Here is a 56,186-nt window from a genome sequence, read left to right on the forward strand (position 1 = left end):
CTTGAACGCTTACAACTTCGCCAGTCGTCTAAAGACGCTCAGCGGACTCACGCCCTACGAATACATCTGCGAAATCTGGACTTCAGAGCCAGATCGATCCATCGTCAATCCGATCCACCAGATGCCCGGACTAAATACCTAATTGGATGCGCTGTCTCAAGGTATACGAAGAAATAGTTGACGAGAGCGCCCCGGATTTCCAAGATGCTACATTCTGAATTCGCAGCGCACTTATGAACCGTTTTTCAATCCTCGGTACCAGAAAGTCGCTCGTACGCCTGATGTACTTGGTAAAGGGGAAACACCACCCAAGCCTGAAGTTCTCAACAGCCCCACCCAAGACACATAGCTGTTTTTGCAAAATAAAGTCAGCGCTGAACATCACTATTCGCTTAAAACTTTTTTATATGTTTCATGCATTTTTTTTATAAAGACCTCTTCGCTGAATTTATTTTTTGCGTTATTGGAAATTTCTTTCCTTGTATACCTCCCCACTTTCTTTTGCTCAATTATTTTTTCTATTGCATTGGCGTATAGTTGAGGTCTTTTCGATCGAATCGACACCCCACTTTCAGGCATGCAAATTTCATCTGCCCCTCCGGTGTATCGCATTATTACAGGCAATCCATGAAATTGCGCTTCAATTGCTGATAGTGGCATACCTTCATAGTTGCTGGTCAAAATAAATATGTCAGATTTTTGGTAATACTTATTCACATTACTGCTTTCCCCCACGAAGGTAACTTTCCCAAGTTTATGATGGTGTAAGAGTTTTTTTGCCAATGTCTTTATTTCCTTACCTTCCGTTTTAGGCCCAACTAAAGTTAAGAAATAATGATCCGGCAGGATGTTAAATATTTTAAACAATAAGGTGTGATTTTTCTGAGGTCGAAAGCCGGCAACAGATAATAAATGTATCCCGTCTTTCTTTTCAGATTCTGCGTCGTTTAGTGTGACTGGATCCGCCGCCCCTCCAAAATTTATAATGTAAGACATGTCCTTTTCTTTTAAGAGTAATGACTTTGAAAGATGTGATTTATCTTTTTTTGATATTATGATATGATGTGCGGGTGAGTAAAAGCGCAAAATAAATTCTAATGGAAGTAAGAACGCCGATTGCATTAGCCCTATATCGATACCGAATGATGGTCCGTGGTGTGTGACCAAAAGCTTTGGTCTGTGGCGGGGTCTTATAAGTCTTCCTGCAATCGAGAACATTGCGCCATTCAAATGCAATATTTCGGGCTGGAATTCGTCGCAATTTTTCTGAATTATTCTTTTAGCGGTGAGGAGGCTATTTAATGAAAATCCCTTGGATAAATTATTTTCGGTGACGACCTTAATTTCGTCCGCGAGGCGGTTAGTCTGGAATGCTGGTCCTAGTTCTTTTGTAAGGATTTTGATTTCATAATCTTTGCAGAGCTGGTTGCTGATCTTTTGCACGTAAATAGGAACGCCGGACAAATCACTTGGGTAAGAGCATAAAAGTATGCGTGGCTTTTCATGCTGGTTTGTGTTAATTATCATCTTGGTATTTCACAAATTTCCGATTAATGCCTTCACGAGATCCGTCTTCTCCCACGAAAACCCGCCATCCGCATCCGGTTCACGCCCGAAATGCCCGTAGGCCGCGGTGCGCTCATAGATCGGCTTGTTGAGATCGAGATGCGTGCGGATGCCACGCGGCGTGAGGTCCATCACCTTCGGGATCGCGCGCTCGATCGCCGCCGCATCCACTTCGCCCGTGCCGAACGTGTCGCAATAAATCGACAGGGGCTTCGCCACGCCGATCGCGTAGGACAGCTGGATCGTGCAGCGCTCGGCCAGACCCGCTGCCACCACGTTCTTCGCCAGGTACCGCGCCGCATAGGCCGCCGAACGGTCCACCTTGGTCGGGTCCTTGCCCGAGAACGCCCCGCCGCCATGGGGCGCCGCACCACCATAGGTGTCCACGATGATCTTGCGGCCCGTCAGGCCCGCATCGCCGTCGGGGCCGCCGATCACGAAGGTGCCGGTGGGATTCACCCACCACTCTGTCGCGTCGGTGATCCAGCCTTCGGGCAGAACCTCGCGAATGTAAGGTTCCACGATGGCGCGGATATCGTCCGAGCTCTGCCCCTCATCGGCATGCTGCGTCGACAGCACGATCTGCGTCACGCCCACGGGCTTGCCGTTCTCGTAGCGCACCGAGAGCTGCGATTTCGCATCGGGCCGTAGAAGCGGCTCGGCGCCGGATTTACGCACTTCGGCCAGCCGCTTCAGGATGGCGTGGCTGAACTGGATGGGCGCCGGCATCAGCGCGTCGGTCTCGTTCGTGGCGTAGCCGAACATGATGCCCTGATCGCCCGCGCCCTCGTCGCCACGCTCGCCGGTCACGCCCTGGGCGATATGGGCCGATTGCTCGTGCAGGAGGTTGGTGATCTCGCAGGTGTTCCAGTGGAACTTGTCCTGTTCATAGCCGATGTCCCGGATGCAGGCGCGGGCGATGTCGGGGATGCGCTCCATGTATTCGGCGAGCTTGGCCTGATCGGTCAGACCGACCTCGCCGCCGATCACCACGCGGTTGGTGGTGGCGAAGGTCTCGCAGGCGACGCGCGCCAGCTTGTCCTCGGCCAGAAGCGCATCGAGGATCGCATCGGAGATCCGGTCGCACACCTTGTCGGGATGCCCCTCGGACACGGATTCCGAGGTGAAGATATAGTCAATACGGGACATAAAAACTCTTTCGTAAATCAATACCGGTAATGTTCGGGCTTGAAGGGGCCTTCGGGCGAGACGCCGATATAGGCGGCCTGCTCGGGCGCGAGCGGCGTCAGCTTCACTCCGATCCGGTCGAGATGCAGCCGCGCGACCTTCTCGTCGAGATGCTTGGGCAGGATGTAGACCTTGTTCTCGTACTCGCCGCCGTTCTTCCAGAGCTCGATCTGCGCCAGCACCTGGTTGGTGAAGGAGGCCGACATCACGAAGGACGGATGGCCGGTGGCGTTGCCGAGGTTCAGAAGACGGCCCTCGGAGAGCAGGATGATGCGATTGCCCGAGGGCATCTCGATCATGTCCACCTGGTCCTTGATGTTGGTCCATTTGTGGTTCTTCAGGCTCGCCACCTGAATTTCATTGTCGAAATGGCCGATATTGCCGACGATCGCCATGTCCTTCATCTCGCGCATGTGCTCGATGCGGATGACGTCCTTGTTGCCGGTCGTGGTGATGAAGATGTCCGCGCTGTCGATCACGTCTTCCAGCAGAACGACCTCAAAGCCGTCCATCGCCGCCTGCAGCGCGCAGATCGGATCGACCTCGGTCACCTTCACGCGCGCGCCCGCACCACGCAGGGACGCGGCAGAGCCTTTGCCCACATCGCCATAGCCCAGCACGACCGCGACCTTGCCGGCCATCATCGTGTCGGTGGCGCGGCGGATGCCGTCGACGAGGCTTTCCTTGCAGCCGTACTTGTTGTCGAATTTCGACTTGGTGACGCTGTCGTTGACGTTGATCGCGGGGAAGGGCAGCTGGCCTTCCTTGACCAGTTGATAGAGGCGGTTCACGCCGGTCGTCGTCTCCTCGGAGACGCCCTTGATCTGGTCGCGCACCTTGGTGAACCAGCCGGGGCTTTGCGCCATGCGCTTCTTGATCTGCGCCTTGACTACCTCTTCCTCCTCGGATTGCGGCACGGGGATGATGTCCTCGCCCGCTTCCGCGCGTGCGCCGAGCAGAACGTAGAGCGTCGCGTCCCCGCCATCGTCGAGGATCATGTTGGGGCCGTCCTCGAACTGGAACGACTTGTCGAGGTAATCCCAATGCTCTTCCAGCGTCTGGCCCTTGATCGCGAAGACCGGCACGCCCGCCTCGGCGATGGCGGCGGCGGCGTGGTCCTGGGTGGAGAAGATGTTGCACGACGCCCAGCGGACATCGGCGCCAAGCGCGGTCAGCGTCTCGATCAGAACGGCGGTCTGGATCGTCATGTGGAGCGAGCCCACGATCCGCGCGCCCTTCAGCGGCTGCTCCGCGCCGAACTCCTCGCGGCAGGCCATCAGGCCCGGCATTTCCGTCTCGGCGATGTCCAGCTCCTTGCGACCGTAGCCCGCAAGTGAGATGTCCTTCACGATGTAGTCTTTGGTCAAAATTTGTTCCTTTTATTTCACGGAAATCGATGGGTCGGCTTCTCGCGTAACGATAAGTCGAAAAAGCGCCTTTATTCGGTGAAGAAAATTTCTCGGTTTGGATCGGGATTGATGAACTCGGCCTCCAAGGTTCGGTGCAGCGCATCTCCAAGAGAAAAGGGCGCGGTAAACCCATCTAATGCGGTCGCATTGCTCGCAAACGCAGTTGTGGCGCAGAACTTCTTTACTCTGATTGAGGAGACAGGGAGCGACTTGCCCGTGATGCTTGCGACACCGTCTGCAACATACCCAAGAAGCAGACCAAGCCAATACGGCAATCGAGCGCCCACCCCTTGTTTACCCGATAGCTGCTTGCGGACCTTTGCGACAAGCTTGTTCATGTCGTAGTCGGGTTTGTCGACGTAGTTGTAGACATGATACCCAGCGCCGCGTTCAGCAGCTGTTTCCAAAAAGGCCGCCACGTTGCCAACATAGGCCATGGACTTCCGGTTCTCGCCATTGCCTACCATCAGGAAGCGACCCGAGGCAATTTGCTTGAGCAAGTTGTAGACATTGCCGCGATTGCCCTCACCAAAGACGACGGTCGGGCGGACGATGACCAGATCTCGGCTCTCTGAGGCGTCTCTATGCCACGCACGCAGAACTTCTTCCCCGTCAAATTTGGATTTGCCGTAATCGTTGAACGGGTTGATCGCGCCATCTTCACCCGTGTCAGGCTCAGCGAAACCATAGACGGCTACGGTGCTTGTAAAGACGATCCGCCGAATGCCTTTCTCGGCGGCGACGTCGCAGACATTGCGTGTGCCATCGACATTGGTTGTGTAATATTCGCTTTTGTCACGGACATCATCCCGATGTACCGCTGCGAGATTGATGATGGTGTCGCCCGTGACCGCCTCGCGCAGGGCATCGAAGTCGCGGATATCTGCAATCTTGGTTCTCTCCGGAAACCGGCCACTTTTGCGCAGGTCGACGATCTCAAACGCAATTTGTCGATCCGCGAGGTTCTGACATAGGCGCGTACCGATGAAGCCCGATCCGCCAATCACTGTTATCATTGGATGCTCTCAAAACTCATTTTGTGCTTTCGGAAATTTCAATTAGGAAAACGGTAGGGCGCTGAACGGAAAGCTCGATAACGCAAGCTACCAGCCATCACCCCTCACCATCCTCTTCAATCTCCCGGCGCAGCCCTTCAATCTCCGCCTTCAGCACCTCGTACTCCGCCACCCGCCGCTTCAGAAACCGCCGGGTCAGCGCGACCCGGGCGGCGATCCCCTGCGGGGTCAGCACATAGGCATAGCCCAGCTTGTTGCGCGAATTTCGGAAGTTGCGGACCTTGATGTGGCCTTTCTCGACCAAGCCGCGGAGGCAGTAGTTGACGAGGCCGAGGCTCACGCCGGTTTCTTCCGCCAGCGCGCGCTGGGAGAGGTTGGGGTCCTGTTCGAGCGCGCGCAGCACGCGGAAGCGGACGTCGTCGGAGATTTCTCGGTCGGTGGTCTGGGGCATGCGTCGGAACGGCTACCGCATCGGAGCTCGCCGTGGCGGTCCGGTGAAAAAGGCGCGGTGAGAGGCCTTGTTCATGGGTGAACGCCTAGCGGATTCGAGGGGGAATCGAAAGGAAATTCTGGGGGCGCGGGGCAGGGGCGGCGAAGGCCCGCTTGGGGCGATGCCTTGGTGTGCAAAGGCGGCCTGACCGCTGCGGGGCGGGGCCCGGATGCGTTGGGGCATTTTGGGGCAGTGGGGATGTTAGCGCAAGACTCTCTTTTGGGTTGTGGCGGGGTTGGGCCGGGGATGCGTGAGCCGCGGGGTCGGGGAGACGCCGCAACAGGTGATGTTGTCGACAGGTGTCGGGCCGCTGAGTGCAAGGATTTGGTTGGCCGTGGCTGGTGTGGTTGTCTCAGGGTCGCCGGAGGGACCCTTGGCCTGAAAGGGGGCGGGGCGTATCAACGGGCTACGAGGCGGGTCGTGTTGCCGGGCTTGCGGGCTTGCCATGTTGCGTGGGTCTGCGCGGCTCGGGGCCAGGGTCTCACGTAGGAGGAGGGGCGCAGCGGGTCATGGGCTTAAAGGGAGAGAGGAAAAGCGCGCCGCGTGCTGAGACGGGACGGTGTGCTGCGGGCCAGAGGCTTACTGGGTTCTGGGAGCAACCTGCCGGACACTAGGCTAGGCCTGGCAGTTTCACGCCACATCAAACCGCCCAAACCGCCCCATGACGACACCAGCAAAACACTGCTTCACACCGGCCAAGACCCACACATCCCTACACCCAAACCCAACTCGCTCCCAAGAGCCACCAACGCCAACCCCACTCAAACCACACCAACCCAACCCCACCCCAACACCCCAACCGCCCCCACACCCCCCAGGGAGGACCCCCATGCCGATCACCGAGGAGCACGTCGCCCAGAGCGTCGCCGAGGCGCTGCAGTATATCTCCTACTACCACCCGCCGGACTTCATTGCCGCCATGTCCGAGGCCTATGCCCGCGAGGAGAACCCCGGGGCCAAGCAGGCGATCGGGCAGATCCTCACCAACAGCCGCATGTGCGCTTTGGGGCATCGGCCGATCTGCCAGGACACGGGCTCGGTCAATGTCTTCGTCGACGTGGGCGTCGAGGCAGAGCTGGCCTGGACCCGCCCCCTGCAGGAGATCGTCGACGAGGGCGCGCGCCGCGCCTACACCCATGATGACAACCCGCTCCGGGCCTCGATCGTGCGCGATCCGCTCGATGCGCGGAAGAACACCGGGGACAACACGCCGGCCATGGTGCAGGTCAACATGGTCGCCGGCGCCAAGGTGGAGATCACCGTCTCGGCCAAGGGCGGCGGCTCGGAGAACAAGTCGAAGTTCGCCATGCTGAACCCCTCGGATTCCATCGCCGACTGGGTGGTGAACACGGTCGAGACGCTGGGCGCGGGCTGGTGCCCGCCGGGCATGCTGGGCATCGGCGTCGGGGGCTCGGTCGACAAGTCCATGGCCATGGCCAAGGCGGTGCTGAACGAACCCATCGACATCACCGAGCTGCGTGCGCGCGGCCCCCGCGACCGGGTGGAGGAGCTGCGGCTCGAGATCCTCGATAGGGTCAATGCGCTGGGGATCGGGGCGCAGGGGCTCGGCGGGCTGACCACGGTGCTGGACGTGAAGATCCGGCATTTCCCGACCCATGCGGCCTCGCTGCCGGTCTCGCTCATTCCCAATTGCGCGGCGACGCGGCACCTGCATTTTACACTCGACGGCTCGGGGCCGGCAGAGTTCACCGCGCCGGACCTGTCGCTCTGGCCCGAGGAGATCGCCTCCGAGACCGGCGAGGCGGTGCGGCTCGACCTCGACGCGCTCGACGAGGCGACGCTGGCAGGGCTCGCGCCGGGGCAGACGGTGCTTCTGAACGGCACGCTCTACACCGGGCGGGACGCCGCGCATAAGCGCATGGTCGAGACGCTCGACCGGGGCGAGCCGCTGCCGGTCGATCTGAAGGGCCGGGCGATCTACTACGTCGGCCCGGTCGACCCGGTGCGCGGCGAGGTGATCGGCCCCGCGGGGCCCACGACCTCGACCCGGATGGACAAGTTCACCGATCGGATCCTCTCGGAGACCGGGCTGAAGCTCATGGTCGGCAAGGCCGAGCGCGGGGAAGCGGCGATCGAGGCGATCCGCAAGCACGGCGCGGTCTACCTGATCGCGGTGGGCGGGGCGGCCTACCTGGTCTCCAAGGCGATCAAATCCTCGACGCCCGTGGCCTACCAGGACCTCGGGATGGAGGCGATCTACGAGCTGAGGGTCGAGGACATGCCGGTCACGGTCGCGGTGGACACCAGGGGGCAGTCGATCCACGAGATCGGCCCGAAGCGCTGGCGGCGGAGCGCCTGAGGCGGAATTAGGCGTGCGTGCTGCCTCGCGCCGTCAGGTGCGGGACAGCGGGCGTTGAGGCAGGCGCCTCGAAGCGCGGGGCAGGGGCCGCTGAGGCAGGCACTGCGCAGGGGCCTCGACGCGCCGGGCAGAGGGCCCAAGCGCGGCGGGGCAGGGCGCGCGCAGGCGGCCCTCCGCCCGCGCGCCTTGTCACCCCGCCGTGGCCCGCGCGCCCGCTCAGCCCGTCGCGGCGCGCCGCTGTCCGAACTCGCCGCGCAGCTTTTCGCCGTGTTCGTCGAGCTCGGGCACCGGGCCGTAGCTCTTGGGCTCGGCGCCCGCGCGCACCACGGCGCCGGGGCTCAGGAGCGAGACCGGCCCGCCCTTGGTCTCGACCTCGATGAAGCGGTTCTGCGGATGCTCCACCACGTCCTGCATGTCCGAGAGCCGGCCGACGGCGATACGCGCCTCCTCGAGCAGGCGGATGTTCTCCTCCCGGTCGCGCTTGGCGATCTCGCCCGCGACGAAGGCATCGGTGCGGGCACGGTTCTCGACCCGGAGCGTGTTGGTGGCCAGCGCCGGCTCCTCGGCCATCTCCGGCGCGCCGAGCGCGGCGCAGAGCTTGGCCCATTCGCGGTCGTTCTGGATCGAGAGCAGCATGACCTTGCCGTCGGCGCATTCGAAGGCGCCGTAGGGCGCGATGGTCGGATGCCGCAGCCCCTGCCGGCCCGGCGTCTTGCCGCCGTAGTGGTGCTGCAGGTAGGGCACGTTCATCCAGTCCGCCATGGCGTGATAGAGCGAGACTTCGATGTAGCGGCCCTTGCCGGTGATCCCGCGCCCGATCAGCGCCTCGAGGATCGACTGGTAGGCGGTCATCCCCGCGGCGATGTCGCAGACCGAGACGCCGACCCGGGCCGGGCCCTCGGGCGTGCCGTTGATCGCCGCCAGCCCGCTTTCGGCCTGGATCAGCAGGTCATAAGCCTTCTGCTTGGCGCGCGGCCCCTCGCTGCCGTAGCCCGAGATCGCGCACATGATGAGCTTGGGATTGGCCTCTGAAAGGCGCGCGAAATCAAAGCCCAGCCGCTCGATCACCCCGGGGCCGAGGTTCTGGATGAAGACATCCGCCTCGGCCAGCATGGTGTCGAGGATCGCCGCGTCGCCCGCGTCCTTGAGGTTCAGCGCGATGCTTTCCTTGCCGCGGTTCAGCCAGACGAAATAGGCGCTCGAGCCCTTGGCCAGGGAGTCGTAGCCGCGGGCGAAATCGCCCTCGGGCCGCTCGACCTTGATCACCCGCGCGCCGGCATCGGCCAGCCGCGAGGAGGCATAGGGGGCCGCCACCGCATGTTCCACGCTGACAACCGTCACTCCCTCGAGGTCCGCCATCGCCTGATCTCCTTTCGCTGTCCTTCACCGACTGTCCCGCATCCCGTCCGCGCGGGCCAATATGCGCAAGATGTGTCGCCCATAGAGAAATCCTATCACCCCGCGCTGCGGCGGATCGTCAGGCCCGGCCATAGGCCAGAGGTATAGCCGATGCATCCAGACGCTATTTCCACCGCTCCATCCCCCGTGCCTATCGTCCTTGCAAGGCTGCGCCGGTGTCCGGTGGCAGCGCTTCTAGGGAGGAGACCACGATGCTGACACGCACATTGCTCAGCGCAACCATTCTCGCCACGGCCCTCGGGACCGGGGCGGCCCAGGCACAGGACAAGCCCGACGCCCTCAAGATCGGCGTCGCGACCTTCCTGACCGGGCCGGCCTCGGTCTTCGGCGTGCCGGCGCGCGACGCGGCCCAGATGCTCGCCGAGGAGATCAACGCCGAGGGCGGGATCGCGGGCGTGCCGCTCGAGATCAGCTTCATCGACGAGGGCGCGGGCGGCGAGGCGCTGACCACCGAATACCGCCGCCTGGTCGAGGAAGAGGGCGCCGACATCATGTTCTCGGGGATCTCCTCGGGCAACTGCATGCAGATCGCCCCGCTGGCCGAGGATCTCGAGGTCATCAACATCATGTGGGACTGCGGCACGCAGCGGGTCTTCGAAGAGGGCGACTACGACTACGTCTTCCGCACCCAGAGCCACGCCACCGCCGAGATGCTGGCGGTCGTGCTCTACCTGCTGAAGACCCAGCCCGACTTCGAGACCATCGCCGTGGTGAACCAGGACTACGCCTGGGGCCGCGACAGCTGGGACATCTTCTCGACCGCGCTCAAGGCGATGAAGCCCGACGTCGAGGTGGTGGGCGAGTTCTTCCCCGCCTTCGGCGCGCCGGACTTCTCGACCGAGATCTCGCGGCTTTCGGCCACCCGGCCGGACGTGATCCTCTCGACCTCCTGGGGCGGGGATCTCAACACCTTCGTGCAGCAGGCCGCGCAGCGCGGGCTGACCCAGCAGTCGCAGTTCGTCCTGCCGCTGGCGGAAAGCTCGCTCGAGGCGCTTGGCCCGGCACTGCCCGACGGGGTGATCGTCGGCGGCCGCGGTGACCACTACTTCGCCCATCCCGAGATGGTCGGCACCGAGCGTTTCGACAGCTTCGTGTCGTCCTTCAAGGAAGAGACCGGCGCCTATCCGATCTACTCGGTCTTCCACATGGTCCAGGCCTTCGAGGCCCTGAAGGCAGCCTATGCCGAGGCCATGGAGGCGAACGGCGGCAGCTGGCCCGACGACCAGGAGCTGATCGCGGCCTACGAGGGGCTCGAGTTCCAGGGCATGGGCCGTCCGGTGACCATCCGCGAGGGCGACCACCAGGGCGTCGAGGCGCAGCTCATCGGCACCACGGTGCAGAGCGGCGACTATCCCTTCGCCACGCTGGAGAACATGATGATCTTCGACGGCGCCGAGCTGACCACCCCGGTCGGCGAAAGCTCCATCGACTGGGTCGGCGCGCTGAGCCCCGACTTCGTCGAGAAGATCGAACCGACGACCTTCGACTGATCGTCACCCGCCCGGTCCCCCTTTTGCGGGGGCCGGGCCTTCTCACGTTCCCAGACTTAGGCCCGACATGAACCTGTCATTGATCCTTCTCGCCGTCTTCGACGGCGTCTCCTATGCCGCGCTGGTCTTCATGGTCGCGGTGGGACTGACGCTGATCTTCGGCGTCCTGCGCATTCTCAACGTGGCGCATGGCTCGCTCTACGCGATCGGCGCCTATCTGACCGCCTCGATCGGCGGGGCCGTGGTCGCGGCGGGTTATTCGCCGATCCTGGCCTTTCCGCTGATGCTGATCGCCGCCGCGCTGGTGGGCGTGCTTCTGGGCGCGCCGATCGAGCGGCTGCTCCTGCGCCGGATCTACGCCAAGTCCGAGGTGCTGCAGCTCCTGGTGACCTTCGCGGTCTTCATGATCCTCGAGGACGTGCAGCGCCTGGTCTGGGGCAACCAGCCCTATTTCGAAAGCTCCGCGCTGCAGCTCCTGGGCAATATCCAGGTCTTCGGGGTCTATTACACCAGCTACCAGCTTATCCTGCTGCCGGTGGTCGCGCTGCTGACGCTGATCGGGCTGCGGCTCTTCCTGCGCCGCACGCTGACCGGCAAGCTGATCACCGCCGTGACCGAGGACCGCGAGGCCGCGCGCTCGATCGGCATCGACGCCGACAGGGTCTACCTGATGACCTTCGTCCTGGGCGCGGCGCTCGCCGGGCTCGGCGGCGCGCTCGCCTCGCCGACGACCAGCGTCCTGCCGGGCATCGGGGCCGAGATGATCGTCCTGAGCTTCGCCGTGGTCGCCACCGCCGGGCTGGGCCGGATCGAGGGGGCGGCGATTGCCGCGCTCCTGATCGGGCTCGGGCGCTCGGCCGCGACCTACGCCATGCCCGAGCTGCAGGTGCTCGTGCCCTATCTCATCATGCTCGCCGTCCTGCTGGTGCGTCCCGAGGGGCTCTTCGGCACGCCCGCGGCCCGCAAGATCTGAAGGAGGCCGCCATGCAGATCCGCATCCTCATTCCCGTGCTCGCGATCCTCGCCCTGGCGCTGGTGCCGATGCTGGCACCCTCGCTCCAGGTGCTGATGACCCTGGCCCTGGCCAAGGGCATCGCGGTCATGGGCGTCACGCTTCTGTTGCGCGCGGGCCAGGTCAGCTTCGGCCACGCGCTGTTCTTCGGCATCGCCGCCTATGCCGCGGCCTTCGCGGCGGCCTCGAACCTCGACGACCTGTTCCTGCTGCTCTTCGTGGGGGCTGCCGGCGCGGCGGTCTCGGGGCTGCTCGTGGGGCTTTTCGTGGTGCGCTACCGGGGGATCTTCTTCGGGATGCTGAACCTCGCCTTCTCGATGATCTTCTGGTCGGTGCTCGAGAAGTTCTACCACCTGACCGGCGGCGCCGACGGGCTGCGGCTGGCCCGGCCCGAGGTCCTGGGCCTGGCGCTCGACCGCGCGCCTTTCGAGCTGCTGCTCTACTACCTGGCGCTGGCGCTGACGCTCGGGCTCGGCTGGTTCGCCACGCGCTGGCTCGGCTCGCCGGTGGGGCAGCTGTTCCAGACCGTGAAGACCAACGAGACGCGGCTGGAATACCTCGGCATCTCGGCCCAGGCGACGCTGCTCAAGGGCTACATCCTTTCGGCGGTGCTCTGCGGGCTCGGCGGCGTGCTGGTCGCCACCGCCCAGGGAATCGTGACCCCGGCCTATGCCTACTGGATCCGCTCGGGCGAGATGGTCTTCATCGCGGTCCTCGGCGGGGTCGGCTCGATCCCCGGCGCGGTCGCCGGCGCCATCGCCTACGAGGTGGTCCGCATCTACGCCGCGGCCTTCGCCGCCGATGTCTGGCAGCTCGTGCTCGGGGCCTTCCTGCTGGCGATCATCCTCTTCGCGCCCTCGGGCCTGATGGGCATCTACGGCGCGCTGATGGACCGCATCTCGCCGCGCCGCGCCGCCGCGCGCGAGGAGAAGACCTCCGCGCAAGCCGCCGTGCAAACCAAGGAGGCCCGCACATGACGACGCCGCTTCTGGAAGCCCGCGGGCTCGAGATCCGCTTCGGGGGCGTGGTGGCCGCCGACCACGTCGACCTGACCATCGCCGAGGGCCGCAACCTCGCGATCATCGGGCCGAACGGCGCGGGCAAGACCACCTTCCTCAACATCTGCACCGGCTGGATCAAGCCGACCAAGGGGCAGGTCTTCTTCCGCGGCGAGGAGGTCACCCATCTGCCGCCGCGCAAGATCGTCCGGCGGGGCGTCGCCCGCGCCTTCCAGATCCCGCAGCTCTTCACCGAGCACACGGCGCTGGAAAACCTGATGATCGCCGTCTCGGCCCGCGAGGGGCGGCAGTCGCCGCTCCTGTCGATGGGCGCTCAGCCCGAGCGCCGCGAGATGCTGGAGCTGCTCGATCTGGTGGGCTGCGCGGATGTGGCCGACCGCCCGGTCCTGGAGCTTTCCGAGGGGCAGCGCAAGCTCATCGACATCGCCGTGGCGCTGGCGCTGAAACCCCGGCTCCTGCTCATGGACGAACCCACCTCGGGCGTCGCCAGCTCGGAGAAATTCGAGATCATGGAGATCCTCGTGGCCGCGCTGTCCCAGGCCGCGGTGACCGCGGTCTTCGTCGAGCACGACATGGGCATCGTGAAGAACTACGCCGACGAGGTGGCGGTCTGGAACTCCGGCGAGGTGCAGCTCCGCGGCACCCCCGAGGAGATCCTGGCCCACCCCGACGTGATCCGCGACGTGATCGGAGAGGAGGCCGCCTGATGCTCGAGTTCCGCAACACCGACGTGCATATCGGCAATGTCCCGATCCTGCGCGGGCTGAACGTGAAGATCGCCCCCTCCGAGACCGTGGCCCTGATCGGCCGCAACGGCGCGGGCAAGACCACCACGCTGCGCAGCGTCATGGGCTTCACCGACGTGAAGGGCCAGATCCTGATCGGCGGCGAGGACATCACCAGGATGCGCGCCTCGCGCCGGCCCGGCCTCGGCATCGGCTACGCCCCCGAGGACCGGCGCCTGTTTTCGGGCTTCACCGTGGAAGAGAACATCCGCCTGCCGGGCGAGGTCGCCAAGCTCGACCCCGACACCCAGGCCGCGCGGCTCGACAAGGTCTACCGCGTCCTGCCCGAACTGCGCGAGATGGCCGACCGCCCGGCGGGTGCGGTCTCGGGCGGGCAGGGCAAGATGGTGGCCCTCGGCCGGGCGCTGATGCTCGGCACCCGGCTGCTGATGCTCGACGAACCCTTCCAGGGCCTCGCCCCGGCGCTGGCGCAGCGCTACGGCGAGGCGCTGGGCCGCCTGCGCGAGGTCGATCCCGAGGTCACGGTGATCGTGACCGAGTCGAACCCCGCGCTTCTGAAATCCTTCGCGCGCCGCACGCTCGTCATCGAGCGCGGCGAGATCGCGGAGGCCGAACACCAAGCCGCCTGACAGGAGAGAGACATGCGACTGAAGGACAAAATCTGCCTCGTGACCGGGGCCGCCTCGGGCTTCGGGGAAGGCATCGCGCAGAAATTCGCGGCCGAGGGCGCCAAGATCGCCATCGTCGACATGAACGCCGAGGGCGCCAAGCGCGTCGCCGGCGAGATCGGCAATGGCGCCATCGCGGTCACCTGCGACGTCTCCAAGGCCGAGGACGTGGAGGCCGCCGTGGCCCGCGTCACCGAGGAGTTCGGCCGGATCGACGTCATCGTGAACAACGCCGGCTGGTCGAACAAGAACGCGCCGCTGATGGAGACCGACGAGGCCACCATGCGGAAGCTCTACGACGTCAACGTGATGTCGATCTTCCACATGACCAAGTCGATCGTGCCGCGCTGGCGCGAGGGCGACGGCGGCGTGATGATCAATGTGACCTCGACCGCCGGCATCCGCCCGCGTCCGGGCCTGACCTGGTACAACAGCTCGAAGGGGGCGGCCAACATCATGACCAAGTCGCTCGCGGTGGAGCTGGCGCCCGACAACATCCGCGTCTGCGCGCTGGCGCCGGTGATGGGGGTCACGGCGCTTCTGGAGAATTTCATGGGGCTGCCCGACACGCCCGAGAACCGCGCGAAGTTCATCGCCAGCGTGCCCATGGGCCGGCTCTCCGAGCCCCGCGACGTGGCCAATGCGGCGGCCTTCCTGGCCTCGGACGAGGCGGAGTTCCTGACCGGCACGGTCATGGAGGTCGACGGCGGTCGCTGCGTCTGAGCCTTGGCTGCATATTCTGCCGGAAGGGCCGTCCCGCGGGGCGGCCCTTTTGTTGTGTGGAGGGTGTGTGAGAGCAGCGTGCGAGGGCTGTGCGGGGAAGGGCAAGGCGCTGACAGTGCCGCGAAGTCAGGATGAGGTTTGGCGGCCAAGTCTCTGATATTAAGTCAAAGACAGGGCAGGGGGCGCTTGTTCAAATCCCGACCCCTCCTCAACCCGCGCCGCTCCGTAGCCCGCCGCTTTCTCCGCCTCCCGGCACAAAAAACGCGCCGATCCGAGGGACCGGCGCGCAGCTCAGGGAGAGGGTCGAAAGCCTCAGTCGTGTTTCACCACCAGCGTCCGGGTGGTCGAGAAATCCAGGAGCGCCTCGAAACCCTTCTCGCGCCCGTGGCCGGATTTCTTCATGCCGCCGAAGGGCAGCTCGATCCCGCCGCCGGCGCCGTAGCCGTTCACGAAGACCTGGCCCGCCACGATCCGGCGCGCGACCCGCATCGCGCGGCTGCCGTCCTTGGACCAGACCGCGCCGACCAGCCCGTAGTCGGTGTCATTGGCCTTCTCGATGGCCTCGGCCTCGTCGCGGAAGGTCACCACCGACAGGACCGGCCCGAAGACCTCTTCCTGGCTCAGCACGTTGTCATGCGGCACCGGGCCGTAGACGCGGGGCACGACGAAATAGCCCTCGGGGTCGGCCCCGGGCGCGATCTTGCCCTCGGCCACGATCGGGATGCCGTCGGCCTCGGCCTGCGAGAAGAAGCGCTCCACCCGGCGTTTCTGGGTGGCGTTGACCAGCGGGCCGAGCTTGCAGTCGGCCTCGGGCGGGCCCGCGACCACCTCGGAAAACGCCGCGGCCAGGCGCTCCAGCAGCGCATCCTTCAACCCTTCCTGCACCAGCACCCGGCTGCCGGCGGAACAGGTCTGCCCGGCGTTGACGGTGATCGCGGTCACGATGACCGGGATCGCCGCGTCGAGATCGGCGTCCTCGAAGATCACCTGCGGGCTCTTGCCGCCCAGCTCCAGCGTGCAGCCGATGTGGTTCTTGGCCGCCGCGATCTGCACCAGCTCGCCCACCTGCGGCGAGCCGGTGAAGGAGATGTAGTCGATGCCGCGATGGCCCGAAAGCGCCGCGCCCGCGCTTTCGCCCCGGCCCGGCACGCAGTTCAGCGCGCCCGGCGGCAGCCCCGCCTCGGCGGCCAGCTCGCAAAGCCGGATCGGTGAGAGGCAGGCGTCCTCGGCGGGCTTCAGCACGCAGGCGTTGCCCATGGCCAGGGCCGGCGCGATCGTGCGCCCGAACATCTGCGCGGGCAGGTTCCAGGGAATGATATGCCCGGTCACGCCGTAGGGCAGATGCTCGGTCACCGCGAGATAGCCCTGCATGAAGGGGATCTGCGTGCCGTGCACCTTGTCCGCGGCGGCACCGTAATACTCGAAGTAGCGCGCGCAGGCCCGCACGTCGCCGCGCGCCTGGCTCATCGGCTTGCCGGTGTCGGCGGCCTCGAGCGCGGTCAGCTCGTCCTCGTTCTCGGTGATGATCTGGCCCAGCCGCTGCAGGATGCGGCCGCGCTCGGTGGCGCTGTGGCCACCCCAGGCGCCCTCGAAGGCGCGGCGCGCGGCCTCGACCGCCAGGTCGATGTCGGCGGCGGTGCCATCGGCGATGCGGGTGATCTCGCGGCCGGTGGCCGGGGCCAGCACCGCCAGGGTCTTGCCCGAGGCCGAGGCCCGCCAGCCATTGTCGATGAATATACCGTCCGAGGCGGCCGTGACCGAGGCCCCCCGCGCGTCGTTCTGAACGTTCATGGCCGTTCTCCTCCCTCGCGTGAGCGGCCCGCGCGGCGCAACGCGCCGGCAGGGCCGGTTGCCGCGACGATAGGGAGGCGGCGGGACGGGCGGAAAGACGGTTCGTCGCTATCGCCCATAGGTTTCGTCTATGGGTCGATCTGCTCCGCCCGCCAGATGCCGCGGCGCACGAGGTCGCGGACCACCTCCATGGTGACCTCCTCGACCGCCTGGGCGGCGCGGGTCTGCGGCTTGGCAGGGTTGTGCACCAGGTAGACCGAGCGGCTGATCGCCGGATCGACGATCGGCGCCATGAGGAGCTCGCCCCGTTCCACCCGGTCGAGCGCCGCGGCGGGCGCCAGCACCGTGTAGCCCGACCCGCGCGAGACCAGCGTCTTGATCTGGCTCAGCGCGTCCATCTCGGTCACCACGTCGAGGTGCACGCCATGCGCCCGGGTCACCCGGTCGATCAGCGCCCGAAGTCCATGGGTCTTCGAGGGCAGCACCAGGTCGACCTTGGCGAGATCCGCCATCGGCACCGGCGCGCCCGCGCGGCTGCGGAAAGGCCAGGCATCGGGCGCCGAGAAGAAATGCAGCTCTTCCGAGACGATGGCGCGATAGGTCAGGTGCCGCACGCCCGAGACGTCGTAGAGCATGCCCAGGTCGACCTCCTGGTCGGCGAGCCAGGTCTGGATGAAGCCCGACATCGCCTCGACCGCGCGCAGCCGCACCAGCGGCAGCTCGGCGCGGACGGTCTCGGCGAGCGGCACCGAGAGCACCATGGAGACCGAGGAGGGCAGCCCGAAGCTGACCCCGCCCGCCGGGTCCGAGCCCATCTGCCGGATGTCCGAGCGCGCGCGCTCCACCGTCTGCAGGATCAGCTCGGCCCGGTCGAGCGCCAGGAGCCCGGCCTCGGTCAGCGTCACCCCCCGCGAGGAGCGTTCGAGAAGCTGCACGCCGAGGCTGTCCTCGAGCTTCTTGATCTGCTGGGACAGCGAGGGCTGCGCGACGTTCAGCTTCTGCGAGGCGGCCGAGACCGAGCCCTCCTCGGCGATGGCGATGAAATATTCCAACTGTCGTAAGTTCATGGCTCCTCCCGCGCGCAGCTTTCGCCGAAGCGGCGGGATGCGCAAGCCGTGGCGGCGGGACGCTCCCCCGGGGCGACACCCCGGCGCCCCCGTTTCCCCCGTCTTTTCAACGCCAAAGCCCGCCACAAGCGGCCTGCGGGTTTACCCCCGGGCCATGTCTGCTAGCGTCCGCGGATTACCTGTGACCCCGGGACGCCCTGTCCCCAAGGCACGGAGCGAAGAAAGGGATATTTCATGCAAATCGGCGTCTGGATCAGCCTCATCGCGTATTTCGCGCTGATGCTGGGCATCGGCTTTTATGCCTATCGCAAGTCCACCTCCAATTCCGAACAATACCTTCTGGGCGGGCGCAACCTGCCGCCCGCGGTCGCGGCCCTGTCGGCCGGCGCCTCCGACATGAGCGGCTGGCTCCTCCTGGGCCTGCCCGGCGCGCTTTACGCCACCGGCCTCATCGAGGCCTGGATCGGCATCGGCCTTTTCGTCGGCGCGCTGATCAACTGGATCGTCGTCGCCCCGCGCCTGCGCGAACAGACCGAGCGCTACGACAACGCGCTGACCATCCCGTCCTTCCTGGCCAACCGCTTCCCGACCCAGGCGACGGCGCTCCGGCTCGTCTCGGCGGTGATCATCGTGATCTTCTTCGCGGTCTACACCGCCTCGGGCCTCGTGGCCGGCGGCAAGCTCTTCCAGAGCGCCTTCGACGGCGGCTATCTGACCGGCGTCTGGCTGACGCTCGGGATCGTGCTGGTCTACACCGTGGTCGGCGGCTTCCTCGCGGTGAGCCTGACCGACTTCGTGCAGGGCTGCATCATGATGCTGGCGCTGGTGATCATGCCGCTCGTGGTGCTGTATGCCGGTGACGGCGGCGGCACCGACCAGGCGGCGGCGACGCTTTCCGAGGTCGATCCGAACTTCCTGTCGCTGACCGGCGGGCTGACCTTCATCGGCTTCCTTTCGGCGGTGACCTGGGGGCTCGGCTACTTCGGCCAGCCGCATATCATCGTGCGCTTCATGGCGGTGAAATCGGTGGCGGCGGTCTCGACCGCGCGCAACATCGCGATGACCTGGATGGGGCTGTCGCTGATCGGCGCGGTGGGCGTCGGCATCCTCGGGCGCGCCTATATCGAGCGCAACGAGATCGCGGTCGAGGATTCCGAGACCATCTTCATCGTGCTGGCCGAGATGCTGTTCCACCCGCTGGTGACGGGCTTCCTCTTCGCCGCGCTCCTGGCGGCGATCATGTCGACGGTCTCGAGCCAGCTCCTGGTCTCCTCCTCCTCGCTGGCCGAGGACTTCTACCGGCTCTTCCTGCGCAAGGAGGCCAGCGAAGGCGAGATCGTGACCGTGGGCCGGGTGGCCGTGGCCGCCGTCGGCATCGTCGCGGCGCTGATCGCGGCGGACCCCGAGAGCCAGGTGCTGGGCCTTGTCGCCAACGCCTGGGCGGGCTTCGGCGCGGCCTTCGGTCCCCTGGTGATCCTCTCGCTGACCTGGCGGCGGATGACCGGCGCGGGCGCGGTCGCGGGGCTCGTGACCGGCGCGGGCGTGGTGATGCTCTGGATCTGGACGGGCCTCGCGGCGGCGACCGGCATCTACGAGATCATCCCCGGCTTCCTCGCGGCCTTCGCGGCGATCGTCGCGGTCAGCCTGATGACCCGCGAACAGGGCGAGTTCCGCGCCATGCCGGCGGAATGACGCGGGCGGGCGCCCGGCAGGCCGCGGCGGCACAGGCCGCGGCCCGCCCCAGCGCCGCGCGGGGCATCGCGCTCATGTGCATCGGCGTCGCCTGCCTGAGCGTGAACGACGCCTTCGGAAAAACCCTCACCGCCGATTATTCGGCGGTGCAGATCCTGTTCCTGCGCAACATCATCGCGCTGCCCATCGCCATGGGCATCGCGCTGGGCCTCGGCGGGCGGGCGGCGCTGCGCTCGCACCGGCCGGGGGCGCATCTGGTGCGCGGCCTCCTCTGGGTGGTCGCGGCCTATCTGTTCTTCACCGGGCTGCGGCACCTGGGCCTGGCCGAGGCGACAGTGCTGATCTTCGCCGCGCCGGTCTTCATCACCGCGCTTTCGGCGCTGTTTCTCGGCGAGGAGGTCGGCTGGAAGCGCTGGTCGGCGGTGCTCGTGGGCTTTCTCGGCGTGTTGATCGTGGTGCGCCCGGGCAGCGCCACCTTCCAGCCGGCCTCGCTTTATCCGCTGGCCACGGCCTTCGTCTACGCGGTCCTGATGATCAGCGCCCGCTGGGTCGATCCGCGCGAAAGCGTCTGGACGATGATGCTCTACCTCGTCGGCATGGGGGCGGTGCTGAGCGGCATCGCAAGCCTGTTCGTCTGGCAGCCGGTGGCGCCCGGCGACCTCTGGCTCTTTGCCGGGGTGGCGGTTTTCGGCACGGCGGGGATGACCATGATGACCCAGGCCTTCCGGCTCTCCGAGGCGGTGGTGGTCGCGCCCTTCGACTATACCGCGCTGATCTGGGCGACGCTGCTCGGCTGGCTGATCTGGCGCGAGGTGCCGGACGGTTTCACCTACGCGGGCGCGGCGGTGATCATCGCCAGTGGCATCTTCATTGTCTGGCGCGAGGCCCGGGCCGGCGGTTGACAAGACGCCCGCGCGCGGCGGAGACCTTGGACCAGGCGCCGCCGCGCGACACCTCCCGCCTGAGCCCCCCACATCCCCAACCCCCGCGAGGACAGAGATGGCCCAAGACGACACCCACGATCCCGCCCGCCGGTCCTGGGTCGACAGCGCCAATGATCCGGCCTGCGACTTTCCGATCCAGAACCTGCCTTACGGCGCCTTCTCGACCGGCGACGGGGCGGTGCGGATCGGCGTGGCCATCGGCGAGGCGATCCTCGATCTGACCGCGCTCGAGGCGGTGGGGCTGGTGCGCCCGGGCGGCGAGACGGCGGTCTTCGACCAGGGCGTGCTGAACCCCTTCATGGCGCTGGGCCCCGAGGTCTGGACCGAGACCCGCCGGCAGATCGCGGGGCTGCTCGAGGCGGGCGTCGAGGAACGCCTGCGCGCGCCGCTCGAGGCGGCGCTGGTGCCGCAGGCCGCGGCCCAGATGCACCTGCCGGTCTTCGTGCGCAGCTACACCGATTTCTACGCCTCGAAGGAGCATGCGACCAATGTCGGCAGCATGTTCCGCGACCCCGAGAACGCGCTGACGCCGAACTGGCTGCACATTCCCATCGGCTACAACGGGCGCGCCTCGACGGTGGTGGTCTCGGGCACGGCGATCCGCCGCCCGCTGGGTCAGCTCAAGGGCCCCGAGGACGACGCCCCCCGGCTCGGTCCTTCGGCGCGGCTCGACATCGAGCTGGAGCTCGGCGCTTTGGTCGGCACCGGCAATGCCATGGGCCAGCCGGTCAGCACCGCCGAGGCCTACGAGATGATCTTCGGCTACGTGCTCTTGAACGACTGGTCGGCGCGCGACATCCAGGTCTGGGAATACCAGCCGCTCGGGCCGTTCCAGGCCAAGGCCTTCGGCACCTCGATCAGCCCCTGGGTGGTGACGCGCGACGCGCTGGAGCCCTTCCGCTGCCCGACGCCGCCGCGCGAGCGCGAGCTGCTGCCTTACCTGCAGGAGGCGACGCCGAACAACTTCGACATCCGCCTCGAAATCGACCTGGCGCCCGCGGGCGGCACGCCGGTCACCATCAGCCGGACGAACTACCGCGGCATGTATTATTCCGCCGCCCAGCAGCTGACGCATCACGCGCTTTCGGGCTGCGCCATGGGGCCGGGGGACCTGCTGGGCTCGGGCACGATCTCGGGCGAGAGCCCGGAAAGCTGCGGCTCGCTCCTCGAGATGACCTGGAACGGGCGCGACCCGCTGGATCTGGATGGAGAGAAGCGCGGCTTCCTGCAGGACGGCGACAGCGTGACCCTGCGCGGCTGGTGCGAGGGGCCCTATCGGATCGGCTTCGGCTCCTGCGAGGGCACGGTGCTGCCCGCTCCGGAGGCGCCGGGGGCGCCGGGGGACTGAGCGGGGCAGGGCGGCGCGGCGCGTGACCGGGGCTCCCCGTCTTCGGTCATGACAAGAGGCGCAACCGGGGCGCTGCCCCTAAGCGACGTCTCCGCCCCGGTGGCGATCCATTTCCTCGAAGCCATGTGACCACGCTCACGCCAATTCCGTCGCCCGAGACATCTAGGGGCGCCCCAATCAGCTCGCGCTTGCAACCATTCGAGAGAACCCGCCCCCACTCACCCGCGCCAATAGGCGCCGGCCTCCATCAGCCGCTGCTCGAAGCGCGCGACGTTTCGATGCGCGCCCTCGGAGCGCAGGATCATCGCCGCGGTCAGCGCCTCGGTCAGGGCAAAGGCGGCGATCATGCTCGGCAGGGGCTGCGGCCCGTGCATGCCCGGACAAAGCAGCACATCCGCCCCGCGCGCCGTCGGCGCTCCGGGCCCGTCGGTCACCGCGATGGTCCGGGCGCCGCGCTGGCGCGCCAGCTCGTGGGCGGCCACCGTCTCGATCGAGTAATGCGGAAAGGTGATCGACAGCACCGCGTCCTCGGGGCCGGTGCCGGCGATCTGGTCGCGGATGTCGCCCGGCGCGCCGGTGCGCGGGCCGACGTTCTCGACCGCCATCCGCAGCGTGTAGACCAGGTAATCGGCGATGGCGAAACAGCTCCGCACGCCGATCACATGGATGCGCCGCGCGCCGATCATCAGCTCGGCGGCCCGTTCCACCGCCTCGCGGGTTTCGTCGCTGAAGACGGTCGCGAGGTTGCGATGCGCCGCCTCGCGCAGCGCCTCGAAGGCGGCGGGGCCGGGGCGGCCGTGCAGCTTGTCGGCGCGCCGCCCGTAGATGTCGCCGCCGTGTCGCAGCGCGTCCTGAAAGGCCGAGCGGCAGGCGTCGTAGCCGCCAAACCCCAGCGCATGGGCCAGCCGCACAACGGTATTGGCATTGGCGCCCGAGCGGTCGGCCAGCCCCCGGACCGAGTTGAAGGCGATCTCCTCGGGCTGGTCCGACAGCCAATGCGCGAGGTCCGCGACCCGGGGCGCACCCGAGGCCGCCACCGCCCGCAGGGCGCGGCGCAGGTCGTCCAATGTGGCGGGTTGGCCGGTCAGCGCGTCCTCCGATCCCCTGGCTGCGTCTGGGGATACATTTGTATTGTCGGCTTGACCAATTGCAATGAATTGTTTCCCTTAGCCATACGAGTTTCGATTCTCGGAACGCACAGGGAGATTGACATGACCAAAGTTATGTTCGGCGCCGTCATGGCCGCCGCTACCGCCATCGGCGCAACCGCCGCCACGGCGCAGGACCAGACCTTCATTTCCATCGGCACCGGCGGCGTCACGGGCGTCTACTACCCGACTGGCGGCGCGATCTGCCGCCTGGTGAACCGCGGCCGCTCCGAGCACGGCATCCGCTGCGGCGTCGAGTCGACCGGCGGCTCGGTCTACAACATCAACGCCATCCGCGGCGGCGAGCTCGAGTTCGGCGTGGCGCAGTCCGACTGGCAGTATCACGCCTTCAACGGCTCCTCGCAGTTCGAAGAGCAGGGCGCCTTCGAAGACCTGCGCGCGGTATTCTCGGTCCACCCCGAGCCCTTCACCGTCGTGGCCCGCGCCGACGCCGGCATCGAGAGCTTCGAGGACCTCGAGGGCAAGCGCGTCAACGTCGGCAACCCCGGCTCCGGCCAGCGCGGCACCATGGAAGTGCTGATGGAAGAGATGGGCTGGTCGATGGACGACTTCGCCGTGGCCTCCGAGCTGCAGGCGGCGGAACAGAGCCAGGCGCTTTGCGACAACAACATCGACGCCATGGTCTACACCGTCGGCCACCCCTCCGGCTCCATCCAGGAGGCGACCACCGCCTGCGACAGCGTGCTGGTCGAGGTGAACAACGACGCCACCGCGTCGCTGATCGAGGCCAACCCCTACTACCGCCAGGCCACCATCCCCGGCGGCATGTATCGCGGCAACGACGAGGACACCGTGACCTTCGGCGTCGGCGCGACCTTCGTGACCTCGGCCGAGGTGGCCGACGAAGTGGTCTACGAGGTCGTCAAGGCGGTCTTCGAGAACATGGACCAGTTCAAGGGCCTGCACCCGGCCTTCGCCAACCTCGTGCCCGAGGAAATGGCCAATGACGGTCTCTCCGCACCGCTGCACGCGGGCGCCGAGAAATATTTCCGCGAAGCCGGTCTGATCGAATAACAAGGACCGGGGCGCCCCTGCCGCGAAAGGCGGGGGCCCCGCGACAATGACCGACAGGTCCGGGCCCGCGACGGGCCCGGACCTTCTGGGCCGATGGGACGAGGGAACGCGCATGTCGGACAATCCGAAGGGTGAAGGCCGCCAGTTCAGCGACGAGGAACTTCAGGATCTTGTCGCCAGCACCGACAGCGGCGCCCGGGCGCCGACCAACCCCAATCTCGCCAAGCTGATCGCCGGCCTGGCGCTGGCCTGGTCGCTGTTCCAGCTCTGGATCGCGCAGCCGCAGCTCTGGTTCGCGCAATACGTGCCGGTGCTGAACTCCTCCGAGACCCGGCCGATCCACCTGACCTTCGCCATCGTCCTGGCCTTCCTGGCCTATCCCGCCTTCAAGAGCTCGCCCCGCGGCCACATCCCGGTGGTCGACTGGATCCTGGCGCTCGGCGGGGGCTTCTGCGCTTTCTACATCTTCCTCTTCTCCGATCACCTGGCGATGACCGCGCGCTCGGGCCTGCCGACGCCGACGCAGGTGGTCATCGGGGCCGCGGGCCTGTTGATCCTGCTCGAGGCTTCGCGCCGGGCGCTGGGCCCGGCGCTGACCATCGTCGGCTCGCTCTTCCTGCTGTATGCATACATGGGCACCGGCTGGCTGATCCCCGAGCTTATCGAACACGAGGGCCTGAGCTTCACCGCGCTTATCAACGCGCAGTGGCTCGACACCGCGGGGGTCTTCGGCATCCCGCTGGGCGTCTCCACGGCCTTCGTCTTCCTCTTCGTGCTCTTCGGCTCGCTGCTCGATAAGGCGGGCGCGGGCAACTACTTCATCAAGCTCGCCTTCGCGGGCCTCGGCCACCTGCGCGGCGGCCCGGCCAAGGCGGCGGTGGTCGGCTCGGCCATGACCGGCCTGATCTCGGGCTCCTCGATCGCCAACGTGGTGACCACCGGCACCTTCACCATCCCGCTGATGAAGCGGGTGGGCTTTTCCAACGAACAGGCCGGCTCGGTCGAGGTCGCCTCCTCGGTCAACGGCCAGATCATGCCGCCGGTCATGGGCGCCGCGGCCTTCCTCATGGTCGAGTTCATCGGCATCTCCTACATCGAGGTGATCAAGCACGCCTTCATCCCGGCGGTGATTTCCTACATCGCGCTGGTCTACATCGTGCACCTCGAGGCGCTGAAGAAGGACATGCCGGCGCTGGGCGAGAGCAAGAGCTTCCTCGGCATGATCGTGAAGTTCTTCATCGGTTTCGCCATCGCCGGCGCGGGCTTCACCGCGCTGATCTACCTGGTCGGCGCGCTGCGCGCGGGCCTCGGCGATCTGACCGGCGTGGTGATGATGGCGCTTCTCGGGCTGGTCTACCTGGGCCTCCTGTCGGTCGCGGCCAAGCGCCCCGACCTCGAGGAGGACGACCCCAATGATCCCAACATCAAGCTGCCCACCGTGGGCGAGGTCTATGCCACCGGGCTGCACTACGTCCTGCCCATCCTGGTGCTTGTCTGGTTCCTGATGGTCGAGCGGCAAAGTCCCGCGAAATCAGCCTTCTACGCCACGTCCTTGATGCTTTTCATCATCGTCACCCAGCGCCCGCTCAAGGCGCTGTTCCGCGGCCTCGGCGGCGAGGTGGCAAGCGAGATGAAGAACGGCTTCACCGACCTGCGCGACGGTCTGATCGCGGGCGCGCGCAACATGATCGGCATCGGCGTCGCCACGGCGGCGGCGGGCATCATCGTGGCCACCGTGACCAAGACCCCGATCGGCACCGAGCTTGCGGGCCTGGTCGAGCAGCTCTCGGGCGGCATCCTGATCGTGATGCTGATCCTCGTGGGGCTCTTCTCGCTGATCCTCGGGATGGGGCTGCCGACCACGGCGAACTACATCGTGGTCTCCTCGCTCATGGCCTCGGTGGTGGTGTCGCTCGGCGCGCAGGAAGGGCTGATCGTGCCGCTGATCGCGGCGCATCTCTTCGTCTTCTATTTCGGCATCATGGCCGATGTGACGCCGCCCGTGGGCCTCGCTTCCTTTGCCGCCGCGGCGGTCTCGGGCGGGGATCCGATCCGCACCGGCTTCACCGCCTTTTTCTACAGCTTGCGGACCGTGGCGCTGCCCTTCCTCTTCATCTTCAACCCGACGCTGATCCTCTACGGGGTCGACCTCGGGACGACGGCGGGCATCCTGCAGGCGGTCTTCGTCTTCGTGACCGCGACCTTCGCCATGCTGCTCTTCGCCGCGGCGACCCAGGGCTACTTCCTGGCGCGCTCGCGGATCTACGAAAGCGCGGCGCTGCTTCTGGTGGCCTTCACGCTCTTCGTGCCGAACGTCTGGCTCGACATGGTGCAGAGCCCCTTCCGCGAGGTGCCGCCGGCGCAGTTCGAGCAGACGCTGGGCGAGCTTGACGAGGGCACCCGCATCCGCCTGCGCGTCGAGGGGCCGGACTTCAACACCGGCGAGACCGCCGAGACCACGCTGGTGATGAACGCCGAGGGCGCGACCGCCCAGGAGCGCATCGACAACTCCGGGCTGATGCTCTTCCCGGAAGGCGACACCGTGCGGCTTGACGAGCCGATGTTCGGCACCGCCACCGCCGAGAAGCTCTCGGACTTCGACTTCTACGCCGAGGACCCGGTGCGGCTGGCCGAGGTGCAGGTCCCGCAGGACCGGCTTCCGGCGCAGATCTTCTACATACCGGCGCTTCTGCTTCTGGGTCTGGTGATCCTGCTGCAGCGCCGCCGCCAGACCAAGCCGGCCTTCTGAGGAAACGACCATGCCGAAATCCGTCCTCCTGCCGATCGACCTGTCGTCCCAGCCCAGCTGGGCCAAGGCGCTGCCCGCCGCCATCGAGCTTGGCGGCGCCAACATGACCCTGCACGTGCTGACCGTGATCCCCGACTTCGGGATGTCGGTGGTCGGCAGCTTCTTCGACCAGGAGTTCGAGAAGCGCGCCCTGCACGAGGTGGGCGAGAAGCTCACGAGCTGGGTCAACGACAATGTGCCCGGCCGGATCGAGGTGCATCCGCATGTGACCCATGGAAGGGTCTACGACGAGATCCTGCGCGCCTCCGAGCGGCTGGATGTCGACGTGGTGGTCATGGCGGCGCAGACGCCGGACGTGGCAGACTACCTGCTCGGCCCCAACACCGCGCGGGTGGTGCGCCACGCCAAGCGCTCGGTCTACGTCGTCAGGGATCACTGAGCCATGGGCGGGCATGTCTTCGGCCGCTCCTCGGCCCCGCTGGCCACCGCCGAGCGCGGCGAGGGCTGCTATCTCTATGACAGCCAGGGCCGCGCCTATCTCGACGGCTCGGGCGGGGCGGCGGTCTCCTGCCTCGGGCACTCCGACCCGGACGTGCGCGCGGCGATCCACGAACAGCTCGACCGGCTGGCCTTCGCGCATACCGGCTTTTTCACCTCCGAGCCCGCCGAGGGGCTCGCCGACCTCCTGGCCGCCAATGCGCCCGAGGGGGTCGATAAGGTCTACCTGCTCTCGGGCGGCTCCGAGGCGGTGGAAGCGGCGATCAAGCTCGCCCGGCAGTATTACCTCGAACGCGGCGAAAGCGGGCGGCACCGGGTCATCGCCCGGCGGCAAAGCTACCACGGCAACACGCTGGGCGCGCTGGCCGCCGGCGGCAACGCCTGGCGGCGCGAGAAATACGCGCCGCTCCTGGTCGAGACCACGCATATCGCGCCCTGCTACGAATACCGCCACCGCGCCGAGGACGAGAGCCTCGAGGCCTACGGCCGCCGCGCCGCCGACGAGCTGGAAGAGGAAATCCAGCGCCTCGGCCCCGAGAGCGTCATGGCCTTCATCGCCGAGCCGGTCGTGGGCGCCACCGCGGGCGCGGTGCCCGCCGCGCCGGGCTATTTCAAGCGCATCCGCGAGATCTGCGACCGCCACGGCGTGCTCCTGATCCTCGACGAGGTGATGTGCGGCATGGGCCGGACCGGCACGCTCTTCGCCTGCGAACAGGACGGGGTGGCCCCCGACATCGTGACCATCGCCAAGGGTCTGGGCGCCGGCTACATGCCGATCGGCGCGATGCTCTGCGGCGCGCATGTGCACGACGCCATCGCCCAGGGGTCGGGCTCCTTCCAGCACGGCCATACCTACCACGGCCACCCGCTGGCCGCCGCGGCAGGCCGCGCGGTCCTGAGCGCGATCCTCGACCGCAACCTCCTGCCGCAGGTGCGCGCGCGCGGCGAGCAGCTGGTCGCCGCACTCGAGGCGCAGTTCGGCCAGCACCCGCACGTGGGCGACATCCGGGGCCGGGGGCTCTTCCGCGGCATCGAGCTGGTCGCCGACCGGGGCACCAAGGCGCCCTTCGACCCGGCGCGCAAGGTCAACGCCAAGATCAAGGCGGCGGCGCTGGACGAGGGGCTGATCTGTTATCCCGCGGGCGGCACGATCGACGGGCGGCACGGGGATCACATCCTCTTGGCGCCGCCCTTCATCATCTCCGAGGCGCAGATCGACGAGCTGGTCGGCAAGCTCGCCCGGGCCATCGACCGGACGCTTGCGAACTAGGGCGCTTGGCGCGCCCGCTTGGGCGGGCGGGAAGGGGGCGTGGACCGCGCCCCGTGAACCGGTTTGCTGTGATTTGGTGACAGCCTGCGCCCGTCGCGATGCGCGACGGCGGGCGTTTCTCGGTTTCTCTATCTCCGAAGATGCCCGCCCGCGGCCCTAGGCAACCGGGCCTCAGCGCCCGCATCCGACAAGGCGCGCGCCTAGCGGCACACCCCGCGCCTCAGCGCCGACGCCGCTTGCAGTAAAGCTCCAGCCGGTGCGCGACGATGTCGTAGCCGTGTTCCGCCGCGATCTTCTTCTGCAGCTGCTCGATCTCTTCCGAGACGAACTCCATGACCTCGCCGGTCTCCACGTCGATCATGTGGTCGTGGTGCGGGCGGCTGGCCAGCTCGTAGCGGGTCACCCCGCCGTCGAAAGTATGGCGGTGCAGATGCCCCTTGTCGGCCAGCGCCGCGAGCGTGCGGTAGGCGGTCGCCTGGCTGACGCTGGCGTCCTTGTCGCGCGCGCGTCCGAGCACCTGTTCGGCGTCCGGGTGGTCCTCGGCCTCGAAGAGCACGCGCACGATGGCGCGCCGCTGCCGGGTCACCCGCAAGCCCGCTTCGCGCAGGATCGCATCGCCTTCACTGCTGTAGAAATCCGAGGCCATGGCCGAACCATGAAGCATGCCGCGACCGGGCTCAAGTTTTTTTGCAAACCACTCGCAAAAAGTTTGACATTGCGAATTATTTGCATCTAGAGAGGGGCAAGCAAGCAGGAAAGGCAGTGCGATGACGAAGAGATCCCTCTGGCTGGCCACCGCTCTCGCGGCGACCCTTGCGGGCGGGGCCCAGGCGCAGGACAAACTCAAGGTGGTCACGACCTTCACGGTGATCGCCGACATGGCCGGAAATGTCGCCGGCGATGCTGCCGAGGTGGTCTCGGTGACCAAGCCCGGCGCCGAGATCCACGGCTACGAGCCGACGCCGGGGGACATCGTGCGCGCCTCGGACGGGGACCTGATCCTCTGGAACGGGATGAACCTCGAATTGTGGTTCGAGCAGTTCCTGACCAACCTGGGCGACGTGCCCTCGGTCACCGTCTCCGAAGGCATCGATCCGATCTCGATCCAGAGCGGCGCCTACGAGGGCGCGCCCAATCCGCACGCCTGGATGGGGCTCGAGAACGCGCTGATCTACATCGACAATATCGAGGAGGCGCTCTCCGAGGCCGACCCCGAGAACGCCGAGACCTATGCCGCCAATGCCGCCGCCTACAAGGACGAGCTGCGCGACACCATCGGGCCGCTCCGGGAGGCACTGGAGGAGGTCCCCGAGGACGACCGCTGGCTGGTCACCTGCGAGGGCGCCTTCAGCTACCTCGCCCGAGACTTTGGCCTGAAGGAGCTTTACCTCTGGCCGATGAACGCCGACCAGGTGGGCACGCCCCAGCAGGTCCGCGCGGTGATCGACGGGGTCCGCGAGCACGACATCCCGGTGGTCTTCTGCGAAAGCACCGTCAGCACCCGGCCCGCCGAACAGGTGGCGCGCGAGACCGGGGCGGATTTCGGCGGCGTCCTCTACGTGGACTCGCTGTCGGACCCCGACGGGCCGGTGCCCACCTACCTCGACCTGCTCGAGGTGACCTCGCGCACGGTGGTCGAAGGGCTGACCGGCGCGGGCGACTGAGCCAAAGAGGGCTCGCCGGATGACCGGCGGGCTTTATTTCTGTTCTGGACCAAGGAAAGGGCCCCCATGCGCGACGACCAGGCGATCACCGAGACCCGCCCGCCAGAGCTGGCGGAAGGGATCGACGTAGCGCATGTGACCGTCACCTACCGCAACGGCCATACCGCGCTGACGGATGCGAGTTTCACCATCCCGCGCGGCACCGTCACCGCGCTTGTCGGCGTGAACGGCGCGGGAAAATCCACGCTGTTCAAGGCGATCATGGGCTTCGTGCCGGCGGCACGCGGCAAGATCCGCATCCTCGGCATGGGGGTGCGCGCGGCGCTGAAGCGCAACCTCGTGGCCTATGTCCCCCAGGCCGAGGAGGTCGACTGGTCCTTCCCGGTGCTGGTCGAGGACGTGGTGATGATGGGCCGCTACGGGCACATGGGCATCCTGCGCCGCCCGCGCCCGGCCGATCACGCGGCGGTCGAGGCGGCGCTGCAGCGGGTCAACCTGACCGACCTGCGCCACCGCCAGATCGGCGAGCTCTCGGGCGGGCAGCGCAAGCGCGTCTTCCTGGCACGCGCGCTGGCGCAGGAAGGGCAGGTGATCCTGCTCGACGAGCCCTTCACCGGCGTCGACGTGAAGACCGAGGAGCAGATCGTGGCGCTCCTGCGCGCGCTGAAGGAGGAAGGCCGGGTCATGCTGGTCTCCACCCACAACCTCGGGTCGGTGCCGGAGTTCTGCGACCGCACGGTTCTGGTCAAGGGCACGGTCCTGGCGCACGGGCCGACGGAGAAGGTCTTCACCCGCAAGAACCTCGAGGCGGCCTTCGGCGGCGTGCTGCGGCACTTCACCCTCGGCGGCGAGACCCTGCACGAGGACGAGGACGCCCGCAGCGTCACCATCTTCACCGACGACGAACGCCCGCTGGTGCAATACGGCGACAAGACCCGGACCCGGGAGCCGCGGGAATGATCGCGACGCTGTATGAGCCCTTCACCTACGGTTATATGACCAACGCCATGTGGGTCTCGGCCCTCGTGGGCGCGGTCTGCGCCTTCCTGTCCTCCTTCCTGATGCTCAAGGGCTGGTCGCTGATCGGCGACGCGCTTTCGCATTCGGTCGTCCCGGGCGTCGCGGGCGCCTACATGCTTGGGCTGCCCTTCGCGCTGGGCGCCTTCATCGCCGGCGGGCTCGCGGCGGCGGCCATGCTGTTCCTCTCGGACCGTTCGGGGCTGAAGGTCGATGTGATCATCGGGCTGATCTTCACCTCCTTCTTCGGGCTCGGGCTGTTCCTGGTCTCGATCAACCCGATGTCGATCTCGGTGCAGACCATCACCATGGGCAACATCCTGGCGATCACGCCGGGCGACACGCTGCAGCTCGCGATCATCGGGCTGGTGTCTCTGGCGGTGCTGCTGGTCCTCTGGAAGGACCTCATGGTCACCTTCTTCGACGAGACCCACGCCCGCACCATCGGGCTCAACACCGGGGTTCTGAAGGGGGTGTTCTTCGTGCTGCTCTCGGCCTCGGTGGTGGCGGCGATGCAGACCGTCGGCGCCTTCCTGGTGATCGCCATGGTGGTGACGCCCGGGGCCACGGCCTACCTGCTTTGCGACCGCTTCCCGCGGCTCATCGCGACCTCGGTGGTGATCGGCGCGGGCACCAGCTTCTTCGGCGCCTACATCAGCTATTTCCTCGATGGCGCGACCGGCGGGATCATCGTCACCCTGCAGACGCTGATCTTCCTTCTGGTCTTCGTCTTCGCCCCGAAACACGGGCGGCTCGCCGCCCGCGCCAAGGCCCGCGCGGCCCTGAAGGAGGTCGAGGCATGATCGAGACGGCCCTTCTGCCCTTCCAGTTCCCCTTCATGCAGAACGCCTTCCTGATCGGGGTGATCGTGGCGGTGCCCACGGCGATGTTGTCCTGCTTCCTGGTGCTCAAGGGCTGGGCGCTGATGGGCGACGCGGTGAGCCACGCGGTCCTGCCGGGCATCGTGCTGGCCTATATCTTCGGGCTGCCGCTGATCCTCGGGGCCTTCGTGGCCGGCATGATCTGCGCGCTGGCGACGGGCTATCTCTCGGGCAACAGCCGGGTGAAGGAGGACACCGTCATGGGCGTCGTCTTCTCGGGCATGTTCGGGCTCGGGATCGTGCTCTACGTCTCGGTCGAGACCAATATGCACCTTGATCACGTGCTCTTCGGCAACATGCTGGGGGTCGAGACCCGCGAGCTCTGGACCGCGGGGGCGATCTCGGCTGGCATCGCGGCGCTGATCGGGCTGCAGTGGAAGGACCTGCTTCTGCAAAGCTTCGACCCGGCGCAGGCGCGGGCCAGCGGGCTGCGCGTGGGGCTTCTGCACTACGGTCTCCTGGCTGCCCTTTCCTTGAGCATCGTGGCCACGCTGTCGGCGGCCGGGCTGATCCTGGCGATCGGGCTTCTGATCGCGCCGGGCGCCATCGCCTTCCTGGTCGCGCGGACCTTCCGGCGGATGCTGCTGGTCGCGGTGGCGGTCAATATCTTTTCCATGGTGGCAGGGGTTTACGCCTCGTTCTTCATAGACTCCGCGCCGGCGCCGACGATCGTGCTGATCCTCACCATCTTCTTCATCGCCGCCTTCCTGCGGCGCCAGTTGCAGGTTCGACGGCAGACGTTATGAGGGGCGCATGGCTCCGCGCCCAAGCGGGGCTGTGCTAGGCTTTCCGCGCGAATCCCCCGGGAGCGATCCGGCAGGGGCCACGCAGCATGGGAGTGCGCAATGACCTCTTCGGGCTGGCAACGCTATGCCGTCTACTGGCTGCCGGACGGACAACTGGGCGAGCTGGGCGCAAGCTGGCTCGGCTGGGACGCGCGCCACGCGCGCCGTATCGACCCGCCGCAGATCAAGGCTCCGGGACCCAAGCGCTACGGCTTCCACGCGACGCTGAAGCCGCCGTTCCACCTGGCGCCGGATGAGGATGAGGTCGCACTTCTGGCGCGGCTCGAAAGCCTGGCCGGGGCTGCCGAGACGGTCGACCTCGGCACGCTCGAACTGCGCCAGTTGGGCCGGATCTGGACCCTGCAGCCCAGCCGGACCGAGGGCATCTCGGATCTCGCCGCCACGCTCGTCCGCGGGCTCGATCCCTTCCGCGCGCTGCCCGCCGCCGAGGAACTGGCCCGCCGCCGGGGCCGGGGGCTCAGCCCTGCGCAGGAGGCCAACCTGACGACCTGGGGCTATCCTTACGTGATGGAGGAGTTCCGCCCGCATCTGACCCTCTCCGGCGCGCGCGGCCCCGAGGGCATCGAGACCCGCGCGAAGGCGCATTTCGCCCCGGTTCTCGGCGCGCCCGCCACCATGGGCGCGGTGACGCTTCTGGGCGAGGACGGGCTGGGCCGCTTCCACCGCATCGCCGATCTGGCGCTGAACCGTGCCCGGGTCGCGACCTGACGCCGCATCCGGGCGCTGAAACGCAGCCGTGATCGCTTGGGCGCTTGCTTTGCCCGCGAGGGGGAACATAAAGTGAACGCATGGCACAGCGGTCACTTTCCGAAAAACTCGCGATCCTCTCCGATGCGGCGAAATACGATGCCTCCTGCGCGTCATCGGGGGGCGAGCGGCGCGACAGCCGCGACGGCGGCGGGCTCGGCTCCTCGGGCGGCTCGGGCATCTGCCACGCCTATGCCCCGGACGGGCGCTGCATCTCGCTCCTGAAGATCCTGATGACGAACTTCTGCATCTACGATTGCGCCTATTGCATCAACCGCGCCTCGAGCCGGGTGGAGCGCGCGCGCTTCTCGGTCGAGGAGGTCGTGCATCTGACGGTGGAGTTCTACCGCCGCAACTACATCGAGGGGCTGTTCCTGTCCTCGGGCATCATCCGCTCGCCCGACGACACCATGGCCGACATGGTGCGCATCGCCCGCAAGCTGCGCGAAGAGGAGGGCTTCCGCGGCTACATCCACCTCAAGACCATTCCCGACGCCAGCCCCGAGCTGGTCGAGGCGGCCGGGCGCTACGCCGACCGGCTGTCGATCAACATCGAGATGCCGACCGAGACCGCGCTCAAGGATCTCGCACCGGAAAAGGACGCGGGCGGCATCAAGCGCTCCATGGCCGATGTGCGCATGAAGCGCGAGGACAGCCGCAGCGGGCGCAGCTGGCGCGGCAAGCGGCCCGCGCGTTTCGCGCCCGCCGGCCAGTCGACGCAGGTCATCGTCGGGGCGGATGCGGCCAACGACCGGACGATCCTGACGCAAAGCTCGGATCTTTATGCAAGCTACGGGCTCAGCCGGGTCTATTACTCGGCCTTCTCGCCGATCCCCGACCCGGCCAAGGCGCTGCCCCTGAAGCCCGCGCCGCTCTTGCGCGAACACCGGCTCTACCAGGCCGACTGGCTCCTGCGCTTCTACGACTTCGGGGTCGAGGAGATCGGCGGCGCCTCGGGGATGCTCGATCTCGACATCGACCCCAAGACCGCCTGGGCGCTGGCCCATCGCGAGCACTTCCCGGTCGACGTGAACCGCGCCAGCCGCGAAGAGCTGCTGCGGGTGCCGGGCTTCGGCACCAAGACCGTGGGGCGGGTGCTTTCGGCCCGGCGGCGGGGGCAGGTGCGCTACGAACACCTCAAGGCCATGGGCGCGGTGATGAAGAAGGCGCAGCCCTTCATCACCTGCGCCGGCTGGAGCCCGCGCGGTCTGCTCGAGGCCGAGCACCTGCGCGCCCGCTTCGCCCCGCCGCCCGAGCAGCTGTCGCTGATCTGATGCGGCGGGTGGTTCTGCCGCGGGTCGGCACGGTGGCCGCCTGGCGCCGCGAGGCGCGGGCGCTCGCGCGGGCCGGTGTCGCGCCCGAGGACCTGGTCTGGTCGGTGGGCGAGGCGGCGCCCGACCTGTTCGCGGATGCGGGGGGTGATGGGGGTGCGGGAGCCGGTGACGCGCCGGTCGCCGGGGTGAGCGACGGCCTGTTTGCGGCCGGTGACGGCGCGTCTCGGGCACGCTCCGCCACGGCCACCCCTCCGTCCGTCCCGCCGCGCGAGTTGCGCCTGCCCAAGGCCGCCATCGCTACCATCGAGTCGGCGCTCTGCCATTCCGACCCCGAACGTTTCGCCCGTGCCTACCGGCTGGTGCTGGCGCTCTCGGCGGGCCGCGCGGCTTGGGGCGACCGCTCGGACCGCGACGTGCGCTGGGCGCTGGAGGCGGCGAAATCCGTCGGCCGCGACGTGCACAAGATGCACGCCTTCGTGCGCTTCCGCGAACTGCCCGCCCGCGGCCCGCGCCGCGCCTTCGCCGCCTGGTTCGAGCCCGAGCATCCCTGCCTCGAACGCGGCGCGCCCTTCTTCGCCAAGCGCTTCGGCGACATGGATTGGGTCATCGCGACCCCGCATCTGACCGCGCGTTTCGAAAATGGGCGGCTCAGCTTCGAGGAGACCGGCGAGACCCGCCCGCCGCCCGAGGATGCGACCGAGGATCTCTGGCGCACCTACTACGCCTCTATCTTCAATCCCGCGCGGCTCATGGTGAAGGCCATGTGCGCGGAAATGCCCAAGAAATACTGGAAGAACCTGCCCGAGGCCGAGCTGATCCCGGGGCTTGTCGCCGGGGCCGAGGCGCGGGTGCGCGCCATGGCCGAGGCCGCGCCTGCCGCCGCGCCCGACCGCCGCGCGCTGGCGCTGCGGGACCATGCCGCCCGGGTGCTGGCCAAGCCCGCGCCCGAGGGGCCGGTGGCGACGCTCGCGCAGGAGGTCGGCGCCTGCACCCGCTGCGGGCTTTGCCGTCACGCCACCCAGGCGGTGCCCGGAGAAGGGCCGGTCGGCGCGCCCCTGATGATCGTGGGCGAACAGCCCGGCGACCGCGAGGACCTCGCCGGGCGGCCCTTCGTGGGTCCCGCCGGCGAGGTTTTCGACCGGACCCTGGCGCGCGCCGGGGTGGAGCGCTCGGCGGCCTTCGTCACCAATGCGGTCAAACACTTCAAGTTCACCCCGCGCGGGCGGCGGCGCATCCACCAGCGCCCGGATGCGGGCGAGGTCGAGGCCTGCCGCTGGTGGCTCGACCTCGAACGCCAGCTGGCGCGCCCCAGGGTGGTGCTGGCCATGGGCGCAACCGCCGCCGAGTCGCTGACCGGGCAGGGCGGGGCGCTGTCGCGGCGGCGTGGCCGGGTCGAGACGCTGGCCGACGGCACCGAGCTTCTGGTGACCTGGCATCCCTCCTACGTGCTGCGGCTGCGTGAGCGCGACGCCCAGGCCCGCGCCGAGGCCGAGATCGCGGGCGACCTGGCGCTTGCGCGGCAGCTCTCGGAGCAGGGCTGAGGCCCGCGCCGGGCGGCGTGCGAGGGCAGGGCGCCGAGGGCAATCGGCCGGGTGACGCGCTTCGCCACTCGGTCCGGCGCACGGCAAAATCCACCCCGCCAACCTTCCCCAACTGGAACCCAAATCCCCCCGCCAAAGGCCCCCGATTGAGAGCGGTAACGCCGCGCCGCAGCTACGAAATTCCTTGCCGCGACTGTCGCAACCCCTAGCCTTGGCTGCGGGAGGAGGGTCGCAGCCCGACCACACGGTCGATGGTTCCTGCGGGCCCGCGCCGCGCCTGAGCGGCGCGCGTGACGCATGTCCCTTCTCCTCCCAAAAGCAAGAATATCTTGGGAGGACATCATGAAGACCATCACAACACGGCGCTCCGCGCTGCGCACGATTGCAGGGGCGGGGGCGGCGACGCTTGCCGCGCCGCATGTCGCGTCAGCCGCGTCGCATGGCACCACCTGGAAGATCCAGACCTCCTGGCCCGGCGGGGCCGGCCTGCAGATCTTCAAGGACTGGTGCGCCACGATCCAGGAGAAGTCCGGCGGCGAGCTGGCCTTCCAGCCCTTCGGCGCCAATGACGTCGTGGGCGACTTCCAGCTTTACGACGCGGTGAAGAACGGCGTGCTTGACGCGATCAACCCCTTCACCATCTACGGCCAGGGCATCGTGCCGGCGGCCACCTTCCTGACCTCCTATCCGCTGGGTCTGCGCAACCCGCACGAATGGGACGTCTTCTACTACGGCCTCGGCGGGCTCGAGATCGCGCGCGAGCTTTTTGCCGAGCAGAACATGATGTTCGTGGGCCCCGTGCACCACGGGCCGAACATCATCCACTCCAAGGTGCCGATCCGCTCGATCGACGATTTCGCCGGCCGCAAGATGCGCCTGCCGGGCGGCATGGTGGCGGAAGTCTTCACCGAGATCGGGGCCGAGACCACGGTTCTGCCGGGCTCGGAGATCTTCCCGGCGCTGGAGAAGGGCACCATCGACGTGGCCGACTACGTGGGCCCGGCGGTGAACTACGCGCTCGGCTTCAGCCAGGTGACCGACTACATCGTCATGGGCCCGCCGGGCTTCATGTCGCTCTATCAGCCGGTCGACCTCATGGACATCACGGTCGGCATGGACGCCTGGAACGCGCTCTCGCCCGAGATGCAGCAGTTCGTCGAGATGGAGACCCACGTCTATTCCGACATGCACCACGCGGCGATCCAGAAGGCCGACCAGGAAGCCTGGGAGAAGTTCGAGGCCGACGGCACCGAGGTCACCCGCCTCAGCCAGGACGACGTGGCGCTGATGACCGAGGTCGCCGTGCCGATCTGGTTCGACTATGCCAACCGCGATCCGAACGCGGCGCGGGTCTTCAAGATCCAGCTCGACTACATGCAGTCCGGTTCGCTCGGCTATGTCGACCCGGCGCTGACCGACGGTCTGACGCTGGACCTCTGAGCCGGGCGCGGCCCGGCCGCCCCCAGAGAGCCGCCCGGCGCGTTGCCCCGCGCCGGGCGGATGCCCCGTGTCCGAGGGGCGATCGCGCGACAACAACAAGGGACATTCCATGCCCGATCTGAGTTTCACGCTGCCACACTGGCTTTACTGGGTGGGGCTGATCGTCTTCCCGCTCATCGCCATGTCGCTGGCGCGGCGCCCCAAGGTCCAACGCAAGACCTATTCGCTGCCGCTGGGCTACATGATCCTGGTGACCGGCGGGATGCTGGGGCTGCACAGGTTCTACCTCAAGAACCTCCTGGGCTTCATCTTCCTGCCGATCTTCCTGGCGATCCTCTTCGCCAACGGCCAGGGCCAGGAGGCGCGCACCGAGGTTTCGAACTACGCCAACGAGGAGCGCGTCGCGCTGCGCACGCTCGAGCGCGAGGAAGAGCGGGTCTCCGAGGCGCGCTCGGAGATCGCGGGCTACCGGGCGGATTTCGAGGCCGCCGAGGAGGGCTCCTTCCAAAAACGCGCCGCCGAGCGCCGGGTCGAACGCGCCGAGCGGACCATCGAACAGGGCCAGGCCCGGATCGACGAGGCCCGCGTTGCGTTGACCGAGCTCGAGGCGCCGCTGAGCGCCGCGCGCGGCGACCGGCTGTTCTGGAACCAGGTGGCGGATTACGCCTTCTACCTGCTCCTGGCCTTGATCCTGCTCGATGCGCTGCTGCTGCCGCGCCTGGTCTCCAAGGCCAATGCGCAGCTGCCCGACGACACCCTGACCGAGAACGACCGCAAGCTGCAGGAGGCCGGCATCGGCGTCATGGAGGACGACGCGCGCTATGCCTCGAACTGGATCGACCGGCTGTGCCTCTATGCCGGCGAGTTCACCGCCTACTGGGCGGTGATCGCGGTCTTCGTCTACTACTTCGAGGTGATCTCGCGCTACGTCTTCAACGCGCCGACCAACTGGGCGCATGAGGCGATGTATCTGATGTTCGGCATGCAGTATCTCATCGCGGGCTCCTACGCGATGCTGACCGAACAGCACGTCCGGGTGGACATCTTCTACGCCGAGCTTTCGACCCGGCGGAAGGCGGTGGTCGACCTTCTGACCTCGATCTTCTTCTTCATCTTCGCCGGCACGCTCTTGGCGACCAGCTACATCTTCGCGATGGACGCCATCGCCGTGCCCTCGGGCAACGGGCTGATCAGCAGCTGGGCGCGCGGCGAGATCGCCACGACCGAGATGCTCTCGGGGTGGTCGCTGTCGCAATGGACCGACCCCAACATCCGCTGGGGCGAGATTTCCTTCAACGAATGGGAGGTGCCCTTGTGGCCCATGAAATGGGTGATGGTGGTCGGCGCCGTGCTCCTGGTGCTCCAGGGCGTGTCGAAACTGTCCAAAGACGTCCGCACCCTCGTGCGCGGGGAGGCCTGATCCATGGGAATTGAGATCGGAATCGGGTGGCTCACCCTGATCATGTTCGGCTCGCTCCTGGCGCTGCTGATGGCGGGGCTGCCCCTGGCCTTCGTCACCGGCGGCCTGGCCTGCGTCTTCCTGTTCGTGCTGGGCGACGAGCGGGCGCTGAATATCGTGCCCTCGCGGATCTTCCCGCTGATGACGAACTACCAGCTCTCGGCGATCCCCTTGTTCATCTTCATGGCCGCCATGCTCGAGAGGGCGGGGATCATCAACGACATGTTCGACGTGATCTACAAGGTCCTCGGCGGCGTGAAGGGCGGCCTCGCGGCGGCGACGATCCTGGCCTCGACGGTGCTCGCGGCCATGGTCGGCGTGATCGGGGCGGCGGTGGTGACCATGGGCATCATCGCGCTTCCGGCCATGCTCGAGCGCGGCTACGACCCGAAGATCGCCATGGGCTCGATCATGGCCGGCGGCACGCTGGGCATCCTGATCCCGCCCTCGATCCTGGCGATCATCTACGCGGTGGTCGCCGAGCAATCGGTGGGCGAGCTGTTCATCGGGGCGGTGATCCCGGGGATGATCCTGTCGGGGATGTATATCGTCTACGTGGTGGTGCGCAGCTACATCAACCCGCAGGTCGGCCCGCCGATCCCCATCGAGGAGCGCATCCCGACCCGGCAGAAGATCCGGCTGCTGGGCAACATGTCGGCGCCCATCGCGCTGATCGTGATCGTGCTGGGGGTGATCTTCTCGGGCGTCGCCACCCCGGTCGAGGCCGCGGGCATCGGCACTTTCGGCGCCTTCATCGTCGCCGCGATCCACCGCAAGCTCGACTGGCAGACCATCCGCGAGGCCTCGCTGACCACGCTCAAGGCCAGCGCCATGGTGATCTGGATCATGTTCGGCGCGACGATCTTCGTCGGGCTCTATGTGCTCGAGGGCGGCCAGCAGTTCGTGCAGGACGCGCTGGCGGCCACCGGTCTCGGGCCCTGGGGCATCCTGATCCTGATGCAGATCCTGCTGGTGGCGCTGGGGATGTTCCTCGACTGGGTGGGCATCCTGCTGCTCTGCGTGCCGATCTTCGTGCCGATCGTGAAGGCGCTCGGGGCGCAGGCCTTCGGGCTCGACAGCCCCGACGACCTGGTGCTGTGGTTCGGGGTCCTTTACCTCGTGAACATGCAGATGAGCTTTCTGTCGCCGCCCTTCGGCTACGCGCTCTTCTACCTGCGCGGCGTGGCGCCCCCGGAGATCCCGATGACCGACATCTTCAAGGCGGCGCTGCCCTTCCTGTTCCTGCAGATCGTGGGTCTGGCGATCTGCATGTTCTTCCCCGAGGCGGTGATCTGGCTGCCGAGGCTGGTCTACGGGTGAGGCCGCGCGGCGGGCGTCGGGCGGTAGTTCGGCGTCCGTTGGATTTTTCGAGAAAGAGAGGGGCGGGGGCTGCAGCTGCCGCCCCTTTTGGTTGGAGAGGGTGGGGCGGTCCTTCGGTGCGGTTCGTCGTGCTGGCGGGCCTCTCGTGCTGACGGGCCTCTGGTGCTGTCCCTCGTGTTGACGGGCATTGGGCGGTGCCCTGAATGCTGACGGGCCGCCGGTGGTAACCGGCAGGCTGGCGCGCTTTTAGTGGTGTCCGGTGTGCAGACCGGCCTCTGGTGGTGCCCAGTGTGCCGACGGGCCTCCGGTGGTGTCCGGTGTGCCGACAGGCCTCCGGTGGTGCCCAGTCTGCTGGCGGGCCTCTGGTGGAGGCCGGGCGTGAGCGTGGACCGCCGCCACGGATCCCCCAGGCGCAACGCTCCGTCTTTCTGCTGAACCCCAGAAGCCCCACCCGCCGACCTCACACCCCTCCCGACCAGAGGGCGCGTGCCGGACCGGGGGCCGGCGCTGCCGAGCTTCGGGCTATGCGCTTTATCCCCGCAACGTCAGGACTAAAGGCGATCTATGCGCTTCGCCCGCAAGAGCGCCGGCCCAAGGGGCCGGTCCGGCGCGCGCCCGGCATCTTCGATGCTATTCGGGCGCAAGGGGGGCGGGCCGGGCAGGGGGGCTCTTGCCCGTGTCGGGGTAGCGCTTTGTTGGGATGCGGTGTCTTGGCATTTCGTTGGAGGGTGTTCACCGTTCTGAGAACAGCCTGAGATGGCGGGCCGAAAGCGTCACTCCCGCAACTCCGCGACCGCGTGCCCGACGACCTGCCTTTTCCGCTGCCCCCCTAACCGTGGCCAGACGGCTCGCCCGGACATCTAGCCGCCACAGGACCGGACACCACTCGCCCCCGGATCGGACATTCACCCGCGACCGCGCCGCGCGCCTCTCCGACACCGCGCACCCAATACCCCCCTAACCGCCAAATCCCAGGTGCAGCACACCCCTAACCGCCCAATCCCCAGACCCAGCACCTCCCCTCAAAAACCACCCCCCCCAAAGCCCAGCCCCCCAAACCGCCCCTCCTGCGAATAGGGCTGGCCTTTTGGCCCTCCCGGCGATAGGCCGCGCGCAACCACACAAATCGAGACGGACTCCCCATGGATCTGCGCAACGTCGCAATCATCGCCCACGTCGACCACGGCAAGACCACCCTCGTGGACGAGCTTCTGAAACAATCCGGCGCCTTCCGCGAAAACCAGCAGGTGGCGGAACGGGCGATGGATTCCAACGACCTCGAACGCGAGCGGGGCATCACCATCCTCGCCAAGGCGACCTCGGTCGAATGGAAATCCACCCGCATCAACATCGTCGACACCCCCGGCCACGCCGACTTCGGCGGCGAGGTCGAGCGCATCCTGTCGATGGTCGACGGGGTGGTGCTCCTGGTCGATGCCGCCGAGGGCCCGATGCCCCAGACCAAGTTCGTGACCTCCAAGGCGCTGGCGCTCGGCCTGCGGCCCATCGTGGTCCTGAACAAGGTCGACAAGCCCGACGCCGAGCCGGACCGGGCGCTCGACGAATGCTTCGACCTTTTCGCCAATCTCGGCGCCGATGACGATCAGCTCGACTTCCCGCATATGTATGCCTCGGGCCGCGCCGGCTGGGCCGATTTCGAGCTCGACGGCCCGCGCAAGGACCTCACCGCGCTCTTCAAGCTGATCGTCGACCACGTGCCCGCGCCGAAGCAGGTCAAGCACGAGGAGGACGACTTCCGCATGCTGGCGACCACGCTCTCGGCCGACCCCTTCCTCGGGCGCATCCTCACCGGCCGGGTCGAAAGCGGCCGCCTCAAGGTCGGCGCGACGCTGCAGGCGCTCAGCCGCGTCGGTCAGAAGATCGAGCAGTTCCGCGTCTCGCGCATCCAGGCTTTCCGTGGCCTCTCCTACCAGGACATCGAGGAGGCCCGCGCGGGCGACATCGTCACGCTCGCCGGCATGCAGAAGGCCACCGTGGCCGACACGCTCTGCGCGCTGGCGGTGGACGAGCCGCTCGAGGCGCTGCCCATCGACCCGCCGACCATCACCGTGACCTTCGGCATCAATGACAGCCCGCTGGCGGGCCGCGACGGCAAGAAGGTCCAGAGCCGGGTGATCCGCGACCGGCTGATGAAAGAGGCCGAGAGCAACATCGCCATCAAGGTCAAGGACACGCCGGGCGGCGAGGCCTTCGAGGTCTCGGGCCGGGGCGAACTGCAGATGGGCGTGCTGATCGAGAACATGCGCCGCGAGGGCTTCGAGCTGTCGATCGCCCGCCCGCAGGTGATCATGCGCGACGGCGAGGCCGGCCGCGAGGAGCCGGTCGAAGAGGTCACCATCGACGTCGATGATGACTACTCGGGCGCTGTGATCGAGAAGATCACCGGCGTGCGCAAGGGCGAGCTGGTCGAGATGAAGCCCTCGGGCACCGGCAAGACCCGGATCGTCGCCCATGTGCCCGCGCGCGGGCTGATCGGCTACCAGGGCGAGTTCCTGACCGACACCCGCGGCACCGGCGTGATGAACCGCGTCTTCCAGGGCTGGACGCCCTACAAGGGCGCCATCGAGGGCCGCCGGGCCGGCGTGCTGATATCGATGGAATCGGGCGACGCCGTGGCCTATGCGCTCTGGAACCTGGAAGAGCGCGGCAAGATGTTCATCGGCCCGCAGGAGAAGGTCTACGAGGGCATGGTGATCGGCGAGCACTCGCGCGAGAACGACCTCGAGGTGAACCCGCTCAAGGGCAAGAAGCTGACCAACGTGCGCGCCTCGGGCTCGGACGACGCGGTGCGGCTGACGCCGCCGACGGTGCTGACCCTCGAGGAGGCGATTGCCTATATCAACGACGACGAGCTGGTCGAAGTGACGCCCAACGCGATCCGGCTGCGCAAGCGCTACCTCGATCCGCACGAGCGCAAGCGGATGGCCAGGGCGCAGTGAGGCGCCGGGCCGGGCAGGGCGCCCGGGGTTTGGTTTGACGGAACTGGCGGCGGCGCCCCCACCTGGTGGGGGCGTTTTCGTTTGTGGGGGGAACAGGCTGTGGCCCTGACTTTCTCGCGCCACAAGCCAAGACCGCGACCGGTGCGAACGCTTGGTCTGAGAAACACCATGCCCAATTGCGCCCACTTGCGCCCGAACAGCATCGAAGATGCCGGGCGCGCGCCGGACCGGCCCGATGGGCCGGCGCTCCCTGGAATGGCGTGCTTGGATCGCCACTAGCCCCGACCTTGTTGGGATAAAGCGCGCAGCTCACATGTCAGCAGCGCCGGCCCCCGGTCCGCCGCGCGCCCTCTGTCAGTGCAGGCTGAGAGGGCGGCATGTCGCTGTCGTTTCTGGACGACCTTTGCCTGGCCCGATCCCCCAGCACCTCCGCTGCGGAGGGTGCCCGTCTTGCGCCCGAACAGCACCGAAGGTGCCGGGCGCGCGCCGGACCGGCCCAATGGGCCGGCGCTCCTTGGGGTGGCGTGCTTAGCCCACCTCTAGCCCTGACCTTGTTGGGATAAAGCGCGCAGCTCACATGTCAGCAGCGCCGACCCCCGGTCCGCCGCGCGCCCTCTGGTGTGCTGGGTGAGGGCGGCGCAGCGGCCCCAACCCCTTACTCCGGGATCTCCAGGATCAGCAGGTCGCGCTCGGAGGCGTCGCGGGCGTGGCTCAGCGCTTCCTGGTAGGCCTCGGAGCGATAGCAGCTCTCCGCCGCCTCGACCGAGGGGAAGCGCGCCACGACGTGGCGCTCGCGGTCGGCGCCGTCGCGGGTCTTGTTGCCCTCGAGCACGAGGTATTTGCCGCCCCGCGCCACGAAGGAGCCGCCGTGGGCGGCAATCGCGGGGCCGGCCAGTTCGGCGTATTTGCCGTAGGCCTCGGCGTCGGTCACATGCACATGGGCGATCCAGAGTGCGGGCATCTTATCCTCCGATCACGGCTTCCGCCGCCTTGATGGCCTCGTCGGCCTTTTCGGCCGAGGCGGCACCGCCCTGGGCCATGTCGGGACGGCCGCCGCCGCCCTTGCCGCCAAGCGCGCCGACCGCGGCCTTCACAAGGTCCACCGCCGAGACCTGTCCGGTCAGATCGTCGGTCACACCCGCGGCCACCGCGGCCTTGCCGTCGCTCTCGGTCACCAGGAGCACCGCTCCCGAGCCGAGCCGGCGCTTGTGCTCGTCGATGAGCGGGCGCAGGTCCTTGCCGGACACGCCGGTCAGGGTCTGGGCGAGGAACTTCACGCCTGCGACCTCGCGCGGCTCGATCCCGCCCGAACCTTCGCCGCCGCCCATGGCGATCTCGCGCTTGAGCTGGGCGACCTCGTTCTGCAGCGCCTTGCGCTCGTCGAGCAGCGCCTTCAGCCGGTCGGGCAGATCCCCCGCCGAGGTCTTCAGCTCGCCCGAGAGCCGGCTCACCAGCCGGTCCTGGCCGCGCAGGTAATCGAGCGCCGCCTGGCCGGTCAGCGCCTCGAAGCGCCGCACCCCCGAGGAGGACGCGCTGTCGCCGAGCGCCACGAAAAGCCCGATCTCGCCGGTGCGGCCCACATGGGTGCCGCCGCACAGCTCGATGGAATAGGTCGCCCCGTCGGTGCCCTTGCCGGACCCGTCTTGGCGGCCCATGGAGACCACGCGGACCTCCTCGCCGTATTTCTCGCCGAAAAGGGCCTGGGCGCCCATGGCGCGGGCGTCGTCGGGCGTCATGATGCGCGTCTCGACGGCCGTGTTCTGGCGGATGTAGTCGTTCACCTCGCGCTCGACGCCGGCGATCTCGGTCTCGGTCAGCCCCTTGGCATGGCTGAAGTCGAAGCGCAGCCGGTCCGGCGCGTTGAGCGAGCCGCGCTGCGCGACATGGTCGCCCAGCGTCCGGCGCAGCGCCTCGTTCAGGAGGTGCGTGGCCGAATGGTTGGCGCGGATCTTGGTGCGGCGCGCGTGGTCGACTTCGAGCTTGGCCGATGCGCCGCGGGCGATCTCGCCCTCGGTGATCTCGGCGAAATGGATGACCACGCCCGCGACCTGGCGGGTGTCGGTGATCCGGGCGGTGCCGCCCTCGGTCACCACCTCGCCGGTGTCGCCGACCTGGCCGCCGGCCTCGGCGTAGAAGGGCGTCTGGTTCAGCACCAGCTGGACGGTCTCGCCCTTGGCGGCCGAGGCCGTGGCGGCGCCCTCCTTGACGATGTCGAGCACCACGCCCTCGGCGGTCTCGGTGTCATAGCCAAGGAAATCCGTGGTGCCGTGCTGGTCGGCGAGGTCGAACCAGATCGCGGCATCCGCGGCCTCGCCCGAGCCCGACCAGGCGGCGCGGGCCTTGGCCTTCTGCTCGGCCATGGCGGCGTCAAAACCCTCGGTGTCGACGCTGCGGCCCTTTTCGCGCAGCGCGTCCTGGGTCAGGTCGAGCGGGAAGCCGTAGGTGTCGTAGAGCTTGAAGGCCGCCTGGCCGGGCAGGGCCTCGGCCGCGTCGAGCTTGCCCAGCTCGTCGTCGAGCAGCTTCAGCCCGCGGTCGAGCGTCTGCTGGAAGCGCGTCTCCTCGAGCTTCAGCGTCTCCTCGATCAAGGGCTGGGCGCGGTGCAGCTCGGGGTAGGCGGCGCCCATCTCGCGCACCAGCGCCGGCACCAGGCGGAACATGACCGGATCCTTGGCGCCCAGGAGATGCGCGTGCCGCATCGCGCGGCGCATGATCCGCCGCAACACGTAGCCGCGCCCGTCGTTCGAGGGCATCACCCCGTCGGCGATCAGGAAGGAGGTCGAGCGCAGGTGATCGGCGATCACCCGGTGGTGCACGTTGCCCGGCCCGTCGGCATCGGTCGAGGTGGTCTCGGCCGAGGCGCAGATCAGCGCCCGCATCAGGTCGGTGTCGTAGTTGTCGTGCTTGCCCTGCAGGAGCGCGCCGATCCGTTCGAGCCCCATGCCGGTGTCGATCGACTGCATGTCGAGCTCGCGCATGGTGCCGTCTTCGAACTGCTCGTTCTGCATGAAGACGATGTTCCAGATCTCGATGAAGCGGTCGCCGTCCTCTTCGGGGGAGCCCGGCGGGCCGCCCCAGATGTGGTCGCCGTGGTCGTAGAAGATCTCGGTGCAAGGGCCGCAGGGGCCGGTCGGGCCCATCTGCCAGAAGTTGTCCGAGGTGGCGATGCGGATGATCCGGTCCTCGGGGATGCCGACCTTCTTCCAGAGCTCGAAGGCCTCGTCGTCGGTGTGGTAGACCGTGGCCAGGAGCCGCTTGTGGTCGATGCCGAACTCGCGGGTGATCAGCTCGTGCGCGAAGGGGATCGCCTCGGTCTTGAAGTAATCCCCGAAGGAGAAGTTGCCGAGCATCTCGAAGAAGGTGTGGTGGCGCGCGGTATAGCCGACGTTGTCGAGGTCGTTGTGCTTGCCCCCGGCGCGCACGCATTTCTGCGAGGTGGTGGCCCGGGTGTAGTCGCGCGTCTCGACCCCGGTGAAGAGGTTCTTGAACTGGACCATGCCCGAGTTGGCGAACATCAGCGTCGGATCGTTGCGCGGCACCAGCGGCGAGGAGGGCACCACCGTGTGCCCCTGTTTCTCGAAGTAGCTGAGGAACGTGGAGCGGATATCGTTGAGGCTTGGCATTCGCGGCTCTTGTTGGTGCGGGGTGGCAGGTTGGCCGAGGTGTAGCGCCGGGTTGCGCGGCTGTCCACGGGCTGCGGGCGGTAAGCGGCGCTTGCGAGGGGGCGGGCGGTCAAGATCGGGTAAAGGCTGCGCCTCGGGGACCATGCGAAGCCGGGCTTCGGGACCACAGGAAATCTGCGCTCGGGACCGCACTCAAACGGGGCCCACTCCAAACCAAAATCTCGGAGAAGCGGCCGGCGGCACCCGGGCGTGATGCGGCTTCTTGCGGCCCAGGGGGCCGCGCCGTGCACCCGTGCCGCGCCAGACCCGGGGCCCGCCGGCTGCCCTTACCCTGCGTTACGCGCGCGTCAGGGGCAATGGGGGATTTCCTCACCTATGGCGCGGAAGGCCCCCATTTCCCTGCGACATTGGTCGCAGAGCGCGGTCTTTGGGCAGCTGCGCGCCAAGCGCCCGCCGAAACACCGCGCCCCGCCTCAACACCCGAAACGACAACGGGCGCCCCAAGGGGACGCCCGCGGCAGTTTCAGAGAGGCCATGGCCCGGGCGTTCAGCCCTCCATCACCTCGTCCTTGTCCTCGTCGGCCATGTGGAACTCCAGCCCATGGGCGGCGCGGATCTTGTCCTCGATGTCATAGGCCACCGCTGTGTTTTCCTTGAGGAAATTCTTCGCGTTCTCGCGGCCCTGGCCGATGCGTTCGTCGCCGTAGGAATACCAGGCGCCGGATTTCTCGACCACGCCGGCCTTCACGCCCAGGTCGATCAGCTCGCCGGTCTTGGAGATGCCCTCGCCATACATGATGTCGAACTCGACCTGCTTGAAGGGCGGGGCGACCTTGTTCTTCACGACCTTCACGCGGGTGGCGTTGCCGACCACCTCGTCGCGGTCCTTGATCGCGCCGATGCGGCGGATGTCGAGCCGCACCGAGGAGTAGAACTTCAGCGCGTTGCCGCCGGTCGTCGTCTCGGGCGAGCCGAACATCACGCCGATCTTCATGCGGATCTGGTTGATGAAGATCACCATGCAGTTCGACCGCGCGATCGAGCCGGTGAGCTTGCGCATCGCCTGGCTCATCAGGCGGGCCTGCACGCCGACCGAACTGTCGCCCATGTCGCCTTCGAGCTCGGCCTTGGGCGTCAGCGCCGCGACCGAGTCGACCACGACCATGTTGACCGCGCCGGAGCGCACCAGCGTGTCGGTGATCTCGAGCGCCTGTTCGCCGGTGTCGGGCTGCGAGATCAAGAGCTCATCGAGGTCGACGCCCAGCTTCTTGGCGTATTGCGGGTCGAGCGCGTGTTCGGCGTCGACGAAGGCGCAGACGCCGCCGGTCTTCTGTTCCTCGGCCACGCAGTGCAGCGTCAGCGTGGTCTTGCCCGAGGATTCGGGACCGTAGATTTCGATGATGCGGCCCTTGGGCAGCCCGCCGATGCCGAGCGCGATGTCGAGCCCCAGCGACCCCGTCGAGGTCGCCGAGATGTCCCGCATGGCGTTCTCGCCGCCGAGCTTCATGATCGAGCCCTTGCCGAACTGCCGTTCGATCTGCGCGAGCGCCGAATCGAGGGCCTTCTGCTTGTCTGCCGTACGCTTGCTGTCCATGGAGAGTAGGTCTGCCATTTGCTTGCCTTTCCGTCCTTATTCCACACCGCGAAGCGGGCGGCAATGACTGCGTCGTTCACCTCTTGTTCTCGATGTTATGAGGTCAAAAGGAGAACATTTCAAGAAAATTCCACAGGTCGAACTTTCGGGCTTCGGGGTTAACAAGTAGTTTAGCGGCACAGGCAGGAGAGGCGGGCCGGCGATGCTGATATTCTGGAAAGCGCGGCTGGTGATGCTGGCCGTTCCGAAGACGGGCAGCACCGCCTTTGCGCGCGCGCTCGGGCCCCATGCGGGCATGGTGGTCAGCGATCCGCCCGAGCTGAAACACGCGCCGGTCTACCGCTACAACCGCTTCTTCCGCCCGATGTTCGCCAAGATGGGCGCCGAGGAGATGGAGGTCATGGCGGTGATCCGCGAGCCGATCTCCTGGCTGGGGTCCTGGTATCGCTACCGCCAGCGGCCCTTTCTCGAGGGCAAGCGGGTCTCGACCCGGGATCTGTCCTTCGACGCCTTCGTCGACGCCTATTGCCGGGGCGAGCGCCCGCCTTTCGCCAATGTCGGCAGCCAGGCGAAATTCGTCGAACCCCGGCCCAACGGCACCGAGGTCACGCGGTTCTTCCGCTACGAGGACCAGGGCCGGATCGTGGCCTTCCTCGAGGACCGGCTGGGGATCAGCCTCGATCTGCCGCGCGAAAATGTCTCGCCGCGCCGCGACCTGACGCTCAGCCCCGAGATCGAGGCCAAGCTGCGCCGCAAGTGCGCCGCGGATTTCGCGCTTTGGGAGGGCATCGCGCCCCAGGGCTAGGGCTCAGACCGCAACCAGCCGGATGAGCGCCGCGACCGCTGCCAGCACCGCGACCGAGGCCAGCCAGAGCCCGGCGAACCAGGCGTATCGCTGCCAGCGGGGGCGGGTTTCCTCGGGGCGCTTCCGCGCCATCAATGGTAGCCCGAGCTGGCGTCGATCTTGCCGCGGAACACCCAGTAGGCATAGGCGGTATAGGCCAGGATGATCGGCACCAGGATGCCCGCGCCGACCAGCGCGAAGGCGAGGCTCGAGTCCGGCGCCGCTGCCTCCTCGATGGTCAGTCCCGGCGGGACGATATGCGGATAGAAGCTGATCCCGATCCCGATGAAGCAGGTCACGAAGAGCGCATTGGCCATCAGGAAGGGCGAGACGTCCTCGCGGTTTTTGAGCCCCGCGAAAAGCTTGTAGCTCACCGCGAGTAGGATCGCCGGCACCAGCACCGTCCAGGCCGAGGCGGGGAAGTTGAACCAGCGGTCGAAATAGACCGCGTCCTGGAAGGGCGTCAGCACCGAGACCACGGCGAACAGCGCCAGGAGGACCAGCGCCAGGGGCTTGGAGGCGCGGCGGTTGGCCTCCTGCAGGGGGCCGGTGGTCTTCATGTTGATCCAGGTCGCGCCGAGAAGGGCATAACCCACCACCAGCGCGACGCCGGTCAGCAGCGAGAAGGCCGTCAGCCAGTCGTACCAGCCGCCGCCATAGGCCCGGCCCTCGACCTCGATGCCCTGCACCAGCGCGCCAAGCGCCACGCCTTGGGTGAAGGTCGCCACATAGGAGCCCGCCGAGAAGCAGACCGACCAGACGTGTTTCCAGCGCTTGGTCTTCCAGCGGTATTCGAAGGCCACGCCGCGGAAGACCAGCGCCAAGAGCATGACGATGATCGGAATGTAGAGCGCCGGCATGACCACCGCATAGGCCAGCGGGAAGACCGCGAAGAGCCCGCCGCCGCCCAGGACCAGCCAGGTCTCGTTGCCGTCCCAGACCGGGGCGACCGAGTTCATCATGACGTCGCGGTCCTCTTCGCCGCGGGCGAAGGGAAAGAGGATCCCTATCCCGAGGTCGAAGCCGTCGAGGATCACATAGGTCAGCACCGCGAAGGCGATGAGCGCGGCCCAGATATTGGCAAGATCGAACATCGCGCTCTCCCTATTTGCCCGCGCCGCCCGGCGCCCAGGCGTCAGGCCGCAGCTGGTTGGCCGGGGTGATCCCGGCGGTGCGGGTCGGGCCGTCGTCGATCTCGGCGCTGCTTTCGCCGACCTCCTTGCCCATGAGCCGCAGGATGTAGAAGGTGCCCGCTCCGAAGACGAAGAAATAGACCACGATGAAGGCCAGGAGCGAGGTCGCCACCGCCGGCGCGTCGACCGGCGCGAGACTGTCCGAGGTGCGCAAGAGCCCGTAGACCGTGTAGGGCTGGCGCCCGACCTCGGTGGTGATCCAGCCCGCCAAGACCGCGACGAAGCCCGAGGGCGCCATGGGCAGCATCACCCGCAGGAGCGCACGGTCCTCGTAGAGCCGCCCGCGGCGCCGCGCCCAGAGGCTCCAGAGCCCGACCGCCAGCATGGCAAAGCCGATCGCCACCATGACCCGGAAGGACCAGAAGACAATGGCCACCGGCGGCTCCTCGTCGTCGGGGATCGTGTCGAGCCCGTCCATCGGCGCGCCCCATTCGTGCTTGAGGATCAAGGAGGAGAGCTGCGGCACCTCGATGGCGTAATCGACGCGCTTCTCCTCGGGGTTGGGGATGCCGAAGAGGATCAGCGGCGCGCCCTCGGGGTAGCTGTGGTAATGGCCCTCCATGGCCATGACCTTCTGCGGCTGGTGCTCCAGGGTGTTCAGCCCGTGGAAGTCGCCCGCGAGGATCTGCACCGGGGTGACCAGCACCGCCATCCACATCGCCATGGAGAACATCTTGCGCGCCTCGGCGTCGGCGCTCTTGCGCAGGAGGTGCAGCGCGCCGACCCCGCCGACCACGAAGGCGGTTGTGAGATAGGCCGCCAGCACCATGTGCACGAGCCGGTAGGGGAAGGAGGGGTTGAAGACGATCGCCAGCCAGTTCTCGGGCACGAACTGGCCGTTCTCGGCGATGCTGTAGCCCGCGGGCGTCTGCATCCAGGAGTTGACCGACAGAATCCAGGTCGCCGACATCAGCGTGCCGAATGCCACCATAAGCGTGGCGAAGAGATGCAGCTTCTCGCCGACCTTCTCGCGGCCGAACAGCATGATGCCGAGGAAGCCCGCCTCGAGGAAGAAGGCCGAGAGCACCTCGTAGGCCATGAGCGGGCCGAGGATCGGCCCGGTGCGGTCCGAGAAGACCGACCAGTTGGTGCCGAACTGGTAGGACATCACGATGCCCGAGACGACGCCCATGCCGAAGGCCACGGCGAAGATCTTCTTCCAGTAGTCGAAGAGGTTCAGATAGACCCGGTTGCGGCTGCGCACCCAGAGCACGTTGAGCACTGCCAGAAAGCTCGCCAGCCCGATCGAGAAGGCCGGGAAGATGATGTGGAAGGACACCGTGAAGGCGAACTGGAAGCGCGCCAGTGTCTCGGCGGTGAAGCTCTCGAACATGGATGACACTCCGGGTTCGCGTCGACTTTTGAAGGAGATAGGGCCGCGGGCGGGGGTGGCCAGCGGCTTCGCGCGAGGGTTGTGAAATGCGCATTTGACATGACAGTCATTTCGCAAAGAGCTACAATGGCGTGCCATGACGAAACGCCTCGACCATACCTCGGACCCGCTGCCGCAGCCTCTGCGGCGCTATCTCGACGGCCCCGTGCCGCGCGCCACCGGCTACCTGGTGACGATCTACGGCGACGCGGTCGCGCCGCGCGGCGGCACGGTCTCCATGCGCAGCCTGATTGCGCTGGGCCGCCAGGCCGGGCTGAGCGAGACGCTGGTGCGCACCGCGGTCTCGCGGCTGGTGGGTGCCGAGCGGCTCGAGGGCACCCGCGTGGGCCGGGTCTCGCACTACCGGCTGACTCCCGGTGCCGAGGCGGAGTTTGCCGGGGCCGACCGGCTGATCTATGCCCCGCCGCCGCAGCCGCTGGGCTGGCTCATGGCCTTTGGCGAAAGGGATTTGCCGGCCCCCTGGGCGCGCATCGGCGGCATGGTCTGGGCCGCGCCAGATCGCGCGGAGGTAGAGCGGCCGGCGGGGCTCGTGATGTCCGCCGCGCCGGTCTCGCAGGGGCAGGGCCTGCGGGACTTCGGCGCCGCGCATTGGTCGCTGGGTGAGGCGGATGCCGCCTACCGCGCCTTCGCCGAGGCCTGGTCCGGCGTGACCGAGGCGCTGGCGGAAGCCCCGGCCGAAGGGCAGGGGGCGCTCCTTCTGCGGCTGCGGCTGGTGCATGACTACCGCCAGGCGGCGCTGGCCGATCCGCGCCTGCCCGAGGGCGCGTTGCCCGAAGGCTGGCAGGGCGCCGCGGCCCGGCGGCTCTTCGTCTCGGCCTATCTGGCGCTCTGCCCCGAGGCCGACCGCTGCATCGGCGCCCGGCTCGAGGACCGCCACGGCCTCCTGCCGCCCGAGACCGAGGCCACCCGCGCCAGGCTCGGCGGGTTGCGCCGCGAGGCCGCCTTGCCGTGAAACATCACGGCAATGTTGGAATGCCACATTTGACTGTGATGCTTTAATCGGTATATAACATCGGCAGACCCGCATCAGAGGAGGTGCGCCATGTATGCCCAGATGGTGAAATCCGACCCCGCCGAGGGAGAGCTGACCCCGGAAGAGCAGGCCTTCCAGGCCCGCATCGACGCCGGCGAGAAGATCGAACCCAAGGAATGGATGCCCGAGGGCTACCGCAAGACGCTGATCCGCCAGATCGGCCAGCACGCCCATTCCGAGATCGTCGGCCAGCTGCCCGAGGGCAACTGGATCACCCGCGCGCCGACGCTGGAGCGCAAGCAGATCCTGCTGGCCAAGGTGCAGGACGAGGCGGGCCATGGCCTCTATCTCTATTCCGCCGCCGAGACGCTGGGTGTCAGCCGGGACGAGCTGACGGAAAAGCTCCTCTCGGGGGCGATGAAATACTCCTCGATCTTCAACTACCCGACGCTGACCTGGGCCGACATGGGCGCGGTCGGCTGGCTGGTCGACGGCGCGGCGATCATGAACCAGGTGCCGCTGCAGCGGACCTCCTACGGGCCCTACAGCCGCGCGATGATCCGCATCTGCAAGGAAGAGAGCTTCCACCAGCGGCAGGGCTTCGCGATCATGATGAAGATGGCCCAGGGCACGCCCGAACAGAAGGAAATGGCGCAGGACGCGCTCGACCGCTTCTGGGGCCCGGCGCTGATGATGTTCGGCCCTTCGGACAAGGACTCCGTGCATTCCGCCCAGTCGATGCGCTGGAAGATCAAGATGAACACCAACGACGAGCTGCGCCAGAAATTCGTCGACGAAACCGTGCCCCAGGCCGAGTTCCTGGGCCTCACCGTGCCCGACGCGAACCTGGCCTGGAACGAGGCGCGCGGGCATTACGACTTCTCCGAGCCCGACTGGGAGGAGTTCTTCGAGGTTCTGAAGGGCAACGGCCCCTGCAACCAGGAGCGGCTCGAGGCGCGGCAGACCGCCTGGGACGAGGGCGCCTGGTTCCGCGACGGGCTCAGCGCCTATGCCGAGAAACAGGCCGCGCGGCGCGCCGGCCAGGCCACCGCGGCCGAGTGAGCCCGGCGCGACAAGGGAGCGACAGCATGTCCAAGGAATGGCCCCTCTGGGAAATCTTCATCCGTGGCAGCCAGGGGCTGAACCACCGCCACGTCGGCTCGCTGCATGCGCCCGACGCGGAGATGGCGATCCGCAACGCCCGCGACGTCTACACCCGCCGCAAGGAAGGCGTGTCGATCTGGGTGGTGCGCTCGGCCGATATCACCTCCTCGGCGCCGTCCGAGAAGGGCCCGATGTTCGATCCGGCGGAAAGCAAGCCCTACCGCCACCCGAGCTTCTACGACATTCCCGACGACGTGGGGCACATGTGATGGCTGGTGCCGCTGACCCGCGTCCGGGCGATCCGCTGTTTGCCCCCGAGCACCGCGATGCCGCCTTCGACTGGCTTTGCGGGCTGGGCGACGGGGCGCTGATCCTCGGCCACCGGCTCTCGGAGTGGTGCGGCAAGGCGCCAGCGCTCGAAGAGGACATTGCCCTGGCCAACGTGGCGCTCGACCTGATCGGCCATGCCGAGATGTGGCTGGCGCTCGCCGGCGAGGTCGAAGGGCAGGGCCGCTCGGCCGACGACCTGGCCTATCTGCGCGACGCCCTGCGCTTCCGCAATCCGCTGCTGGTAGAGCTGCCCAACCGCGACATGGCGGTGACCACCATGCGGCAGTTCCTCTTCGACGCCTGGCACCTGCCGATGCTGCACGCGCTTTCCGACAGCGCCAGCCCGCGGCTCGCCGAGATCGCCGCCAAGGCGCGCAAGGAGGTGGCCTATCACCTCGAGCGCAGCCAGGACCTGGTGATCCGCCTCGGCGACGGCACCGAGGAAAGCCACGCGCGGATGCAGACCGCGCTGGAGCGGCTCTGGCCCTATGCGGGCGAGCTGTGCCAGCCCGCGCCGGGCGATGCCGCGCTGGTCGAGGCGGGGCTGGTGCCCGAGATGGCGGCGGTCTCCGCCACCTGGCAGGAGATCCTCGACGAAACTCTGCGCGAGGCGACGCTGGAGCGCCCCGAGGGCCGCGCCGACGTGCAGAACGGCGGCCGCAAGGGACGCCACAGCGAGCACTTGGGCTTCCTGCTGGCCGAGATGCAGTTCCTGCAGCGCGCCTATCCAGGCGCGGAGTGGTGAACATGACCGCGCCCCGGACCACGGACAGCGCCGCCCTGCGCCCCGATCCCGCCCTGGTGCGGGACTGGCTCTCGGAGGTGCCCGACCCCGAGATCCCGGTGATCTCGATCACCGATCTCGGCATCGTCCGCGACGTCGCCTGGGAGGAGGGCACCCTGGTCGTGCGCGTCACGCCGACCTATTCCGGCTGCCCCGCCACCTCGGTCATCGAGATGGAGATCGAGCGGCACCTGGCCGAGCGCGGCGTGGCCTCGCTCCGGGTCGAGCGGCAGCTCTCGCCGCCCTGGACCACCGACTGGATCGGCCCGGAGGCCCGCGAGAAGCTGCGCGCCTACGGCATCGCGCCGCCGATCGACGGCACCGCCAGCGACGGCCGCCTCGCGGCCCGCGCGGCGCGGCTCGCGGGCGGCGGCAATGCCTCCCCGGCCTGTCCGCGCTGCGGCTCGGCCCGCACCGAGGAGGTCAGCCGCTTCGGCTCCACCCCCTGCAAGGCGGCCTGGCGCTGCACCGACTGCCTTGAGCCCTTCGACTATTTCAAGTGCATCTGAGCGAGGTGCCGGCATGGCCCGTTTCCATCCTCTCGACGTGATCGATGTGACCCGCACCACCCGCGACGCGGTGGTGGTCACGCTGCGCCCCCGCGCCGACGACCAGGCGGAGTTCGACTTCATCC

48 protein-coding genes and 1 pseudogene (1 of these 49 running past the window's edge) are annotated in these 56,186 nt (G+C 67.3%); 33 read left to right on the forward strand and 16 right to left on the reverse strand.

Going from position 1 to position 56,186, the window contains the following annotated elements:
• Nucleotides 1-142 (forward strand): annotated as a pseudogene (locus ACX938_RS14475) (IS481 family transposase); the annotation flags it as partial.
• A gap of 242 nt (nucleotides 143-384) precedes the next feature.
• On the opposite strand, the gene ACX938_RS14480 reads toward ACX938_RS14475, so the two are convergent.
• From ACX938_RS14480 to ACX938_RS14500, 5 genes are all read right to left on the reverse strand, one after another.
• Nucleotides 385-1,527, reverse strand: coding sequence for a glycosyltransferase family 4 protein (locus ACX938_RS14480; RefSeq protein WP_459431588.1), 1,143 nt, complete (start codon nucleotides 1,525-1,527; stop codon nucleotides 385-387).
• A gap of 9 nt (nucleotides 1,528-1,536) precedes the next feature.
• Nucleotides 1,537-2,715: a methionine adenosyltransferase gene (gene metK / locus ACX938_RS14485; protein WP_459431589.1), complete on the reverse strand. Its 1,179-nt coding sequence runs from the start codon at nucleotides 2,713-2,715 to the stop codon at nucleotides 1,537-1,539.
• Nucleotides 2,716-2,732: 17 nt separating this feature from the next.
• A complete protein-coding gene (gene ahcY, locus ACX938_RS14490) occupies nucleotides 2,733-4,121 on the reverse strand; it encodes an adenosylhomocysteinase (protein ID WP_459431590.1) in 1,389 nt (462 codons plus the stop codon).
• Nucleotides 4,122-4,192: 71 nt separating this feature from the next.
• Complete coding sequence (locus ACX938_RS14495) at nucleotides 4,193-5,179, reverse strand: NAD-dependent epimerase/dehydratase family protein (RefSeq protein WP_459431591.1); 987 nt, start codon at nucleotides 5,177-5,179, stop codon at nucleotides 4,193-4,195.
• Nucleotides 5,180-5,276: 97 nt separating this feature from the next.
• On the reverse strand, nucleotides 5,277-5,630 hold the full coding sequence (locus tag ACX938_RS14500; RefSeq protein WP_459431592.1) for a MarR family EPS-associated transcriptional regulator: 354 nt from the start codon (nucleotides 5,628-5,630) through the stop codon (nucleotides 5,277-5,279).
• Nucleotides 5,631-6,498: 868 nt separating this feature from the next.
• On the opposite strand from ACX938_RS14500, the gene ACX938_RS14505 reads away from it, so the two are divergent.
• Nucleotides 6,499-7,989 carry a fumarate hydratase gene (locus ACX938_RS14505; protein WP_459431593.1) on the forward strand — a complete coding sequence of 497 codons (1,491 nt, stop codon included), beginning with the start codon at nucleotides 6,499-6,501 and terminating at the stop codon, nucleotides 7,987-7,989.
• 216 nt (nucleotides 7,990-8,205) lie between these two features.
• Here ACX938_RS14505 and ACX938_RS14510 read toward each other — a convergent pair whose 3' ends face one another.
• The gene (locus ACX938_RS14510) at nucleotides 8,206-9,348 is read right to left on the reverse strand and encodes a CaiB/BaiF CoA transferase family protein (RefSeq protein WP_459431594.1); all 1,143 of its coding nucleotides are present in this window, start codon (nucleotides 9,346-9,348) and stop codon (nucleotides 8,206-8,208) included.
• A 251-nt stretch (nucleotides 9,349-9,599) separates the two neighbouring features.
• Between ACX938_RS14510 and ACX938_RS14515 the strand changes: the two genes are divergently transcribed.
• The 6 genes from ACX938_RS14515 (at nucleotide 9,600) to ACX938_RS14540 (ending at nucleotide 15,066) form a co-directional block, all read left to right on the forward strand.
• Nucleotides 9,600-10,898, forward strand: coding sequence for an ABC transporter substrate-binding protein (locus ACX938_RS14515; RefSeq protein ID WP_459431595.1), 1,299 nt, complete (start codon nucleotides 9,600-9,602; stop codon nucleotides 10,896-10,898).
• Between the two features lie 67 nt (nucleotides 10,899-10,965).
• Entirely contained in the window at nucleotides 10,966-11,871 is a 906-nt protein-coding gene (locus ACX938_RS14520; RefSeq protein WP_459431596.1) for a branched-chain amino acid ABC transporter permease, read from the forward strand.
• Between the two features lie 11 nt (nucleotides 11,872-11,882).
• Complete coding sequence (locus ACX938_RS14525) at nucleotides 11,883-12,887, forward strand: branched-chain amino acid ABC transporter permease (RefSeq protein WP_232754778.1); 1,005 nt, start codon at nucleotides 11,883-11,885, stop codon at nucleotides 12,885-12,887.
• A complete protein-coding gene (locus ACX938_RS14530; RefSeq protein WP_459431597.1) occupies nucleotides 12,884-13,636 on the forward strand; it encodes an ABC transporter ATP-binding protein in 753 nt (250 codons plus the stop codon). The genes ACX938_RS14525 and ACX938_RS14530 overlap by 4 nt, the downstream gene beginning before the upstream one ends.
• Nucleotides 13,636-14,304, forward strand: coding sequence for an ABC transporter ATP-binding protein (locus ACX938_RS14535; protein WP_232754776.1), 669 nt, complete (start codon nucleotides 13,636-13,638; stop codon nucleotides 14,302-14,304). The genes ACX938_RS14530 and ACX938_RS14535 overlap by 1 nt, the downstream gene beginning before the upstream one ends.
• Before the next feature lie 12 nt (nucleotides 14,305-14,316).
• Entirely contained in the window at nucleotides 14,317-15,066 is a 750-nt protein-coding gene (locus ACX938_RS14540; protein ID WP_232754775.1) for an SDR family oxidoreductase, read from the forward strand.
• A gap of 312 nt (nucleotides 15,067-15,378) precedes the next feature.
• Here ACX938_RS14540 and ACX938_RS14545 read toward each other — a convergent pair whose 3' ends face one another.
• Both ACX938_RS14545 and ACX938_RS14550 read right to left on the reverse strand, forming a co-directional pair.
• Entirely contained in the window at nucleotides 15,379-16,857 is a 1,479-nt protein-coding gene (locus ACX938_RS14545) for an aldehyde dehydrogenase family protein (protein ID WP_459431598.1), read from the reverse strand.
• Between the two features lie 128 nt (nucleotides 16,858-16,985).
• Nucleotides 16,986-17,924 (reverse strand): LysR family transcriptional regulator, encoded by a 939-nt coding sequence (locus tag ACX938_RS14550; protein ID WP_232754773.1) that lies wholly within the window; start codon nucleotides 17,922-17,924, stop codon nucleotides 16,986-16,988.
• Between the two features lie 234 nt (nucleotides 17,925-18,158).
• Between ACX938_RS14550 and putP the strand changes: the two genes are divergently transcribed.
• The 3 genes from putP to fahA all read left to right on the forward strand — a co-directional run bounded on the left by putP (nucleotide 18,159) and on the right by fahA (nucleotide 21,908).
• Complete coding sequence (putP, locus tag ACX938_RS14555; RefSeq protein WP_232754772.1) at nucleotides 18,159-19,616, forward strand: sodium/proline symporter PutP; 1,458 nt, start codon at nucleotides 18,159-18,161, stop codon at nucleotides 19,614-19,616.
• A complete protein-coding gene (locus ACX938_RS14560; RefSeq protein WP_459431599.1) occupies nucleotides 19,613-20,518 on the forward strand; it encodes a DMT family transporter in 906 nt (301 codons plus the stop codon). Before putP ends, ACX938_RS14560 begins: the two co-directional genes overlap by 4 nt.
• Before the next feature lie 97 nt (nucleotides 20,519-20,615).
• The gene (gene fahA / locus ACX938_RS14565) at nucleotides 20,616-21,908 is read left to right on the forward strand and encodes a fumarylacetoacetase (RefSeq protein WP_459431600.1); all 1,293 of its coding nucleotides are present in this window, start codon (nucleotides 20,616-20,618) and stop codon (nucleotides 21,906-21,908) included.
• A gap of 218 nt (nucleotides 21,909-22,126) precedes the next feature.
• On the opposite strand, the gene ACX938_RS14570 is transcribed toward fahA, so the two are convergent.
• Entirely contained in the window at nucleotides 22,127-22,975 is an 849-nt protein-coding gene (locus tag ACX938_RS14570; RefSeq protein WP_232754769.1) for a MurR/RpiR family transcriptional regulator, read from the reverse strand.
• Nucleotides 22,976-23,119: 144 nt separating this feature from the next.
• On the opposite strand from ACX938_RS14570, the gene ACX938_RS14575 reads away from it, so the two are divergent.
• The 4 genes from ACX938_RS14575 to ACX938_RS14590 all read left to right on the forward strand — a co-directional run bounded on the left by ACX938_RS14575 (nucleotide 23,120) and on the right by ACX938_RS14590 (nucleotide 28,608).
• On the forward strand, nucleotides 23,120-24,091 hold the full coding sequence (locus ACX938_RS14575) for a TAXI family TRAP transporter solute-binding subunit (protein WP_459431601.1): 972 nt from the start codon (nucleotides 23,120-23,122) through the stop codon (nucleotides 24,089-24,091).
• Between the two features lie 112 nt (nucleotides 24,092-24,203).
• On the forward strand, nucleotides 24,204-26,840 hold the full coding sequence (locus tag ACX938_RS14580; RefSeq protein WP_459431602.1) for a TRAP transporter permease: 2,637 nt from the start codon (nucleotides 24,204-24,206) through the stop codon (nucleotides 26,838-26,840).
• 10 nt (nucleotides 26,841-26,850) lie between these two features.
• Nucleotides 26,851-27,279: a universal stress protein gene (locus ACX938_RS14585; protein ID WP_232754766.1), complete on the forward strand. Its 429-nt coding sequence runs from the start codon at nucleotides 26,851-26,853 to the stop codon at nucleotides 27,277-27,279.
• A gap of 3 nt (nucleotides 27,280-27,282) precedes the next feature.
• Nucleotides 27,283-28,608: an aspartate aminotransferase family protein gene (locus ACX938_RS14590; RefSeq protein ID WP_459431603.1), complete on the forward strand. Its 1,326-nt coding sequence runs from the start codon at nucleotides 27,283-27,285 to the stop codon at nucleotides 28,606-28,608.
• Nucleotides 28,609-28,828: 220 nt separating this feature from the next.
• Here the strand turns inward: ACX938_RS14590 and ACX938_RS14595 are convergent, their stop codons facing one another.
• Nucleotides 28,829-29,272, reverse strand: coding sequence for a Fur family transcriptional regulator (locus tag ACX938_RS14595; RefSeq protein ID WP_459431604.1), 444 nt, complete (start codon nucleotides 29,270-29,272; stop codon nucleotides 28,829-28,831).
• 103 nt (nucleotides 29,273-29,375) lie between these two features.
• Here ACX938_RS14595 and ACX938_RS14600 point away from each other — a divergent pair, with 103 nt between their 5' ends.
• From ACX938_RS14600 to typA, 11 genes are all read left to right on the forward strand, one after another.
• Entirely contained in the window at nucleotides 29,376-30,272 is an 897-nt protein-coding gene (locus tag ACX938_RS14600) for a metal ABC transporter substrate-binding protein (protein WP_459431605.1), read from the forward strand.
• A gap of 66 nt (nucleotides 30,273-30,338) precedes the next feature.
• Nucleotides 30,339-31,232, forward strand: coding sequence for a manganese/iron ABC transporter ATP-binding protein (locus tag ACX938_RS14605; protein WP_232754762.1), 894 nt, complete (start codon nucleotides 30,339-30,341; stop codon nucleotides 31,230-31,232).
• Nucleotides 31,229-32,092 (forward strand): metal ABC transporter permease, encoded by an 864-nt coding sequence (locus ACX938_RS14610; protein ID WP_459431606.1) that lies wholly within the window; start codon nucleotides 31,229-31,231, stop codon nucleotides 32,090-32,092. Before ACX938_RS14605 ends, ACX938_RS14610 begins: the two co-directional genes overlap by 4 nt.
• A complete protein-coding gene (locus ACX938_RS14615) occupies nucleotides 32,089-32,916 on the forward strand; it encodes a metal ABC transporter permease (RefSeq protein ID WP_459431607.1) in 828 nt (275 codons plus the stop codon). Before ACX938_RS14610 ends, ACX938_RS14615 begins: the two co-directional genes overlap by 4 nt.
• Before the next feature lie 99 nt (nucleotides 32,917-33,015).
• Nucleotides 33,016-33,684 carry a DUF1045 domain-containing protein gene (locus ACX938_RS14620; protein WP_459431608.1) on the forward strand — a complete coding sequence of 223 codons (669 nt, stop codon included), beginning with the start codon at nucleotides 33,016-33,018 and terminating at the stop codon, nucleotides 33,682-33,684.
• A gap of 80 nt (nucleotides 33,685-33,764) precedes the next feature.
• Nucleotides 33,765-34,997 (forward strand): putative DNA modification/repair radical SAM protein, encoded by a 1,233-nt coding sequence (locus tag ACX938_RS14625; protein WP_459431609.1) that lies wholly within the window; start codon nucleotides 33,765-33,767, stop codon nucleotides 34,995-34,997.
• Nucleotides 34,997-36,538 (forward strand): UdgX family uracil-DNA binding protein, encoded by a 1,542-nt coding sequence (locus ACX938_RS14630; RefSeq protein ID WP_459431610.1) that lies wholly within the window; start codon nucleotides 34,997-34,999, stop codon nucleotides 36,536-36,538. The genes ACX938_RS14625 and ACX938_RS14630 overlap by 1 nt, the downstream gene beginning before the upstream one ends.
• Nucleotides 36,539-36,880: 342 nt before the next feature.
• The gene (gene dctP / locus ACX938_RS14635; RefSeq protein WP_232754756.1) at nucleotides 36,881-37,978 is read left to right on the forward strand and encodes a TRAP transporter substrate-binding protein DctP; all 1,098 of its coding nucleotides are present in this window, start codon (nucleotides 36,881-36,883) and stop codon (nucleotides 37,976-37,978) included.
• Between the two features lie 109 nt (nucleotides 37,979-38,087).
• Entirely contained in the window at nucleotides 38,088-39,398 is a 1,311-nt protein-coding gene (locus ACX938_RS14640) for a TRAP transporter small permease subunit (RefSeq protein WP_459431611.1), read from the forward strand.
• A 3-nt stretch (nucleotides 39,399-39,401) separates the two neighbouring features.
• Nucleotides 39,402-40,757, forward strand: a complete 1,356-nt coding sequence (locus ACX938_RS14645; RefSeq protein ID WP_232754754.1) for a TRAP transporter large permease — start codon at nucleotides 39,402-39,404, stop codon at nucleotides 40,755-40,757.
• A gap of 1,142 nt (nucleotides 40,758-41,899) precedes the next feature.
• A complete protein-coding gene (typA, locus tag ACX938_RS14650) occupies nucleotides 41,900-43,717 on the forward strand; it encodes a translational GTPase TypA (RefSeq protein ID WP_459431612.1) in 1,818 nt (605 codons plus the stop codon).
• Between the two features lie 655 nt (nucleotides 43,718-44,372).
• Here typA and ACX938_RS14655 read toward each other — a convergent pair.
• From ACX938_RS14655 to recA, 3 genes are all read right to left on the reverse strand, one after another.
• A complete protein-coding gene (locus tag ACX938_RS14655) occupies nucleotides 44,373-44,678 on the reverse strand; it encodes a DUF1330 domain-containing protein (RefSeq protein WP_459431613.1) in 306 nt (101 codons plus the stop codon).
• 1 nt (nucleotide 44,679) lies between these two features.
• Complete coding sequence (gene alaS, locus ACX938_RS14660) at nucleotides 44,680-47,337, reverse strand: alanine--tRNA ligase (protein WP_459431614.1); 2,658 nt, start codon at nucleotides 47,335-47,337, stop codon at nucleotides 44,680-44,682.
• Nucleotides 47,338-47,884: 547 nt separating this feature from the next.
• Nucleotides 47,885-48,949 carry a recombinase RecA gene (recA, locus tag ACX938_RS14665; RefSeq protein ID WP_304621978.1) on the reverse strand — a complete coding sequence of 355 codons (1,065 nt, stop codon included), beginning with the start codon at nucleotides 48,947-48,949 and terminating at the stop codon, nucleotides 47,885-47,887.
• Between the two features lie 184 nt (nucleotides 48,950-49,133).
• On the opposite strand from recA, the gene ACX938_RS14670 reads away from it, so the two are divergent.
• Nucleotides 49,134-49,736, forward strand: coding sequence for a gamma-glutamyl kinase (locus ACX938_RS14670; RefSeq protein ID WP_459431615.1), 603 nt, complete (start codon nucleotides 49,134-49,136; stop codon nucleotides 49,734-49,736).
• A gap of 3 nt (nucleotides 49,737-49,739) precedes the next feature.
• Here ACX938_RS14670 and ACX938_RS14675 read toward each other — a convergent pair whose 3' ends face one another.
• Genes ACX938_RS14675 through ACX938_RS14685 form a run of 3 tightly spaced genes read right to left on the reverse strand, consistent with a single transcriptional unit; the run spans nucleotide 49,740 to nucleotide 52,301 of the window.
• Nucleotides 49,740-49,868 (reverse strand): DUF2474 family protein, encoded by a 129-nt coding sequence (locus tag ACX938_RS14675; RefSeq protein WP_459431616.1) that lies wholly within the window; start codon nucleotides 49,866-49,868, stop codon nucleotides 49,740-49,742.
• Nucleotides 49,868-50,869: a cytochrome d ubiquinol oxidase subunit II gene (gene cydB, locus ACX938_RS14680; protein ID WP_459431617.1), complete on the reverse strand. Its 1,002-nt coding sequence runs from the start codon at nucleotides 50,867-50,869 to the stop codon at nucleotides 49,868-49,870. Before cydB ends, ACX938_RS14675 begins: the two co-directional genes overlap by 1 nt.
• A 10-nt stretch (nucleotides 50,870-50,879) precedes the next feature.
• A complete protein-coding gene (locus ACX938_RS14685) occupies nucleotides 50,880-52,301 on the reverse strand; it encodes a cytochrome ubiquinol oxidase subunit I (RefSeq protein WP_459431618.1) in 1,422 nt (473 codons plus the stop codon).
• Between the two features lie 136 nt (nucleotides 52,302-52,437).
• Between ACX938_RS14685 and ACX938_RS14690 the strand changes: the two genes are divergently transcribed.
• The 6 genes from ACX938_RS14690 to paaE form a co-directional block, all read left to right on the forward strand.
• Complete coding sequence (locus ACX938_RS14690) at nucleotides 52,438-53,313, forward strand: PaaX family transcriptional regulator C-terminal domain-containing protein (protein WP_459431619.1); 876 nt, start codon at nucleotides 52,438-52,440, stop codon at nucleotides 53,311-53,313.
• A 90-nt stretch (nucleotides 53,314-53,403) separates the two neighbouring features.
• Nucleotides 53,404-54,396 carry a 1,2-phenylacetyl-CoA epoxidase subunit PaaA gene (gene paaA / locus ACX938_RS14695; protein ID WP_459431620.1) on the forward strand — a complete coding sequence of 331 codons (993 nt, stop codon included), beginning with the start codon at nucleotides 53,404-53,406 and terminating at the stop codon, nucleotides 54,394-54,396.
• Between the two features lie 26 nt (nucleotides 54,397-54,422).
• Nucleotides 54,423-54,707, forward strand: coding sequence for a 1,2-phenylacetyl-CoA epoxidase subunit PaaB (gene paaB / locus ACX938_RS14700; RefSeq protein ID WP_232754744.1), 285 nt, complete (start codon nucleotides 54,423-54,425; stop codon nucleotides 54,705-54,707).
• A complete protein-coding gene (paaC, locus tag ACX938_RS14705; RefSeq protein ID WP_459431621.1) occupies nucleotides 54,707-55,513 on the forward strand; it encodes a 1,2-phenylacetyl-CoA epoxidase subunit PaaC in 807 nt (268 codons plus the stop codon). Before paaB ends, paaC begins: the two co-directional genes overlap by 1 nt.
• A gap of 2 nt (nucleotides 55,514-55,515) precedes the next feature.
• Nucleotides 55,516-56,061 carry a 1,2-phenylacetyl-CoA epoxidase subunit PaaD gene (gene paaD / locus ACX938_RS14710; RefSeq protein ID WP_459431622.1) on the forward strand — a complete coding sequence of 182 codons (546 nt, stop codon included), beginning with the start codon at nucleotides 55,516-55,518 and terminating at the stop codon, nucleotides 56,059-56,061.
• Between the two features lie 13 nt (nucleotides 56,062-56,074).
• Nucleotides 56,075-56,186 carry the 5' portion of a 1,2-phenylacetyl-CoA epoxidase subunit PaaE gene (gene paaE / locus ACX938_RS14715; RefSeq protein WP_459431623.1) on the forward strand. The gene runs 962 nt beyond the window's last position, so the window shows 112 of its 1,074 coding nt (coding positions 1-112); its start codon is at nucleotides 56,075-56,077; its stop codon lies beyond the right edge, outside the window.

This window comes from Roseivivax sp., from assembly GCF_054552075.1.

What these genes read in the sequence shown, in the direction of transcription:
- ACX938_RS14685 (WP_459431618.1), bottom strand. Translation starts at nt 52,301, where the DNA reads ATGTTCGAGAGCTTCACCGCCGAGACACTGGCGCGCTTCCAGTTCGCC.
- paaD (WP_459431622.1), top strand. Translation starts at nt 55,516, where the DNA reads ATGACCGCGCCCCGGACCACGGACAGCGCCGCCCTGCGCCCCGATCCC.
- ACX938_RS14690 (WP_459431619.1), top strand. Translation starts at nt 52,438, where the DNA reads ATGACGAAACGCCTCGACCATACCTCGGACCCGCTGCCGCAGCCTCTG.
- ACX938_RS14510 (WP_459431594.1), bottom strand. Translation starts at nt 9,348, where the DNA reads ATGGCGGACCTCGAGGGAGTGACGGTTGTCAGCGTGGAACATGCGGTG.
- ACX938_RS14575 (WP_459431601.1), top strand. Translation starts at nt 23,120, where the DNA reads ATGACCAAAGTTATGTTCGGCGCCGTCATGGCCGCCGCTACCGCCATC.
- ACX938_RS14560 (WP_459431599.1), top strand. Translation starts at nt 19,613, where the DNA reads ATGACGCGGGCGGGCGCCCGGCAGGCCGCGGCGGCACAGGCCGCGGCC.
- putP (WP_232754772.1), top strand. Translation starts at nt 18,159, where the DNA reads ATGCAAATCGGCGTCTGGATCAGCCTCATCGCGTATTTCGCGCTGATG.
- ACX938_RS14580 (WP_459431602.1), top strand. Translation starts at nt 24,204, where the DNA reads ATGTCGGACAATCCGAAGGGTGAAGGCCGCCAGTTCAGCGACGAGGAA.
- ACX938_RS14590 (WP_459431603.1), top strand. Translation starts at nt 27,283, where the DNA reads ATGGGCGGGCATGTCTTCGGCCGCTCCTCGGCCCCGCTGGCCACCGCC.
- fahA (WP_459431600.1), top strand. Translation starts at nt 20,616, where the DNA reads ATGGCCCAAGACGACACCCACGATCCCGCCCGCCGGTCCTGGGTCGAC.
- ACX938_RS14515 (WP_459431595.1), top strand. Translation starts at nt 9,600, where the DNA reads ATGCTGACACGCACATTGCTCAGCGCAACCATTCTCGCCACGGCCCTC.
- ACX938_RS14620 (WP_459431608.1), top strand. Translation starts at nt 33,016, where the DNA reads ATGACCTCTTCGGGCTGGCAACGCTATGCCGTCTACTGGCTGCCGGAC.
- cydB (WP_459431617.1), bottom strand. Translation starts at nt 50,869, where the DNA reads ATGTTCGATCTTGCCAATATCTGGGCCGCGCTCATCGCCTTCGCGGTG.
- ACX938_RS14615 (WP_459431607.1), top strand. Translation starts at nt 32,089, where the DNA reads ATGATCGAGACGGCCCTTCTGCCCTTCCAGTTCCCCTTCATGCAGAAC.
- recA (WP_304621978.1), bottom strand. Translation starts at nt 48,949, where the DNA reads ATGGCAGACCTACTCTCCATGGACAGCAAGCGTACGGCAGACAAGCAG.
- ACX938_RS14605 (WP_232754762.1), top strand. Translation starts at nt 30,339, where the DNA reads ATGCGCGACGACCAGGCGATCACCGAGACCCGCCCGCCAGAGCTGGCG.
- ACX938_RS14535 (WP_232754776.1), top strand. Translation starts at nt 13,636, where the DNA reads ATGCTCGAGTTCCGCAACACCGACGTGCATATCGGCAATGTCCCGATC.
- ACX938_RS14610 (WP_459431606.1), top strand. Translation starts at nt 31,229, where the DNA reads ATGATCGCGACGCTGTATGAGCCCTTCACCTACGGTTATATGACCAAC.
- ACX938_RS14545 (WP_459431598.1), bottom strand. Translation starts at nt 16,857, where the DNA reads ATGAACGTTCAGAACGACGCGCGGGGGGCCTCGGTCACGGCCGCCTCG.
- metK (WP_459431589.1), bottom strand. Translation starts at nt 2,715, where the DNA reads ATGTCCCGTATTGACTATATCTTCACCTCGGAATCCGTGTCCGAGGGG.
- ACX938_RS14550 (WP_232754773.1), bottom strand. Translation starts at nt 17,924, where the DNA reads ATGAACTTACGACAGTTGGAATATTTCATCGCCATCGCCGAGGAGGGC.
- ACX938_RS14500 (WP_459431592.1), bottom strand. Translation starts at nt 5,630, where the DNA reads ATGCCCCAGACCACCGACCGAGAAATCTCCGACGACGTCCGCTTCCGC.
- dctP (WP_232754756.1), top strand. Translation starts at nt 36,881, where the DNA reads ATGAAGACCATCACAACACGGCGCTCCGCGCTGCGCACGATTGCAGGG.
- ACX938_RS14640 (WP_459431611.1), top strand. Translation starts at nt 38,088, where the DNA reads ATGCCCGATCTGAGTTTCACGCTGCCACACTGGCTTTACTGGGTGGGG.
- ACX938_RS14530 (WP_459431597.1), top strand. Translation starts at nt 12,884, where the DNA reads ATGACGACGCCGCTTCTGGAAGCCCGCGGGCTCGAGATCCGCTTCGGG.
- ACX938_RS14520 (WP_459431596.1), top strand. Translation starts at nt 10,966, where the DNA reads ATGAACCTGTCATTGATCCTTCTCGCCGTCTTCGACGGCGTCTCCTAT.
- ACX938_RS14495 (WP_459431591.1), bottom strand. Translation starts at nt 5,179, where the DNA reads ATGATAACAGTGATTGGCGGATCGGGCTTCATCGGTACGCGCCTATGT.
- ACX938_RS14675 (WP_459431616.1), bottom strand. Translation starts at nt 49,868, where the DNA reads ATGGCGCGGAAGCGCCCCGAGGAAACCCGCCCCCGCTGGCAGCGATAC.
- ACX938_RS14600 (WP_459431605.1), top strand. Translation starts at nt 29,376, where the DNA reads ATGACGAAGAGATCCCTCTGGCTGGCCACCGCTCTCGCGGCGACCCTT.
- ACX938_RS14480 (WP_459431588.1), bottom strand. Translation starts at nt 1,527, where the DNA reads ATGATAATTAACACAAACCAGCATGAAAAGCCACGCATACTTTTATGC.
- ACX938_RS14585 (WP_232754766.1), top strand. Translation starts at nt 26,851, where the DNA reads ATGCCGAAATCCGTCCTCCTGCCGATCGACCTGTCGTCCCAGCCCAGC.
- ACX938_RS14525 (WP_232754778.1), top strand. Translation starts at nt 11,883, where the DNA reads ATGCAGATCCGCATCCTCATTCCCGTGCTCGCGATCCTCGCCCTGGCG.
- ACX938_RS14630 (WP_459431610.1), top strand. Translation starts at nt 34,997, where the DNA reads ATGCGGCGGGTGGTTCTGCCGCGGGTCGGCACGGTGGCCGCCTGGCGC.
- paaB (WP_232754744.1), top strand. Translation starts at nt 54,423, where the DNA reads ATGTCCAAGGAATGGCCCCTCTGGGAAATCTTCATCCGTGGCAGCCAG.
- ACX938_RS14625 (WP_459431609.1), top strand. Translation starts at nt 33,765, where the DNA reads ATGGCACAGCGGTCACTTTCCGAAAAACTCGCGATCCTCTCCGATGCG.
- alaS (WP_459431614.1), bottom strand. Translation starts at nt 47,337, where the DNA reads ATGCCAAGCCTCAACGATATCCGCTCCACGTTCCTCAGCTACTTCGAG.
- ACX938_RS14645 (WP_232754754.1), top strand. Translation starts at nt 39,402, where the DNA reads ATGGGAATTGAGATCGGAATCGGGTGGCTCACCCTGATCATGTTCGGC.
- ACX938_RS14670 (WP_459431615.1), top strand. Translation starts at nt 49,134, where the DNA reads ATGCTGATATTCTGGAAAGCGCGGCTGGTGATGCTGGCCGTTCCGAAG.
- ACX938_RS14505 (WP_459431593.1), top strand. Translation starts at nt 6,499, where the DNA reads ATGCCGATCACCGAGGAGCACGTCGCCCAGAGCGTCGCCGAGGCGCTG.
- ACX938_RS14540 (WP_232754775.1), top strand. Translation starts at nt 14,317, where the DNA reads ATGCGACTGAAGGACAAAATCTGCCTCGTGACCGGGGCCGCCTCGGGC.
- ACX938_RS14595 (WP_459431604.1), bottom strand. Translation starts at nt 29,272, where the DNA reads ATGCTTCATGGTTCGGCCATGGCCTCGGATTTCTACAGCAGTGAAGGC.
- ACX938_RS14655 (WP_459431613.1), bottom strand. Translation starts at nt 44,678, where the DNA reads ATGCCCGCACTCTGGATCGCCCATGTGCATGTGACCGACGCCGAGGCC.
- paaA (WP_459431620.1), top strand. Translation starts at nt 53,404, where the DNA reads ATGTATGCCCAGATGGTGAAATCCGACCCCGCCGAGGGAGAGCTGACC.
- typA (WP_459431612.1), top strand. Translation starts at nt 41,900, where the DNA reads ATGGATCTGCGCAACGTCGCAATCATCGCCCACGTCGACCACGGCAAG.
- paaC (WP_459431621.1), top strand. Translation starts at nt 54,707, where the DNA reads ATGGCTGGTGCCGCTGACCCGCGTCCGGGCGATCCGCTGTTTGCCCCC.